Source organism: Geobacillus sp. C56-T2 (assembly GCF_007829715.1).
GTDB classification, from domain to species: Bacteria; Bacillota; Bacilli; order Bacillales; family Anoxybacillaceae; genus Geobacillus; species Geobacillus icigianus.
In genome coordinates this window covers 819783-875319 of sequence record NZ_VJWB01000001.1, presented here as the reverse complement: position 1 = coordinate 875319, position 55537 = coordinate 819783, and the positions used below count along the sequence as shown (strand labels likewise).

Sequence of the window (55537 nt, the reverse complement as noted above, 5' to 3'; positions counted from 1 at the left end):
CACCATCTTCTGGCGCCGTTTTAACACGACTGGGGCGATTACCGGGATGCTTGTCGGGCTCATCAGCGCCTTGGTGCTCGTCTTCTTCGGCCCGAACGTCTGGTCGCCGCAGCCAGGAGCCGCCATTTTCGTCGGCGAACCGCTCTTTAAGCTCGCCAACCCGGGCATCATCTCAATCCCGCTTGGCTTTATCGGCGCCGTCATCGGCACGCTCGTTTCGTCGAAAAAAGCGGACGAAAAGAAATACACCGAAATTGTCGTCAAAGCGAATACCGGAATCGGACGGGTGTAACGCCACGAACAAAGAGCTGGCCCAAAGCGCCAACGCGTTTTGGGCCAGCTGAAAATGAGTGCTACAGCAGTTTGTACATATAATATTCGTTGACAAATTCCCCGTTGCCGCATCGCTCACCTCAATCGGTCTTATGATCATTTTTCGTTTCCCCTTTTAAATGGAAGGCTTATTGAATGCCATCCGCTTTATGTCGTCGCCCGATGAAACACCTTGGCAAACTGTGTATACCGCTCGACTTGGCGGCGGTCAATGCCGTAGCCGATGCCGGGGGCGTCCGGCACGCGAATCAAGCCGTCATCCACTTCAACTTCTGGAATGATCAAATCCCGCTCCCAATAGTGGGACGACGCAGCGGTGTCGCCAGGAAGGGTGAAGTTTTCCAACGTCGTGATCGCAATATTGTGGGCGCGCCCGACGCCCGCTTCGAGCATTCCCCCGCACCACACCGGCACGCCGCGCTCAGCGCAAAGATCGTGGATGCGCTTCGCCTCCCCAAGCCCGCCGACACGCCCAATTTTGATATTGATGATGCGGCAGCTGCCAAGATCCAGCGCCTTGCGCGCATCGTCATAGGAACGAACGCTTTCATCGAGGCAAATCGGTGTCTCAAGAAGCGGCTGCAAGCGCGCATGATCGATGAGATCATCGGCGGCAAGCGGCTGTTCGATCATCATCAATCCGAATTCATCAAGCGCTTTCAGCCGATCCATATCGGCAAGCGTGTACGCCGAATTGGCATCGGCCATGAGCGGCACGTTCGGAAACGCGCGCCGCACCTCGCGAATGACATCAACATCCCATCCGGGCTTTATTTTCACCTTGATTCGCCGATATCCTTGCGCCACATACCGTTCAATGACCCGCAGCAAGTCGCCCACCGTCGGCTGAATGCCGATGCTGACGCCGACTTCAATCTCCTTTTTCGTCCCCCCGAGAGCTTGATAAAGCGGGACGCCGAGCCGCTTGGCATATACATCCCACACCGCTCCTTCAAGCGCCGCTTTCGCCATATGATTTTGGCGGATGGCGTTAAAGCGCTTTGACAGTTCCTCTGGATGATCGATCGGCTCCGCCAGCGCAAGCGGGACAAGGAAGTCCTCGAGCATATGCCAGTTCGTTTTCACCGTTTCCTCGCTGTACCACGGGGCGGCAAAGGCGACCGATTCGCCCCAGCCGGAAACGCCGTCGCGATCGACCGCTTCCACTAAAAGAAACTCTTTCGCTTGAAACGTGCCGAAGCTCGTTGTAAACGGCGACTTCAACTCCATGTGCAAATGGCGCAATATGACGTACTCGATGCTGATCGTCATTCCTCTTCCCCTTTCTGCGGCAGCCATTCGTTTCTCCGCACCCATATGTAATACATCTCCGGCTCCCCAGAACGGCGCCAAGCGCTGGCGGCAATCCAGCCTTCCGTGAGCAGCCGCTGAAACAAAGCGCGCGTCGTCAGCCGCCACTCAAGCGCCAACGCCAGATCCCGCTCTTTCAACTGAGGAAAGTCAAGCGGAACCGCAGCCAACAACAACGGCGCCGCTTTTTCATCGACGTCCTTCAGCAACGGCCGCAACAGGCCGTCAGCCCTTTGGTCTGCATCGAGCACCGCCAGACTTCTTGCCTTGAGAACATCGGCTGTAGCCAAGCTCCGCTCCCCGGTCGGACGCTCATCAAGCCGCCATTCGACAATGAAGCGATCGGACGGCAGTTGACCGTTCAGCGCATCATTCATTTCGCCGTAGCAATTTTCCACATAGCCGACGGCTGCCGCCCCCAACTTCGCTACGTTCAAGTAGCCGTTGCGGCTTTGCAGCGGATCGTACGTCCAGCGGATGACCCGATAACCACGCCGTCGCGCTTCTTCCGCCTGTTTCATTTTCAAGCGATAGCCGATCCCTTGATCGCGAAACGATTCGGCAATCCCCATCATATGGGAGCAAAGATACACTTCCCCGTTCCGAAATCCAGGAAAGCTGTAGACAAAGCCGACGAGCTTCCCGTCCGCATACGCCCCGATGATCAAGCCGCCGTTTTTCGCCACCGTCAGCGTTTGATGAAGCGGAATTGGCGCTGTTCCCCAAATCTCCTCCTCAAGCCTAGCCATCTCATTCAACTGCTCGATCGTCTCAATGATTTGCAGCGACAGAGGCACGCTCGCTCTCCCCCCGCGGCGCAAACGTCGCAAACGTATTCATCACAACCCGCGCCAAAATTTCCACGCCGGAAAGCAAATCCTCGCGCCGGAATGTCATCTTCGGATGATGGAGTCCAGGATGCAAGTCGCAGCCTAATCCGAGCATCGTTGTTTTCAGTTCCGGTTTCTTAAAGGAATAAAAATGGAAATCCTCCCCTCCCGACGTCACGACTGGCGGAACGCACTTTTCCGTCCCCAAAGTCGTGATAATCGCCTCCTCCATCAGCCGCACGGCATCTGGATCGGGATGAGCGGCGACGATGCGCGTCCGCTCCATAAGCTCAATATCAGCTCCGTAAATCGCAGCGACCCCGTTGATCACATGGCGCAGCCCTTCGATGAGCCGCTCCATCGCTTCGTTCGTTTGCGCCCGCAAATCAAGGGCAAATTCCGCGTAGTCCGGGATCGTGTTCGCATCTTTTTCACCGGCGTGAAACTTCGTCATCTTGATCGATGCCGGCACTTGGGGGTCGATATGAATTTTCCCCAGCTCCTGCACGATAGCGCTGCCGACCTCAATGACGTTGACGCCTAAGTGCGGCCGCGCGGCATGGGCCGCTACACCGCGAATTCGTCCTTCGATGCATTGCGCTGCTCCGTGAAGGATCGCCGGCGCCGCGTACCCGCTTTTGACTTCCTGAACCGGCCGTAAGTGAATCCCATACAAAAACGCCAAGCCATCGGCCGCTCCCTTTTCTATCATCTTCAACGCCCCTGTGCCTTTTTCTTCGGCCGGCTGGAACAAAAACCGGAGCGTCCCGGGCGGCTCATAGCCGATGCGGCGAAGCAATTTCGCCACCCCAAGCACGACCGTCATGTGAGCGTCGTGCCCGCACGCATGGTTCGGCTGCCAAACGCCGTCGACTTCTTGCCAAAGAGCGTCCATGTCGCTGCGCACCCCGACCGTAAACGGGCCGGCGCCGATTTCCGCCACCACGCCCGGACAATCGGCAAACGTTCGCACCCGATACCCTTCGCGCTCCAGCTCCTGACGAACAAATTCCGTCGTCTGCCACTCCTCCCAACTGATTTCTGGATGACGATGAAGATGGTCAAAAATCTCCCATAGCTCTGTTTTCAGCTGTCTGATGATGTCCTTCATTGCTCTCCCCCGGCTGTTTAAAAGATGAAATGATGATTATATTTATTATAATATTCAAATAAACAAATGCAACGACAAATAGGCAGAAAGGAAAAAACAACCTATCGCGATGAATGACGGCGGCGTCTCGCCAGTTGGTTGACGACCTCCGAAAAAATCAAGCCCATGGCAATGGCGCCGGAAATCATCAATGCCTTTGCTGCCAGAGCCATCGCCGTATTGTAATCGTTCATAACGACATGGCGCATCGCTTCAAACGCCGTCCCGCCCGGCACGAGCGGAAGAACGCCGGGAACAATAAAAATGGTCGCCGGCGCCCGATAACGGCGGGCGAACGCATTGCTCAAAAAGGCGACAAAAAACGAAGCCATAAACGTCGCAATCACCCCATCCGCTCCGGATCGGAAAGCGAACATATAAGCCGCCCACCCGCTCATCCCGACAAACCCGCTATGCGGCAACAAGCGCGGAGGGATGTTAAAAATGATGCCAAACAGCGCCGATGCCATAAAACTAAGCAACAACTGCATCATGATCATCGTTCCCTGCTCCCCTGTCATCGAATAGACAAAACAAAAGCAATGCCCGTGCCGATCGCAAACGCAGTCAAAAACGCTTCCGCTCCGCGGGACAGCCCGGCGATCAGATGACCGGCCATTAAATCACGCACCGCATTCGTGATCGCCAATCCTGGCACAAGCGGCATCACCGATCCGATCATCATATTTGCGACATCCCGACCGAATCCAGCCTTTGCCAACCATAAGACAAGCCAACCGGCGACAAAGGCGGCGAAAAATTCGGCAAAAAACCGTATTTTCACCAATCGGTGCACCATTTCAAAGCACCAAAAGGCAGCTCCTCCGGAAACGAGCGACGGGAGAAAATGAGCGATGCCCCCGATCAGCGAAGCAAAACAAGCGCTGGCCAACGCAGCCGCGGCGGTTTGCTGCCAAAGAGGGTAGCTTGGTTGCGCATACGCGACGCGCGCTAACTCCTCGCGCGCCTCCGAAAGCGTCAGTTCACCGCGGCTGATGCGCCGGGAAATATCGTTCACAACCGCGACTTTCGCCAAATCGGTCGAGCGCTCAGAAATGCGGATCAACCGCGTCGAGTTCGTTCCCTCAATCGAAAAAATGATGGCTGTCGGCGTGACATAGCTATGGGAGCGCGCCATGCCAAACGAAGCCGCAATCCGCATCATCGTATCTTCCACCCGATACGTCTCCCCGCCGCTTTCAAGCATCAACTTTCCCGCCAGCAAACAAACATCGACAACGTCCTCAATTCGCTCGCCCATCATCCATCCGTCTCCTTTCCTTTGCACATCCGCCGGCAAAAACAAACTCCCGCCAATCGATGGCAGGAGTTTTGCTCACACACGGTTCTCACCCAACTTTCCTCCATTATACCAAACCCGCTAGCCATTGCCAAACAGCGAACGAGGTCGCACCGTTTTCCTTTCTTTGCTAGTTTTTTGTCCCTTTTGGACCTTTTTCCTTATTAGCAGGCAAAAACAACGGGCAAGCCGCGAACAGATTATAGCGAACCCCCCCAATCGAACAACGCAAAGGAGGAATATCACTATGACAGCGAAACGCTTTTCCCTCCCCCGCGCGCTGTCTACAAGCGCGCTGGCAACAACGGTCATGCTCGCTTCCTATAGCCCGGCATTCGCCAGCACCGATTCTGCCGCATCGCCAAAAGGAAGCGTGGCCACTGAAACAGCGGCTAGCGGTACGCTTGACACGCCACTGTTGCTGCCGGGTGACTTTTTCTACTTTGTAAAAACGATCATGGAACACATTGAGCTTGCCCTCACCTTTGATGATACCGAAAAAGCGAACCGAATCGCTGAGTTCGCCGAGGAGCGGCTTGCCGAAGTAAAAGCGCTGCTCGAACAAGGAGAAATCGAGCAAGCAAAAGAAGCGCTTGCGAATGCTCTCAAACAACAAGAGGCAGCTTGGGGCATCTATGAAGAGGCAAAACAGGCGGACGAACAAAACGGTGAAAGAACGGAAACCGATGTCGAGGCATTGCGCCAGCAGCTTGAAAAAAAGTTTTCTCACAACATTGAAGCCTTGCAAGCGGCGCTGGAACGGGTGAAAAACCCGCGCGCCAAAGAGGTGCTCGCCCGCAACATTGAAAAAGCGAAACAAAAACTGGAAACCAAAATAGAAAAACGGCTGGCGAAACAAGCACAACGGAGCGGCGAGGTAGAGGAAACGAACAACAAAACGACAACGGATGCGGAAGAACCGAAACACGAAAACGCATCACCCGCTCCTGAATCAACCGAGACAGAAAAACTAGCTCCTGTATCCGCACCGGTGGGAGATGAAACAGTAATTCTGGAAAACGAACAAACGGACACCGACATAAAAGCAGAAACGACATCGTCTCTCACGCAAACGCCCAAAACGAAAACAAATGGAAACGTCCACCAAGAGGCGACCGCCAGCGTCAAAGCAAACGGCCAAAAACATCAAGCGACGGCCGTGGTGAACAAACAAGCAGAGGCCCATGTCTCGAAACAAGCAGAAGCCCGTATCTCGGTTTCTCATTCACATCAACTGAAGCAGGCGGCCACACCGCAAGCGAAAGCCGACCATCGGGCCGTTCACAAACCGAACAAGCAAGAAAAGAAATAAGCCTGATCCCCGCCACTTGCGTACACGCGAAAAATGGAGATTCTCCCCGTTTTCAGAGAAAAACGGCTGTTTTCAACGCTCGTTGGAAACAGCCGTTCTTCGCCATGCGTAGTCCCCTTTTTCGTCAGACTTCTCCTTCACACTCACGCCAGGTGATGACGGTTCTCCCGCTCCGAGATGATTTTCGAGATACGGGGAACGATCGGAAACACAACATAGAAGACAACATCGAGCATGACTACCCGTTTCCCCATCGTCCCCCTCCCCTCGCCACTGTTCTCTATTCATATACGCCTCAACCTTTCATTGCGTTTCCGCTCCGATCACTCTCAGTCCTCTAGCCTCTACCCAAACTGACACTTCCCCTTCTCCCGCCTCCTCCCCATCCGCGTGAACGGGAACAGGGGTTGCCGGACGAATGCACACATTTCGTCCAGCGAACACGGACACTTCTTTCATTCGCACATGCCCGCCCCAAAATACGGGCAAAAACAGGGCAAGAATTTTCCAGCGGGAAATCGCGCCGACAACTGTCACATGAAGCAGGCCATCGTCCGCCCGCGCCGACGGAGCGATGCGCATTCCGCCGCCGTAGTACGAATGGTTCGACACCGTCGCCATCCAGGCTTTAGGAAACGAATAAGCCCGTCCGTCAATGAAAAGTTCGAGGTTCGTTGGTTGATAGCAAAACAGCTCTTTCACTAAATAAACGGCATAAGTAAGCGCGCCAAGCCCGACGCGATTCAGCCTTCCTTTCCATTTCGAGCGGTTGACCGCGCGGGCGATATGGGCGTCAAATCCGCAGCCGATGCTGCTGGCAAACACGCCGTCCGGCACGGTGCGGCTGGCAAAACGGCCGAGATCGAAAGTCCAAGCCTTGCCGGATCGAGCGTCATTGATCAGCCGTTGGAGCGCCTGTTTCGGTTTTCGGGCCAGACGGAAACCGCGGACAAAGTCATTTCCCGTTCCGGCGGGAATGCAGCTTATTGCCACGTGCGGAAACATACCCGCGCCGTTCACCACTTCATGCACCGTCCCATCGCCCCCGACAGCCGTGATCACCGTCGGCTCAACACGTTCCTCACCGATGCGGCGGGCGATGTCCTTTCCCTCTCCCTTTCGGCTCGTCCAATACGCCTGATAGGCGATTCCTTCCCGATCTAGCTGCGGTTGCAGCTGCTTCCAAACGGACACGGACCGGCCGTTTTGGGCGGCTGGGTTGATAATAAAACAAAGCTTCATCCTCTTCCCCCATTCATAACCCCTTTTCTTACCTATTGGCGGTCGGTTTCATTTTTCCTCTCGTCAAAATGAAAAAATCCGAACCCGCAAACCGGATTCGGATCTTCCTTCATTCCTCGCCAATAATTTTGACTTCCAATTCCAGATCGACCCCGAACTTTTCTTTCACTGTTTTGCGCACCATTTCGATCGTTGCAATGTAATCGGCAGCGGTCGCATTGTTTTTGTTAATAATGAATCCCGCATGCTTCGTCGACACTTCGGCGCCGCCGAATCCTTTTCCCTGAAGGCCGCTGTCTTGGATGAGCTTGCCGGCAAAATAGCCCGGCGGACGCTTAAACACGCTTCCGACCGACGGATACTCCAGCGGCTGTTTCGATTCGCGCTGAAAGGTTAAATCATCCATTTTCGCCTTGATTTGCTTATAGTCACCTGGCTGGAGCGCAAAGACCACTTCGAGCACAATATCATGCGTCCGGCTGATCAAGCTTGTTCGATAGCCAAGCTCCAGCTCTTCCTTTTTCAACGTTTTCAACTCACCGGCGAGCGTCGCCACTTTGACATGGTCAAGCACATCTTTCACTTCACCGCCGTACGCTCCGGCGTTCATCATAATCGCCCCGCCGACCGACCCCGGAATGCCGCAGGCAAACTCCAACCCGGTGAGGTGTTGTTCAAGCGCGAACCGCGACACCGCTTTAATATCCGCCCCGCTTTGGGCGATCACGTTGTTTCCTTCACGCCAAATGCGATTGAGATGCTTCAACTGCATAACAATACCGCGCAGCCCGCCGTCGCGGATAATGACGTTCGAACCGTTGCCAAGAAGCGTAAACGGCAGCCCGTACTCCTCTTTCAGCCGCAGCACCTCAATGACTTGCTCGTACGTCTCCGGCCAGACGAGAAAATCGGCCTTGCCGCCGATCCGCACCAATGTATGGTTTTTCATCGGCTCATCGCGAAGGACATTTCGTTCACCACAAATCTCTACGAGTCTTTGATAAATATGTTCGGCATGTTCCATCGTTCTGTCACCGTTACAGAAAACTTATAAGGCTTTATAAGATAGTTAAACATCTTATAAAGACCTATGTTTCTTTCCTTGTTCATCGCACCCGATTTCGCCAAAGCTACTCTCGTTGGATGTGGCGCTCCGAAGGCTTCAATTCCCCACTAACGAATGGGTACATGTCAATAGCCGCTTTACGTGCTAGGCTATTGACTCACCATATTTTTTTAAGTTTCTACTTGCGTTTACATCCCTGTCTATGTGATTTCCGCATTCATCACATACAAACGTTCTTTCTGACAAAGAAAGTTTCTCTTTTACAGCCCCACAATGGCTGCACGTTTTAGACGAAGGGAAGAATCGATCGGCAAGTATAAACTTAATTCCATTCCAGGCACACTTATATTCCATTTGCCTTTTCAACTCGTGGAATGTTTGTTCTTGGATGGCTTTCGATAGCTTTCTGTTCTTTAACATTCCATGAGTGTTTAAACTTTCCATGACTACATACTCTGGCTTGGTTTTCACCAAAGATGTAGTGATTTGATGAATAGAATTGTGCCTAATGTGTTTCAGCCTTCGGTACGTCTTTCGAACAAGGAATTCCAACTTCTTTATATTGTTTGTTTTTCTGTAACGGAATTCACCTCCTTCTGTTTTTATTTTGTTTTTCTCATATTTCCTTGATAACTCACGTTGTAACCGTTTCAGCCTTTTCTCCAACTTCTTCACTTTGTTTGATTTGTTTATATTGGGAAACCTCTGCCCGTTGCTAACGACAGCTAAATCTTTCACCCCTAAATCGATGCCTATGCCATCAGTATAATTTTGGTTTTTGTTTTCAACTTCTTCAACTCCAATACTAAGCCACCAATTTATTCCGTCAAACGTGATTCTTGGGTTGAGATAGTTTATATTACTCCCTGTTGGGATTCTGTCTTTTTCAGCCAACTTAACATAGTTAAGTTTCTGCCTATTCTTTTTCTTCGAAGTGGTCAGCTTTTCCAATTTTACATGCGTTTTTGTGATTTTGATTTTTGCTGTATCTTGATAAAAACTTGGTTTGCTTCTCTTTTTTGACTTAAATTTTGGAAACTTCGTCCTGCCTTCAAAGAAGTTTTTGTACGCTTGACAGGCATCTTTAATCGCTTGTTTTGTTATATTATTGGAATAATGGTTAAGCCAAGCATATTCTTTTTGCTTTTTTAATTGCGTCAAGATTTTTCTCAATTCACGATCGTTTAAAAACGTTCCACCATTTTTGTCGTTTTCTTGTTGTGTAGCCAATGCCCAATTGTATGCCCATCGGGATACGCCTGCACACTCAAATAACTTTGTTCTTTGCTTATTGTTTGGTAAAAGCATGACTTTATAAGTCTTGATCATCTTTTACTAACTCCTGAATCATTTTCTTGGTTTTCCCTATGTCAGTTATCATTTCAAACCGATTTATCACCTATATACATAGTTTTTATAAATTGTATATAGAGTTTTACGAAATTTTATAAATTTATTTCAACTGTGTGTCACCTTCTTCGTTCATTCCATGCTGACAAGCGCATCCATCACGCACTGTTTCCATTATCGCCGGAATCGCGTCCCATATCAAGTGGGCAATGTTCCTGATTCTGTTTTATTCCGGACGGGGCCAAAAGGTGACGTGGGATGGGCCACGCTATCGTCTCTTTTCTTGCTCTTTCATTGCCTGATTCTTCTCCTCTGAACGGAAACAGCTCACCCTTGAATCAGGTGAGCTGCTTTGCGCACCAACAGTACAGCCCCCATCGAACGCCCGCTTCTATCCTTATCGTCCCCTCACGCTTGCAAACTGCTTGGCCATCTGTTGTTCAACCGCAACGACAGCTTCACGTAGTTTCTCGCTCATGTTTGCAGACTGCTTGGCCATCTGTCCTGCCCAAACGTCCGCTCCTATTCGTTCAAAAAACGGCAAATCAAGCCAAAGGCGCCTTGCCTGACAAAAAAGCCACGCTGACCGCTGTCAAACGTGGCTTCTCCTTCATTACAACTCATCAAATCCGTTGTCCACTTGCACTTTCGTATATTGGCGTGGTTTTTGTTCGAAAAAGTCGGATTTGCCAAGGTCGACTTCTTCATACGCTTTAATCCAGCGAAGCGGGTTCGTCCGATAGCCGTCGAACGGGCGGTCAAACCCAAGCTGGTGGGCACGGACGTTGGCGTAAAACTTAATGTACGCCTCCAAATCAGCCAAGTCGATGCCATCGATCTCATGGCCGATGATTTCCCGCGCCCATTCGATCTCCAGCTCAGCCGCTTTCGTAAACGTTTCCCGGACAAAATCCGCCAACTCCGGCGTCCGATATTCCGGATATTCGTTCAACACTTCTTTGAAAATTTTCGCAAACAAATCGACATGAATGTGCTCGTCACGGTTGATGTAATTGATCATCGTGCTCGTCGCCACCATTTTTTGCTGGCGCGCGAGGTTGTAGAAGAACGCAAACCCTGAGTAGAAAAACAGTCCTTCTAAAATGACGTCAAAAACGATCGAGCGCAACAAGTTTTCCACATTCGGCTCTTCCGCAAACGCCTTGTAGCCGTTCGTCACAAAATCGTTCCGCTTGCGCAGCGTCGGTTCGTTCCGCCAAAAGTCGAATACTTCATCTTGCTTCGCTTTCGGCACAAGGCTCGAAAGCACGTACGAATAGGAATGGTTGTGAATGACTTCCTGCTGGGCGAGCATAATCATGAGCGCGTTGATGCTCGGGTCCGTAATGTAATCAGCGACACGTCCGGCGTAATCGGTTTGGATGCTGTCAAGCAGCGCCAGAAGACCGATGATTTTCAAAAATGCCTCCTGCTCGCGGGCCGTTAATTGCGGAAACTGCTTCACATCTTGCGCCATATTGATTTCAAACGGCGTCCAAAAATTGGCGAGCATTCGCTTATATTTGCCATACGCCCACGGATAGGCGAGATCATCCCAATTCAACACATTCGAGCAGCGGCCGTTGATGATGCCCGTCGAACGGTTCGGCGCCTCCGGATCCATAATGGGCCGTTTGACTACACTGATCGTCATCGTCCATTCCTTCCTTTCGTTTTCTAAAGAATTTCTGATCCCCATGTCCCGTCTTGATCACCTGACAAGCTGGCACGGTGACAAGAAGAGCGAACAATGCCATGGAAAACAAAATTGCAGCTTATATAGTATCGTGTGAGCGGCCAACCGCTTACGCCTCTCCGGCACAAGGAAGTGCGCCTCTTTTGGCCCCGGTCAGCTCGCGCACGAATCGCACTCTTCGATCGTCCCCGATGTCGAACGCACGTAATACGTCGTTTTCAACCCCGACTTCCACGCTGTCAAATGCAAATCGAGCAGCTCCTTTGCCTTGATCGTATTCATGACGTAGAAGTTAAACGAGATGGCTTGGTCGACATGGCGCTGGCGCGCGGCGTTTTGCTTGATGCTCCAACGTTGGTCGATATGGTACGCCGATTTGTAATACCATGTCGTCTGTTCGTTTAGATCCGGCACGGTCACAGGAATTTTATAATCTTTCTTTTCCTCGGCATACACTTTTAAGAAAATCGGATCGATGCTCGCCGTGCTGCCGGCGATGATCGACGTCGAGGCGTTTGGCGCAATGGCCATGATATAGCCGTTGCGCACCCCGTAGCGGGCTACATTGCTCTTGAGTCGGTCCCAATCGAGCTCGCCGTGGCTTTGGTAGCCGCGCCGTTCGAAATAAGCACCCGTCTGCCAATCCGATCCGGCAAACGCCGGGTAGCTCCCTTTTTCTTTGGCGAGCTCCATACTCGCTTGAATCGCCAAATACGCGATCGTTTCATACAGTTCATCGGCGTAGCGAACCGCTTCCTCCGACTCCCAGCGAATGCCTTTTAACGCCAGCAAATGATGCCAGCCAAAAGTGCCAAGCCCGACAGCGCGGTATTTTTCGTTCGTCAAACCGGCCTGCAGCACCGGAATGTTATTTAAATCAATGACATTATCAAGCATCCGCATTTGAATCGGGATGAGCCGCTCCAACACCCCATCGGTCACCGCACGCGCCAAGTTGATCGACGATAAATTGCAGACGACAAAATCGCCCGGGATTTTTTCGATCACAATCATCCCGTCTTTCACATATTGCCGCTTCATCACCGTCGGGCTTTGGTTTTGCGCGATTTCCGTGCAAAGGTTGCTGCAGTAAATCATCCCGAGATGGCGATTCGGATTTTGCCGGTTCACTTCATCGCGGTAAAACATAAACGGCGTCCCGGACTCGAGCTGGCTGCGCATAATGCCTTTCATCACTTCGATCGCCGGCACTTTTTCTTTCGACAGCCTCGGCTCGTTGACGCATTGCCAATATTTCTCCCGAAAGCTGCCCTTCCCTTTTTCCTCATCATAAAAGTCTTCCAAGCTAAATCCCATCACCGTCCGCACTTCATGCGGATCAAACAAATACCAGTCGCCGCGCTGTTCGACCTGTTCCATGAACAAATCAGGGATGCAAACGCCGGTGAACAAGTCATGCGTCCGCAGCCGTTCGTCGCCGTTGTTGAGCCGCGCATCGAGAAACGCAAAAATATCTTTATGCCACACATCCAAATAGACGGAAATGGCTCCCTTTCGCTGTCCCAGCTGATCGACGCTCACCGCTGTGTTGTTCAGCTGCTTCATCCACGGGATGACACCGGAAGAGACCCCTTTGAATCCTTTAATGTCGCTGCCGCGCGACCGAATTTTCCCTAAATAAACCCCAATGCCGCCGCCTGATTTCGATAAATTGGCGATATCGGTGTTGCTGTCGTAAATCCCTTGCAAACTGTCATCGACCGTGTCGACAAAGCAGCTCGACAGCTGGCCGTATGACTTCCCGGCGTTGGCAAGCGTCGGCGTCGCCACGGTCATGTATAGGTTGCTTAACGCCCAATACGCTTCCTTCACCAGCTCAAGCCGCCGCTGCTGTGGTTCGTTCGCCATGAGCGTCATGGCGATGACCAAAAATCGCTCCTGCGGCAATTCATACAGCCGCCGCTCATAATCGCGGGCCAAATACCGATCCGCAAGCGTGCGCAACCCTATGTACGTAAACAACTTGTCCTTCTCCGGATCAAGAAACGCACCGATGGACTCAATTTCTTCTTTCGTATAACGTTCAAGCAGCAGCGGATGATATACTCCTTGTTCCGTCAGCACAACAAGGAGCGAGTAGAAATCGCCATACCGCTTGCGCTCATCGTACCCGCGATGCCGTGCTGCCTCGCGGTACAGTTGCTGCAAATACAGGCGGGCGCACACAAACGTCCATTCCGGCTCCTGCTCACTAATATACGACAGCCCTTCCAAAATGGCGGTTTGATACAGCTGCCGGAAGGTGACCATCTCTTTTCGGCTGAGAAGCTGCCATACACGTTCTTCATATTCCTCGAGCGACAGACGGACAAAGTCGGCCGCCGCCTGCTCCACCAACCTAGCAAACTCCTCGCGCGAAAATGCTTTCTCTTTTCCTTGATCATCGACAACAATTGATTTCGTCGACACTGTCATTCGTTTCCCCTCTCCTCCATAAAAAAATCCGCTCGGGCAGGCGAGCGGATGAAACGACAGACGGAAAAAGGCAGACGAACTCCCTTTTTCTTTTCCCCTATCGTTTCATCTTCTCACACCCCGAAGAACATGAAACGTTCCAAGCAAGGCAGGTCTCCTGACTCGTGCATCGTCCTACTTTGGGGCCTTCCCAGCGGCGCTAAATGGCTCTTACCGCCAGTGGCCATCCCATTTCGTCCGCACATACAGTTGCGGGGGCAGTTCCGGATTCGCACCGGATTCCCTATTAAGTCCTGATGGACACCATTGCTTGGCGAAACGATATATAGTTGTTTAAAAAAGAGAACAAAACAATATATAGTGGATGATCATCCTGATGGAACAAGCATATACTAAAACAACAAGAATTGCAAGGGACAAGCGAGATTTTCTCGATCAATCCTTAGAAACACTGTCCTAGAAAGGGGGTGATTTAAGGGCGTAGGCCGCTTCCCAGCCGCGTTTCTCAAAATCTACAAACTTGTTTTTATCTGCCTCCCTTTCCGCGCCCTTTTTCCCATAATCTTTCAATATGGCGCCGCACTTGTTCAGCGTATTGCCGGCTCAAGCGGGACATCCCTTCATTAAGAATAATAGCGGCATACGATGCGCTCGGCGCAATTTCCTCTGCCTGTTTGTCAACGACAACATACGTAAGTGCGGGGACAAACTGCCCGTGAAACTGCACATCGACGTATTCTCGGCGGTACACACCGGCTGGAACTCCTTCGCGCCGATCAAGATTCGCCACATAGTGCTCCGGAATTTTATACAGCACCCCCTCGACCCGATCGCCGGGGGAAGGCACAATATCGGCCACTCCGCCCTCCCTCCTGCACGAATATCGGGTAAACGCCAGCCGATAGTCATCAAGCACGGCCCGGCCCATCACTTCAAAATGGGGAACAGTGGGCCGAAAATCGCGTTCACTCATGCACGAGCCATACGCAAAATACAACACTTCCTTTGGAGAATGGAGAAACGTCATCCAATCACCCCCGAAAACGAGTTGAGCGTGTTGTGTGAGCCATTCTTCCTGCTCCTGCGGATAAACATAAGCGTAACAAGTATACGTATTGCCATCAGCATCCGTTGCGACAACAGTGATTCGCTCATAATGATTCAACTCCCCCGGGCCGTGATACCCTTCAAGTTGATCGAGCAAAGCAAGCACCGCTTCCGGATCGCTTAGTTCGAACATTTCGCCGTGAACGGTCCCGTTTCCGTCCACCATCGCCGGATAGCCAGCTGGCAAATGGAACAGCCTCCCTTTCACCGTCACTTTGCGAACGGACTGCACATAATTGGCAATCAGCCGATGATTGCGTCCTCCTATCCGCAGTGTCCCATACACAAATACATTAATCGTTTCCATTTTGATTCCCCTTCCGTCTTTGTGATTTATCGTTCCATTCCCTTTGAATCCTCACAGCTCACCAAGCGTTGAAACATCCCCCAGGCGTGGCGGGCGGCCATTCCGCCCGGGGAAACAGCACTGTCAGCGAATCGGCCAGCTTCCTCTTTCCACCGTCCGCCGGTTCCACACATCCTTATAACGGTGATAGCATGAAAGGCAAATTTCCACATCCATCTTGTATTGCTTCAATACATCCAAATGACCGTTTAATGTGGAATCATCAAAAATAGTGAACGCAATTTTATAGTCGGTGTCGATTTGCCGGCAGAGCGAATGCAGCTCGCGAAGATGGCTCATATCAATATCATCGTACAATTGAACACGTCCGCCCTTTTTCCCTTCAATGAACGGTTTCGCCTTTTCTTGGATCACAGGGTCATGAAGGACGTAATACGCCACCATGAGCAGCCCGTCCTCAAGCATATGTTCAAGCGTCGGAATCCATACTTTTTTCATGAACGGTTTCTCCTGCTTAGACGAGAGCAAATTTTCCCGGACTAAAATCCACGCCGGTACGCTATTCTCGGACAAGAACAAATAATGTGTCGGGCTGATGCCGCCATGGTACGGATGCCCCTTTCCAATCAACAACTGTGCCGTTAATGTCCCCATTACAAATCCCTCCTTGATTTTTTTGCTTTTGACAATGGCATTATAAAAAAAAATGGTCACCGGCTAGGTGACCATTTCCCGCTTTTCATAATTTTCATATGACATATTCATAATCATCTTGCGACACAATGATGCGATAAGGAATTTCGCATTCCCAGCGATACCCTCTTCCCCGTACATTGACGATAATCTGATCAATCGGTTCAGAAAAACAAGATGCTAGCCGTTTCCGCAATTTTTCGATCATTTTTTTCACAACGTCGTCCCTCACATCCTCCCCTTCTCCCCATACTTCTGCTCGGATGTCACTGTACTCTCTGACGTTCGGCGCCGCCTTCAGCAAACATTGAAGCAATTTAACCAGGCGATCCGGCAATGGAACCGAATCGCAAGGACCGTGGAACACCGCGTTTCTCCGCATATCCAAAATCACGTACTGATCGTCTTCCTCAGCCAGCTCGCAAGCTTCCCCATAGGTAATGGGCAAGCGCCGATTTTCTTCGATGAGGAGAAATAAACACTCGTCTTTCTCTGCCTCCGCTTTTTCACGCACATTCACTTGCAAGCGGACGTTGTCAATCTCGGTTTGGTACAAATGGCTGTCGGTCTTTTTCTCCGCTTGGTCAAGCAATTCGAGCGCTTTTTTCGGATCCCCAAGCTGATTATAAGCAATCGCACTGGAACAGAGCGCGCGAATATAATGATACGGTTTGAGGGCTTGATGGGTTGACTTCCAAACGAATTCGAGCTGCTGAATCGCCTTTCTCCATTTCCTGTCATACAGCTCGAGATGGCCCAAATGATAACGGCAAACCGGGTCCTCCGGATCAAAACGCAACGCTTCTTCAAACAATGTCCGCGCTTTTTGAAAGTTCCGCTTCTTCAGCTTTATATCGCGCCCGTAACGGCATAAAACTTGGGCAAACCATGTTCTAAGATTCTTATTTTCCGGCTCTAGCTGAGACAACCGTTCAACGATCTCCTCGCCCCGTCTGATCCATTCCCAATCATTATCGCTTTCCTCTTCGGCAAGCCACTGGTTCAATTGTTCACGCAGCCGCTCCAGCTCCCGTCTTTTCTCCATTTTTTCTTCCCTTCCATCTTCGCAACAAGTTGTTTCATTTTTCTTAAATTATATCATGCCAACCGAACAAAGAGATAGAAAAGAACAGACCGCCAAGCCGATCATTCGGTAAACAGCGGCCACATCCCGTTTTTCCTCCTCCTGCTATTCACCCCAACACCATATCCCCATCATGGCCCCCTGCCCGACCAAACGAAACTAGCGCAGCGCTTTCGCCTTGCTCACACCGTCCCTTTTTGGTAAAAAACCGCTGCTTGCCTTGATCGATGATGGAACGCGTGAACGCAGAGGCTGATGCAGCAAGTCTTTTCTACTGGCGAAACGATTCCGAGAAGCGGTTGCGCGAGTCAATCACCGCCCCTTATGGTTTCCGGACCAAAACAGGCAGGCGCCCCGGCCGAATTCCGGGACGCCTCGTCCTGTTCCCCCTTACGCCTCAAAAGCAGGCGCCAGCGGCTTTTCCTTTTGTCCAGATGAAACAAAATCGTAGGCTCGCTCTACATACACTTGATGCCAAATCATAAACGCCAACACCGTCCACAGCTTGCGGCTATGGTCTGCTTTCTGCTGCGCATGCTCATCGAGCAAGCGATACAGCACGTCTTTATGGAACAAGTGGTCCGTTTCGCTGTCGTGAATAAGCTGTTTCGCCCAATCATACATTTCGTTTCTCAACCAGTGACGAATCGGCACAGGAAATCCTAATTTTTTCCGGTTTAATACATGATCCGGCACGATGCCTTCGGCCGCTTTGCGCAAAATATATTTCGTCGTGCCGTTGGCGGTTTTCATTTCCGGAGCGATCGTAGCAGCTGCTGCAAACACCGCTTTGTCCAAAAACGGCACCCGCAACTCAAGCGAATGCGCCATCGTCATTTTATCGGCCTTAACTAAAATATCGCCTCTCAGCCATGTATGGAGATCAATGTACTGCATCCGGTTGACCGGCGGATAATGAACGGTTTCTTGATAGAGCGGCGCGGTCACCGTTGTATACTCACGGCCTTTTTCATACGTTTTGAGCAAGGCCGCCTTTTCCGCTTCACTGTATATTTTGGCGTTCCCGATATACCGTTTCTCAAGCGGGGTCGTGCCGCGCTCTAAAAAGCTCTTCCCTTTCACCCCGTCAGGAAGCCACTTGGCGATGAAGCGCAGCACGCTCTTCACCGCTCCCGGCATCCGCTCCAACCACCGCAACGATTGTGGTTCACGATAAATGTTATAGCCGCCAAACAGCTCGTCCGCCCCCTCGCCGGAAAGCACCACGGTAACATGCTTTCTCGCTTCACGGGCGACAAAATACAGCGGCACCGCGGCCGGATCCGCCAACGGATCATCCATATGCCACATAATTTTCGGCAGCTCGTCCATATACTCCTGCGGCGAAATGACATAGCTGATATTGTCTACACCCAGCTTCTCAGCCGTCTCCTTGGCCACATCGATTTCGCTGAACCCTTGCCGCTCAAACCCGACGGAAAATGTCTTCAGGTGCGGATGGAATTGTTTGGCGATGGCGACGATGAACGATGAATCAATGCCGCCCGACAAAAACGCCCCGACCGGCACATCGCTGCGCATATGGACACGGACCGAATCAACCAACGCCGTGCGGATGTTCTCAACCAATTCCTCCTCCGACTGGCGAACAGGGCGGAAAAACGGCTTCCAATAGCGATGAATCGTGAGCGGTTCACCGACTCGTTTCTTGATATAATGCCCCGGCTCCAACTTCGAAATACCGGCCGACATCGTCGATGGCTCGGGGACGTATTGGAAGGTTAAATAATGCTGGAGCGATTCATGATCTACCGTTTCCTCACCAAACGCAAGCAAAAGGCTTTTCTTCTCCGAAGCGAAAAACGTGCGGCCGCCTTGTTTCGCATAGAAAAACGGTTTAATGCCGAACGGATCGCGGGCTGCAAACACCGTTTTTTCCTGCTTGTCCCAAATGACAAACGCAAACATCCCGCGCAGCTTTTCGACCGCTTTTTCTTGTTCCATGCTATAAAGCGCAACGATGACCTCCGTATCAGAGTTCGTCGCAAACGACAATCCTTTCGCCGTCAGCTCTTCCCGCAATTCGACGTAATTGTAAATCTCCCCGTTAAAAATGATCCAGTACCGATCGTTTTCATACGAGAGCGGCTGGTGCCCCGCTTCCAAATCGATGATGCTGAGCCGCCGAAATCCAAACCCGACGTGCTCATCCATATAATACCCCTCATCATCCGGCCCGCGATGGGTAATCAGGCGGTTCATCCGCCTTAATTCCTCGCTCCATCCCGGATCTTGACATTCCGGACGATCGACAATCCATCCAATAAATCCACACATAACGATGACTGTCCCTCCAATGAATTGACATCAAGGCAACCCGTTTTTATTCTTTACCTTACGCCTTCGGTTGCAATAAAATAATAGGCAAAGAAGAAAACAAAACCAGTTCCATTCTATCTTACAAAAAGCAAAGTTTCAAAACCAATCTTTCGCCATTTTTGACAAAACCCAACGTTCCATCACAACCATCGGAGGCACAATGGGCAGCTGACTATACATTTAACGCCCTCTTGTTCCAATACCCTTCTTTGGAAACGGGAAAACAATCAAAACAGCCCAGAAGCCGCCATTGAAACGCCACTGACCGATGAAGGGGGAGAATGGCTTTGCTCACCATGATCTCGCTGTTGACCGCTCTCATCGTGCTCCTCTGCCTCGCTCTTTTGCGAAGCCCTCTCAGCCGCAAAAGGGACCAGCTGTTGCTGGCTGTATACGCGGGCTGTCTCGCCTTGCTTCTAGCCGTTTTGTCCAATCATAAAAGCTGGGCGCAAACAAGGGATCGATTTCAACATTTTGTACAGGAAACCATCGTCCCGCTTGTCAATCATGACCAAGCGGCGAACGCCGACAAATCGACGTTGAAATCAACGGTGTTGATTGACGCACCGTTAATCTCGCAACTCCCCGAGCTGCCAAGGGGATGTGAAGTCACCAGCTTAGCCATGCTGCTGAACCATGCAGGAGTTCGTGTTGACAAAATGACATTAGCGAGACAAGTGCGGAAAAATCCGACGCCATATCAAGTAAAAAACGGCCGCGTCTTTTACGGCCATCCGAATGAAGGATTTGTCGGCGACATGTATACATTGTCGAAGCCTGGATACGGCGTATATCACAAACCCATTAAGGAGCTGGCCGAACGATACTTGCCAACGCAAATCGTCGACTTGACCGGACAATCCTTTGAACACATTTATGACTACGTAGCGAAAGGCTCCCCGGTGTGGGTCATTACAAACACCACCTTCCGTCCGCTTCCCCCCTCCGCCTTTCGCGAATGGCAAACACCGCAAGGACCGATCAAAATCACGTATCGGGAACACGCGGTGCTCATTACGGGATACGATGAGCAGTACATTTATTTCAACGACCCATTGACCGCCATCAAAAATCAAAAAGCACCAAAGCAAGAGTTTATCGCGGCTTGGGTTCAAATGGGACGGCAAGCGATTACGTATCGCCGCTAAGCTCGGCGGATCCGAATCGCTTGCTTTTTTTCATTTTCGTTGAACGATTTTCTCCATACATTTTGCACATCTATTTTTTATCCTATTGAGAAGCATTGTGAAATCAGCTTTCTTTTCCTGTGAAATACCGCTGATTGGCGCGCGGAAACCTTTTTTCACTGGTCTTCTAGGCCAACCCCTTTTTTGAATAATGAGCTATCCCCAAACGGCGCATACGGTTTGAATGGAAGTCTAACTTTCATTTAGCAATCGTTCAACGTGCTGTTTTAATACAGGAATCTTATTTCGAACGACATCCCACACAATTCGATAATTAATGGAGAAATAACTGTGGATCAGCATATCCCTCATGCCAGCCATCTTTCTCCATTCGATATATGGGGATGCTTGCCTAATTTCGTCTGGAATGTTTTTCGCTGCTTCTCCAATCACTAATATGTTTTTAATGACTGCATCTGATACTAAATCATTATCTAAAAAGTCATCATAAGAAAGCCCTTGGGTGTACTTCTCAATTTTCTCTGCAGCAACCAAAATATCTTGCAAAAAGACGCTAGGATCCCTCTGCATACTTCACACTCCTTAAAATAGTTTGCTTTAATCCTGGTTTGATGTCATCTACAATCACTAAATCCACTGGTTTTTGAAAAAGATCTTCCAAACTCAGTTTCAACTCCATATAATGATCAAACGTCACCGCATGATCCACAAATTCTACCAACACATCAATGTCACTCGACTCCCTTTGTTCCCCCCGACTGTACGAGCCAAATAACCCGATTCGCTTCACACCATACTTTTTCTTCCATAAATCTAAACATTTCGCCATTTCATTAAGGATGTCTTGTTGCGATCGCAAATCAATCCCCCCTTTTTCCGCGCCTGTTATTTTCATTATAACATCCCGCTTTCTCGATATTCTCCAGGAAGAGAAAAACGTTCCCTAGCCGAGAGCTCGTCATGTCCCGTTACGCTCTCGATCAAAAAGGCCCCGTCCTCCCTCGGGGCCCTTTCCCGTTATTTCACATCATATCCTTGCTCTTCAATCGCTTCTTTCAGTTTTTCTACGCTGATCTTTGTTTCATCATACTCCACATCGACCGTACCTTCTTGCAAATGCACTTCGACGCGGCTGACGCCATCCAATGCTTGAAGGGCGTTCGTCACCGCCGCTTGGCAATGTCCGCATGTCATTCCTTGGACTTGCAATGTAATCGTCATCATCGATTCCTCCTTAAATGTTTATAGTTTCACACGCTTCAACCGAAGCGCGTTGGTCACAACCGACACAGAGCTGAACGCCATCGCCGCTCCCGCGATCCACGGCTCCAACAATCCGAAAGCGGCGACCGGAATGCCGATCGTATTATAAAACAACGCCCAGAACAGATTTTGCCGAATGTTTTTCATCGTTTGCCGGCTCAACTCAATGGCTTTCGGGATATGGCGCAAATCGCCGCCGACCAAGGTCACATCGGCCGTTTCGATCGCCACATCCGCTCCTGTGCCAATCGCCATCCCAATATCCGCTTTGGCCAAAGCCGGCGCATCGTTAATCCCATCGCCGACCATCGCCACACGTTTTCCTTGTTTTTGCAATTCCTCGACGATGTTCGCTTTTTCTTCCGGGAGCACCTCGGCATACACATGCTCAATGCCGACTTCATGGGCGATCGCTTCCGCTGTCCGCTGATTGTCCCCTGTTGCCATATAGACATCGATGCCCATTTGTTTTAACGTTTGAATCGCTTCTTTCGCGCTTTCTTTCACCGTATCCGCGACCGCCATGATGCCGGCCAGCTCTCCATCGATGGCCACAAGCATCGCGGTTTTTCCTTGTTTTTCAAGCTCTATCAAGCGATTTTCGCACTGAGAAATCTCAACAGCGCGGTCCTTCATCCATTTCCGCGTCCCGATCAAAACGGTTTTGCCGTCAATGACCGCCTCAATGCCATGGCCGGCAATAGCGGAGAAGTGCTCCAATGGCTTCATCGAAATCGCTTGTTTCTTCCCGTATTCGACAATCGCCTGAGCGAGCGGATGCTCGGAAGCGCTCTCGGCGGAAACCGCATAATCAACCATGTCCTTGCGGAAGGCTAGCACATCGGTGACTTCCGGTTTTCCTTTTGTCACTGTTCCTGTTTTATCGAGCAATACGGCATTGATTTTATGCGTTCCCTCTAGGTACTCACCTCCTTTAAAGAGAATGCCTTGTTCCGCCCCTTTGCCGGTGCCGACCATAATCGATGTCGGTGTCGCCAAACCGAGCGCACAAGGGCACGCGATGACAAGAACAGCGATGGCCACCTCAAGCGCTTTGGCCAAATCACCCGGCACAACGAAGAAGTACCAGATGAGAAAGGAAACAACCGCAATTCCGACAACAATCGGTACGAAAATGCCGGAAATGACATCGGCCAGCCGCTGAATCGGCGCTTTCGACCCTTGCGCCTCCTCGACAATTTTAATGATATTGGCCAGCGCGGTATCTTTTCCGACTTTTTCGGCGCGAATAGTCAGCACCCCATTTGTATTAATGGTTGCCCCGATCACATAGTCGCCTTCCTTCTTATCAACCGGAATCGATTCACCGGTAATCATCGATTCGTCTACGGAAGATGCTCCGGCGATGACCGTACCGTCTACCGGAATTTTTTCTCCCGGCTTGACAACGATCGTATCGCCGATCACCACTTCCTCGAGCGGAACTTTCATTTCTTTTCCATTTCGAATGACGGTCGCTTCCTTCGCCTGCAGGCTGACCAACTTCGAAATGGCTTCGGTTGTCCGCCCTTTCGCAAGCGATTCAAAGTATTTGCCGACAAGCACAAGCGTAATCAAAACGGCGCTCGTTTCAAAATACAGCCTCGGCATATAGTCAGGATTCCCGAGCGTCCGAAAAGCTTCAGACAAGCTGTACACGTACGCGGCGGATGTTCCGAGCGCCACAAGGACGTCCATGTTCGCGCTTTTGTTTCGCAACGCCCGGTACGCCCCGACGTAGAAGGGACCGCCGATGTAAAACTGAACGGGTGTAGCGAAAAGAAGCTGGAACCACGGATTCATCAGCCAATGCGGCATCGGCAAGCCGACAGCAAACGGCATATGCGCCAGCATCGTATAGAGCAGCGGCAACGATAAGAGGATGGAAATGGCGAGTCGCCGCTGCTTCTGTTTCAACTGCTCTTCTTTCCGGCCAGCGCCGTCTTGTTCTTCGTTTCGAATTTGCCCCCTGTACCCAAGCGTTTTGATTTTCTCTAAAATGTCTTCGACAGATGCAACTCCCTCTTTGTATTCAACGACCGCGCTGTTGGTCGCCAAGTTGACCGCAGCGCTTGTCACCCCTTCCATCCGATTCAACCCTTTTTCAATCCGTGTCGCACAGGCCGCACATGTCATGCCTTCAATATCGAGCGTTACTTTTTCCGTCGCCACGCCATACCCTAAATGCTCAATTTTCGTTTCGAGATCGGCGATCGTTTGCTTCGCTGGATCGTAGTGAATCGTTGCGTTTTCCATGGCCAAATTGACATGGGCGTTGACGCCGTCCATCTTATTTAATGCTTTCTCAATCCGATTGGCGCACGCGGCGCATGTCATGCCCGTCACCTTCAGCGTCACGGTTTTCAGCTCCCCCATTTCCCTTTCCCTCCCTTACTTTGAAAATTGTTTCATCACATCCATCAATTCGCGAATCGATTCGTCTCCGCTCCCTTCACGGATCGCTTTGGCCACACAATGGCTCACATGGCGTTCAAGCAACTGTAGCCCGACTTGGTTCAACGCTGCTCTAATCGCGGAAATTTGCACTAAAATATCGATGCAATACCGATTGTCCTCCACCATTTTTTGCACCCCGCGCACTTGCCCTTCGATGCGCTTCAAACGCTTGATGATGCGTTCGATTTCCTGTTCCGTCCGTGGAACCATTTTGTGATCGATACGGTGATCTTCATAATGGTTCATCCAACATCACCTCTTTCAATTACATTATACCGGTAATGGGTATAAAACACAACAGAAGTTGAAAAGCGACCCCTTCATTCCTGCCACTCGCGGCTATGGCTATTGGCCCGAATGTTCTCTTCCCTCTAACCCTGCGGCTCAAGGGATCCGAACAAAGAAAAAGCTGTTCAAAACGCTATGTTCTTTCCCAGCTGCACATTGTATAATCAAACTAGAGGGAGGTGAACAAGCGTGGAACGCGATACCATCGTGAAAGAAGTAGTCGAGGCGCTGAAAATGTTTTCCCGCGACATCCGCACCCAAATTGACGAAATGGGAAGCCAATTGCGAGCCGAAATCCAAGACACCGCTAACCAACTGAGAGCGGAAATGCAAGACACCGCTAATCAGCTGCGGAAAGAAATGCAAGATATGGCAAACCAACTGAGAGCAGAAATGCAAGATACAGCCAATCAATTGAGAGCGGAAATGCAACAATTTCGCGCCGAGGTGAACGAGCGGTTTGATCGACTCGAACAAAAATTCGCCGGCTTGCGCGTGGAGTTGACAGAAACGCAAGAAACCGTCCATTTCCTCGCGTCGAAAACCATCCAGCACGAGAAAAAGCTCCACCATCTGGCCAAGCAACTCGAATCCGTTCGTTAACTTCCCTTCACTCCAAGAGCCGCGTTTGATTTATCGTCAGACGCGGCGTCTCTGTTTCTCCGCTCGCGCGTCCAAGCGGGCCCAAAAGCTGAAGACAAACGAACAACGATACAGAAAACAAACGTCCCCATCCTCCCAAGCAACGAAATCGGCAACAAACGATGCATGTCAAACCGTTTCACGTATACGTGCATGTCGTTTAACGTAAACTATCATCCAAGAACCGTTTTCACCAAACGGCAAGGAGGAACCATCTATGTCATTTCTATGGAGTTTGATCGTTGGCGGTATCATCGGTTGGCTAGGCGGGCTTTTGACAGGTCGCGATATTCCCGGAGGAATCATCGGCAATATCATCGCCGGGTTTATCGGTGCATGGCTTGGAGCAAAGTTATTCGGCAATTGGGGGCCGACCATCGGCGGATTTGATATTATTCCGGCTCTGATCGGTTCGGTCATTTTCATTTTGCTGGCTAGTTTTATCATCCGCAAGCTGCATCAAGCTAGGTAATGATGATCGGTCACCAGAATTCAAGATGGAAAAAACCGGGCCGTGTTCCGCCCGGTTTTTTTCGTGAACATCTCCACCACTTGGTGAATGCGGTCAAGTGCGGTATACGCAGTTTATGGAAGAATCGATCGATCCACCGGCTCGACGGCATTCGCCTTTTTTCTGTTTTTCAGGGAACTTGTCTATACCATTTCTTTTCCACACGAATATGGTGAATCGACAAGATGAATTTCTGCTCAATAAAGGAGGCGTACTTGATGGATCAGTCGAACATGTTGCGCAAACGTCTCAAGGCGTTAGCCGCCCTTCGTGCCATTCAACAAATTTCGGTTCCCGGTGCCAATCCGAATCAAGAGCAGGCTTTGACTTCATGGGCTTCGCAAATCGAACGCTCATTAACCAAGCTGCGCCGTTCGTTCCCCTCCGCGTCGCCGACCGCGAATGAAGTAGCGGCGCAGCAGCTTGATGGGATCGTCGACGCGATTGTCAACGTCCTGCAGCAAGTATTGACGCTGATCGAAAACGCAGCTTCGACAACGATTGATGATGTGCAACAACTGCTGACCGACTTGCTGAATCTCTTGTCAACCAGCCTTCCATCCATCTTAGACAGCCTAGCCGCACTGCTGGAAACGATTTTGGACACGGTGACAAACGGCTCTGACGACGAGATTGGCTCGCTGTTACAGCAGCTCATTCAAGCGATCAACGCCTTGCCGCAACAAATCGTTCCGTTGCTGCAGCAAATTTTGCAGGCGATCACCAACCTGCCGGGACAACTGCAACCATTGATTGATTCTTTATTGGATGCCATTGCGAATTTGCCGGAAGCCCTCGAACCGCTCGTCGCTGACATTGTCGACGCGCTCAACAACGCGGTAGCGACCTTGCAGCCCATTTTGCAGAGCATCGCCGATGCCATCACGAACTTGCCGGGACAATTGCAACCGATCTTGCAAAACATTCTCGATGTGTTGACCAATTTGCCCGAACAGCTGCAGCCATTGGTCACCGCCATCACCGATGCCATCAGCGGGTTATTGTCCGATCTAGAACCGATTTTGCAAGATTTGCTCGATGCCGTAACAGGTTTGCCCGCTGCGTTGCAGCCGATTTTGCAAAACATTCTGGACGCTCTGACCAATTTGCCAGAGCAGCTCCAGCCGCTCGTACAAACGATCGTTGACGCCCTCAACGACGTGCTGGCTAGCTTGCAGCCGATTTTACAAGATGTGCTCAATGCCATTACCAATGCCGTTGCCAACTTGCAGCCGATTTTGCAATCGATTCTCGATGCGGTCGTCAATCTGCCGACAGCGTTGCAACCGCTCGTGCAAACGATTGTCGATGCGTTGAACAATCTGCTGACCAACTTGCAAACGACCGTGCAAGCCATTCTCGATTTCTTATCCAACACGCTGGCGCCGGTTTTAGCTCAAGCCGGCCAATTGTTGACCGTCTTAACCGCTGAACTCCCGAACATCCAAACGATACTGCAACAATTGCCTAGCGCGATCAATACGATCAACACGACGCTGCCAACGATTTCCTCCACCTTGCAACAAGTCCTCTCCGTCTTGCAGCAACTGCTCAACGTGCTCGGCGGCTTGCCGCTTACTTCCCAAAACAATCAACAATAATTCACCTTTCTCAGCCAATGGAGTGTCTCAGTGCAGCGGGACGCTCTATTGGCCCATACATAAGCACAGCCGGTCTTTCTCGCTCACCCGCCACCTTTTGGCGGCCATCGGCAAGCTCGCCCGTCCCCTTCCGCCGACAAACGAGTGGACGACCAGTCGATCGATGTCATTTCAAAAAATCGCTTACACACATTGTCACCATGCCAAAGAACTAGTATAGTAGACTTAGAAGCCTAGTGAAAAACCGCTAATTCCCTTCATCGATGGGGGAACGCGTGAAAAGCAGGACCGATGCAACAAGGTTTTTCTCGTTGAGAAATGAGATGGCAAAGCCGTATCCACGAATCAATCACCGGACGCTTAGGACTACCATTGGCTTTTCCGTTTTTCATCCCTCCGGTGCCTCGTTGTCACCGGCCTTTAGCAACATGCAAAACGAAAGACATGGTGCGCCGAATGCAAGTTTCCACCCTCGCTCGCCTTAGCGGACGGGGCTTCTACAGCATCCAGACATCATCACTTGCCGAATTAGACAAAGAAAGGTAGGAAACCAATGTATCGTTCCTTTTTGCGGCAATTATGGCGCTACTACGTCATGGGATCCGCAATGGCCGTCGGAGGAGTAGGCACAACGTTCATGTTGACAACGTTGCGTGTATCAGCGCAGGAAGGAAAATGGCTGATCGCCATTTTATTCACATCGGCAATGGTGATGGCGACCGCGGAAGCGATCGTCTTCGCCCGGGATGTAGCCCCTATTCGCCGCTTTTTTGCATCCCAATCTCCAGACCCGTCACTGGCGCTCGCAGCCTTCAAACAAGTGCAGCGCTTTCCGCTGTTGGCCGTTCGGCGGATTTTAGGGCCGCACTTATTCGGATTGTCGATCCCGGGCGCCGGGCTGACCGCCTTGTGCATTCACTACCATATTTTGTCCCTTCCATATCGGTATATTCTGTACGCGTTGGCCGGGGCTGTGCTGATCGCCTCGCTCCATGCGCTCATTGAGTTTTTTTTGACAACGAAAGCATGCCGACCCTTGTTGGCATCTTTATCGGCGCAAATCGGTCCAAGGACGGAACAAGTGCCGCTTTCCATTTCCTTAAAAACGAAACTGCAGCTCACGGTGTTATTCAGCAGTGCGTTTCCTGTTCTGCTGTTTAGCCTTGCTACTGAAATCAAATGGTCGATGACCGATCCAAATGGGGCCCATTGGTCCTACTGGCCTTGGGCTGCGACGATTTTGCTCTTTTGCATCGGCTTTTCTATATTTTTGACGCGCTTATTGGTCGAAGAAATCCATGAACCGGTCAACGTTTTGCTCACTCACATGAAACGGGCGGAAACGGAAGCGTATGAACCGATCGCCCACAACGTTTATACCGATGAGTTCGCCGAATTGCTTCGCGGATTCAACCATATGATCGGCGCTGTACACAGTCGTGATCAGCTGAATAAACAGCTGCTGGACAGTTTCATCACGGTTTTGACCGCGGCGTTGGACGCCCGCGACCCTTACACCGCGGGACATTCGTTGCGCGTGGCGCATTATGCCCGCGCCATCGGGGAAAAGCTCGCTTTGCCGCCGGAACAGCTTGAGGTGCTATACCGCTCAGCCCTTCTCCATGATATTGGCAAAATCGGCATCCCCGACGCTGTTTTGCTGAAAGAAGGGAAACTGAGCGAGGAAGAGTTTGCTTGGATTAAAAAACATCCTGTCATTGGCGAATCGATTTTGCGCGAGATCCAACCGCTAGAACCGGTTGAGCCGCTGTTGCCGGGGATCCGTTCCCATCATGAGCGGATCGATGGAAAAGGATACCCAGATGGACTGCGCGGCGAGGACATCCCTCTGTTCGGACGCATCATCGCCGTCGCTGACGCATTTGATGCCATGACATCGGATCGCCCGTATCGCAAAGGCATGGAAATTCACCAAGCAGCCGCTATTTTGCGTCAAGGAAAAGGAACACAGTGGGATGAAGAAATGGTGGAAGCCTTTTTGCAGTGGATGGAAGAAACGATGCCATCGACCGCCACAGCAGTATCTTAACGGGCGGGAAGCCCATCCCCGTCACGCTTCGTGCTCATAAACGCATTGACCAAAGATGTTGATCACTCGCAGCGGACATTAAAACTCAACTACAGCTTCTTAATCAAGTGGCACAAGACAAGTGGAAAAAACAGCATGGATATGACGATTCATGCGACAATGGACACAAAATCCTCCCGATTTTCATCGAAAGAATGAGAAATGTGAGTTCAAAACTGTCGAACTCGGATTCTCAGCACTTCACTCTTTCAAAAAACGAATCAATTTTTCAAAAAACGTCCTGTGCAAACGCAGGACGTTTTCATTCAAGTTGCTGTAGACTCAAATCTCTCTTTTATTATCTGTAACTTTTTTGGCGGTAAATTTAATTTCTCAGGTATCTTCTCAACTGTCTTTCCTTCAAAGTAATAACTTCACAACAGCTAATGCGTCTGTATTTTTTATAACTTTGCTCTAGCCCTGAAATCATGAAGGACAGCTTCTCTTTTGCGGAGGCATTAAAAAAGCTCATCCAAAAGAATGTAATACCGAATCTTGTCCCAATTGGGTTCTAATCCTAACTTTTCAAACAGCATATCTGCATAAAATCCCTGATGTTGCTTTCCAGTATACTTCCCATTAAGATTATGGAGCAAGCTGCGATAACACAAAGCGATATCCTGCCATTTATCTGCGATCCCTGCCCTTCCTAAATCAATATATCCTGAAACTTTTCCATTTGCTAAAAATATATTTGGAAGACAAAAGTCTCCATGGGATAGAACAAGCTCTTCCTCTGGCTTATTCTTATTAAGCCATTCAAGAAGATGATGTGGATTTTGGAATCCATTTTCACCAAATGTACCTGGCTCTGCATCATCTATATCCACAAGGTTATTTTCCACTCTATATTTCGCCATCTGCAATTTTTTCTCTAGATTCCAACTGTATGGACAGTTACGGATATCAACATTCCATAGCATTTGCACCCCTTCTGCTAGCATCGTCGTTAATTGCTCCGGATCTTTCAGATATTTATCTGCGCACGCCATTTCTCCAGGTACTTTACTCATTAAGAGATAGGTCTTCTTTTCATCTCTTTCATATCCCAAAACCTTAGGGACTGGTAGTTTGCCCTGCAACCATTCCATCACATGATATTCATTTTCTGCTTCTTCACTTATGGTTTGGATTTTAAGCACTTTATCCTTAAACAGAACGACTGTAGAATCTGACATTCCTACATCGTCAATAGAATACTCCTCTTCATGAATTAGGCTCTTGATTTTATCAGGTAAATCAATCATTTGTAACCATCCCCTTCAACATCACTATTTACAATCTGGTTGAATGGTAAACTCACTTTCCGCATCCGAACAGGGATGAAAGAAAGAATTGATTTCGTTTTTTAGAATCACTTCCGACCAACACAACCAGCGATAGTAATACGTTTTTACCATCGCCGGTCGCTCCGAATCACATTGCACGTAGATGCTCCCATCCAGCACTAATGTGCCTATAACTCCCTGCAAGGAGGTTCATGTCTCATGAATCGATGAGCACATCATCAAGGAATCCACAAGTTTTTCATGAGGTTGAGGTTGGCCTTGCATCTCTCCAAACCGTATGATGAATATTTTACCACTCAATAGCGCCCTATACATAGTTAATGTTTTGGAATATTTAATATTTAATTTGTGTAAATTTTTAAACGAATAACAACAGAAAAATAAAAAATCCCTTGAAGCCTTGTGGCTCAAGGGATTTCACTTGATGATTCCGACTGGGCTCGAACCAGCGACCTCCACCCTGTCAAGGTGGCGCTCTCCCAGCTGAGCTACGGAATCATATATTGTTGTCCGCTATCGAACACATTTTTAATTATATAGACGAGCATATACGTTGTCAACAACTTTTTTAAAAAAAATCGCTGTTCATCATGAAAAAGGGAAGACGCCTTTCCCTCAAAGAAACAGCCTGTGTTGAAACGGTTCGAGCAAGAGCGGGGGCAACGGCGACAGGTGGTTTCGTATTGCATAGTGGCGCGGCGGCGCTATTCTTCGGCGAAGGCTGCCGTTTTGCCGGGAGGCGCAGGGATGGGGTGATGTTTACGGCCGAGCGAAGGCGCTCCATGGCGGTTTCGTGCTGAGGGGGAATGGGCGTCAACCGCTGGCTGTACGCAGTGGTTTCCCCTCCGTTTTGCGATGACCACGTTGAACGATTGGAGCGCCCTCGGCATCGGTCGGCGGAAAAACGGCGGCACGGCGACGGGCGGGGCTTTGGTTCACCTTCTTTTCGCGCTTTGTGTGATGACCATGTTCACCACTTCCGGGCGCGGCCGGCGTTGGCACTGGCGCAGGGATAGATTTGCGTGATGACCATGTTCATCACTTCCCCCACGACAACGAAGCTTTCGTTCGCCGCCTTTTAGCGCGCCGAAATCGACGGCCGTTCTTTCACAAACGACAGCGCCTGCTCAACATCGGCGATCAGATCGTTGACATCCTCAAGCCCGACGCTCAGCCGCAGCAAGCCGTCGGTAATGCCGCGCCGCAGCCGCTCTTCCTTCGGCATGGCAGCGTGCGACATTTTCGCCGGGTGCGACAAAATCGATTCGACCGCCCCAAGGCTGACGGCGAACACCGGCAGGCGGACGTGGCGGACGAACGTCCGGGCCGCTTCCTCATCGGCCAAGCGGAACGACAGCACGGCGCCAAACCCCGCCGCTTGGCTGCGTTGAATATCATGGCCTGGATGGTTCGCCAATCCCGGATAATACACCTCTTCCACTTTCGGATGGCGGAGCAAATACTCGGCGATGGCCATGGCCGATTCGGACGACTGTTTCAGGCGAACGTGAAGCGTTTTTAGCCCCCGAAGCACAAGCCACGCGTCTTGGACGCCGAGAACGGCGCCAAAGGCGTTTTGCCATTTGTACAGCTGTTTGCCGAGCTCCTCGTCTTTTACGATCGCCAGTCCGGCGACGACGTCGCTATGGCCGGCTAAAAACTTTGTTGCGCTGTGGAGGACAACGTCGACGCCGAGATCCAACGGCCGCTGCAGCGCCGGGGTCATGAACGTATTATCCAAAAACGTCAAACAGCCGTGCGCTTTCGCCAGCTCGACGACAGCGCGAATGTCGGTCACTTTTAACAGCGGGTTGGACGGGGTTTCCATATAAATGACTTTCGTGTTCGGCCGGATGTTTTCCGCCACCGCCTTGAGATCGGTCATATCGACGAACGTATAGTCAATGCCGAATCGGCTCAGCACTTCGGTGACGATCCGGTACGTGCCGCCGTAGACGTCTTCGGTTACGAGCACATGGTCGCCTTTGGACAGGAGCAACAACGCCGTGGAGATGGCGGCCATGCCCGAGGCGAACGCGAACCCGCGCACACCGCCTTCTAAGGCGGCGATCGTCTCCTCAAGCGCCTCGCGCGTCGGATTGCCAGAGCGGCTGTAGTCGTATTTTCCGAATGAGTCGAAATCAAACTGATGGAACGTGGAGGCGTGCTGGATCGGCACGCTCACCGCCCCGGTTGCGCGGTCGACTTTCCATTCGTTATGGAGCAGTTTTGTCGAAAACGACCATTCCCGTTCCATCGCTCACACCTCTTTCATGTTTTTGAACGCTTGCGCCAAGTCGGCGATCAAATCATCGGCGTGTTCAATGCCGACCGAGAAGCGGAGCAGCCGGTTGCAGACGCCGTTTCGGATGCGGATGTCTTCCGGAATGTCCGCGTGCGTCTGTGTCGCCGGATACGTAATAAAGCTTTCAACCCCGCCTAAGCTTTCCGCGAACGTAATAAGGCGCAAGCTTTTTAAAAATCCGTTCACCCACTTTTCATCGGCAATCCGGAACGACAGCATCCCACCTCTTCCTGGATATAAGACGTCGGTCACATCTTCATGTTGGCGCAAAAAGGCGCTGATGCGCTTGGCGTTTTCTTCATGCTGGCGCATCCTTAGCGCCAACGTTTTCATCCCGCGGATCAATAGCCAAGAGTCAAACGGGGACAAGACGGCGCCGATGGCGTTATGGTACTCGGCCAAGCGTTGACAAAGCGCTTCTCCCTTGGCAACGACCAAGCCGGCCAACACATCGTTATGGCCGCCTAAATATTTCGTGGCGCTGTGGATGACGATATCGGCTCCTTGTTCGATCGGGCGCTGGAGCACCGGGGTGTAAAACGTGTTATCCACGATCAACAATAGCCCGTGCCGTTGGGCAAGCTGGGCGACCGCGGAAATATCGGTCTCGTGCATCAGTGGGTTTGTCGGCGTTTCCAAGAAAATCGCCTTCGTTTTTTCGCTGATACACGCTTCCACCGCATCGAGATCGGAAAAATCGACATAATGGAACCGAAGACCGTACTTGCGCCAGCCGCGCTCAAACAGCCGGTACGTGCCGCCGTAAAGGTCGGCCGATACGAGAAACTCATCTCCGCTCTCAAACAAGGCGAGCACCGTCTGAATGGCGGCCATGCCGGAGCTGAACGCATAGCCTTGATCGCCGCCTTCCAGCTTTGCGATCGCCTCCTCAACAATTTTGCGCGTTGGATTACCGGTGCGGATGTAGTCAAACCCGGTCGATTCCCCGATGCCGGCATGGCGGTAGGCGGTCGAAAAATAGACGGGCGGGTTGACCGTTCCTGTCACGGTTTCGCTCCGGTTTCCGATTTGCGCTAACAACGTCTCCAGTTTCTCCATCTCATCTCTCTCCTTCTGCAAAAAAATTCCTCTTGCCCAACGACCGGCGGCCGCAGCGCCCAAACGCTTCGCTGCTTGTCTCGAAGGCCGGTGAAAAACCGCTGTCACACACCAATTGGAGGCATTTTCATTCAGAAAAGAAAGCTGATTCTTTGAAGTTTCTCTAATTGAGAAATAGGTGGAACTCAGCAGCATTTTGCACTAAATCACTGGCCTTCTCGACAGCCGAGCGCTTCGCTGCCGCCCTGCCTCACAGGTCGGCAAAACGGCCGCCGAAACAAAGGAAAATAAAAAAAGTCTTCCAAGAAGAAGACTTTTCCATACACAATGGTCATGCTTCTTCTTATCTGCCGAATTGAATGCTCAATTCGCTGGATTTAGCACCTGGCCGCCGGGCGGCTGGTTGCTGAAGCTTCATTGGGCCAGTTCCCTCCGCTTCTCTCGATAAGAACAGGATGGGTATTCAATTTTGTTGCAATTTTATTTATTAAGAAATGTAACGCATTCCAGCGATTTTTGCAAGTCTTTTTTTCGCTGCGCATCACTCGGCAAATTCACAAAAAATTCGAGCCCTTGATTAACATTTTTTGTACAAATATGTTACAATAACAGATGAACTTGCGCTTTCACTGGAGGATGGTCATGACAGCAGGAACGATGCGCGATTACGCGCTATATAGCGGGGAGCTTCAGGAGAAAATCGAACTGCTCGTCTATTTGCCAAGCAATTTTTCTCCGCTTTACAAATATTCTTTACTAATCGCTCAAGACGGCAAAGATTACTTTATGTACGGAAAAATGAAAACGGCTGTCGAAACGTTAATGGCCAACGGCACGATTGACCGCACGATCGTCGTCGGTATTCCGTATCGGAATGTAAACGACCGCTATGAAAAGTATCATCCATCGGGAACGAAGCACGGAGCGTATCTCCGCTTTCTAGCCCATGAACTCGTTCCGTTTTTGGACCGCGAACTGCCAACGTATCAAATGGGCAAAGGCCGGGCGCTCATCGGTGATTCGCTCGGCGGGACCGTATCGTTGACCGCCGGACTGTTGTATCCGCATACATTCGGAAAAATCGCCATGCAGTCTCCCTACATCGATGATTCGCTCTTGGCGCTCATTCGCTCATTCCGCGATCCGTCGCTGCTCGCCATTTACCATTCCGTCGGCTCGGAAGAAACGGCTGTAAAAACGACAGACGGACAAGTGCGCGACTTTGTGACCCCGAATCGAAAGGCGCGGGATTTGTTGGTCGAAAAAGGGTTTGCCTATACGTACCATGAGTTTGCCGGCGGCCATGCGTGGACGCATTGGCAGCCCGATGTGCCTCGGGCGCTATCGACGATTTTGACGCTGTAGCCGTCCAACGATAACCATCTCAAGGAGGGGAATTGAAATGAAATACGGCATTGTCATCTTTCCGTCCAAACGAATCCAAGATTTCGCCAACTCCTACCGGAAACGGTATGACAGCCATTACGCCCTCATCCCGCCGCACATTACATTGAAATATCCGTTTGAGGCGGACGAGGAACAGTTGAAAGCGATGACAAAGGAACTGCGTCGCATCGCAGCGAAAACGCCTCCGATTCCGATCGAAGTGACGAAATTCAGCTCGTTTTACCCGACCAGCAACGTCATTTATTTGAAAGTGGAGCCAAACGACGTGCTTGAACGCCTTCATGAGCAGCTGCACAGCGGCTTGTTTTCCGGGCAGCCGGAGTTTGTGTTCGTGCCGCACATTACGATCGGCCGGGACTTGCCGAGTGGCGAATACGCCGATGTATACAGCCAGCTGAAACTGCAAGACGTCCATTTTGAGGAAACGGTCGATCGCTTCCATCTCCTTTATCAGCTGGACAACGGGTCGTGGACCGTCTACGAGACGTTTATCGTCGGAGGAAAGGAAACGGTGTAGCCGATGAACATCGCCATTGGAACGAGCAAAGACCGTCCCCTTTATGAAGACGCGTTGCGCGTCCGCCGCCTTGTCTTCATCGAGGAACAGCACGTGCCGGAGGAAGAAGAAATCGATCAGTTTGAGGATGACGCCTTTCATCTCGTTTTATATGATGGTGATATCCCGGTCGGCGCCGGACGTCTTCGTTTCATCGACGAAGGGGTCGGCAAAATCGAACGGATTTGCGTCTTGCCTTCCTACCGGGGGCGAGGAGCCGGCCGCATGGTCATGGAAGCCATCGAGCAGCTGGCGAAATCAAAAGGGGCGAAAAAAGTGAAGCTGAACGCCCAAACGCACGCGGAACCGTTTTACCAAAAGCTCGGCTATACAACCGTGTCCGATGTATTTCTAGATGCCGGCATTCCGCACGTCGCCATGGTCAAGCCGCTCGAATAGCGAACGAAAGGGAGCTTGCACGCGCAGAGCTCCCTTTCGCTTATTTTTTGTTATTCAACATATTGGCAATCGTATTCAAATCGATTTGCTTGCCGTTATGGACGATCGTTTTCACAATTTGATCTTCAAGTTCCTTTGGCACTTTCCGATTGGCGATTTGCGCCACCCGTTTCACGACTTGACGAACCGTTTTTTCATCGCTGAAGTTGGCGTTTTGCAGCGAGTTGGCGAGCTCAAAAATCTCTTTCATGTTGACGCCCGTTTTCTTTTCGATGTTTTTGAAAAACTGCTGATCCATAGTTCCTCCCCCTTCTTCCTGCTATATCGTATGACAACGCTCCTTCGGCGTGCACGTGACCGAAAGAAAATACGAGCCGCTCCGTGGCGCCGAAACGGCCCGTATCGACTGCGCGCGTCTGTTAAGCGACAAATGCAGCGCCGACAATGATCAGCAAGATGAACAACACAACAATCAACACAAAGCCACCGCCATAGCCAAAACCGCCATAGCCGTAGCCGTAATACGGAAAGCCGTAACCGCAGAAGCCCATTCGGATGCACCTCCTTCTCCGTTTACTGTATCGTATTCATGAACGCGCGCCAGCGTATGGGCGCAACCGCCATTTTGTCAGCCAAATCGGCGGAATAGCTCGGCAAATTCCCGCTCCTTCTTAGTAAACCATCGCTCAATGTAGTCCAAGTTGCCTTGCACCTTTTGGAGAAATCCGTTGTTCAGCTTTTCGATTTCTTGCAGCTGTTTGGTAAAATCACTCCCCCATTGTTCAAACAGGCGGATGAACGTTTCATGTCCTTCTTTGCGCGAGGCGACCCAGCCTTCCAATGCTTTTTCCAGTTCTTTGCTCACGATGTTTCCCCCCTTTTCTTTCTGTTGTATGCCAAATAGGGGGGAAGTGGTGAAGGCGTTGCGGTTCTTTTTTGGCCGTTTTTGATCGTTTCCGACAGCAGACTCCTACTTCAATTCTGTGCAGGGCAGAAGGGAGTCTGGATTTTGTAACACCTATCATGTGTTTCTCCTACTTCATTTTTGTGCAGAGCGTAGCCCAAAATAAGTGGGAAATGAATGTCGGTTGACGATGGCCAAAACGCCTGTTTGTATGGTATCCTATTCCTGTCGATGTTCTTTGAAAACTGGATATATAGGGCTGTGACAGGAAAGGCTCTGTCATGGAAAATATCCAAGCATCCATTCGTCTACCACGCACACCGAAGCTGCGAAAACTAAGCGAAAGTAGAGGGCGTGGCAAGTCCGATGTACAAGTTTTCCACACTTAAAAAAGACTTACATTATTGGTGCTGCCAGCCATCCGGGCGACGGGGATCGCCTGCTCAATAATTGAGGGATGCCTTGAAGGGCGGTGATTGAAGGAAACAAGCCGCTTACCAGCCTCGTTTCTCAAATCGAAAAGCCCTGTCGCATCCAAGATCGGCTTGCAAACGCTCCCCTATTGTTCAAGAGAAACAACCGTTTTTCACCCGCCTTCTTGGCGTTCGCAGGAATCTCCTCAAATTTTGTCAAGTAAGGTGGAGTAGTTCAAAACAGTGGCAGAAAGAGGAGGAAAAACGATGAAACGCATTGAAACGCTGGAACAATTCGAGGCAGCCATTTCCGGCAGCCAACCAACGGTGATCAAATTTTATACGACATGGTGTCCGGACTGTGTGCGCTTGAACATGTTCATCGATGAGATCATTCGCGAGTACGGGCAATACGATTGGCTGGAGATCGACCGCGATCAATTCCCCGAGCTTGGCGAAAAATACCAAGTGCTCGGCATTCCAAGCCTGCTCGTCTTCCGAAACGGGGAAAAAATCGCCCATTTGCACAGCGCGAATGCCAAAACACCGGAAGACGTGCGCGCCTTTTTGCAGTCGTTGCCGGCGTAAAACGGCGCTTGCGTTTAGCCAAAAACGAGGGTGTCCCGCTCCGTTTGGGACACCCTCGTTAACCGTCGCCACCCCTAACAATGTCACTTATTAGCCGTTAGTATTCGATTTCATCATAGTCTTTTGGCTGCCGTGTTAGCTGCGGATTGTCAAACATAAACGAAATCGAAATCTCTTCATCGGTCGTCCGCGTCCGTTCAGAGCGGCCGTCCGTTTTCAGCTGAATCCGGATTTCCTCGTCCGTAGTTTTTGTCCGCTTCTTTTCCATGCTCGGATCCTCCTCGACATTAGTTTCGCAATAGCGGTTCGACTTTTTCGATGAGCTCGGTCATTTTCGCCGCATGGGCTTCATACAGCGCCTTTGCTTCTTCCGAATTCGTCTGCAGCGCGTATAGCTCGAAGTCGGCTTGCACTTTTTTCATTGCGGCGAGAAGCAGCTTTTTCTCCTGCGGCTCGGCCACTTGAATTTTGTCATCGTACAAATCAATCGTCAGCTGTCCATATGAATCGACTTGGGCGAGAAAGACGTTTTCGACCGCTACTCCTTGCTTATCAAGTTGCTCCTTCAGCCAGCCGCGGCCAAGCCCCATCGTCGCAAGCGGCTCGTCCAAAATCATGCCATCCATAATGACGGTTTGCGGCTCTTTTTCCCGCGGCGGGTTCGGAAACACATCGCCAACCGTAAGCGGCTGCTTTTCCCGCTTCAACAAGACGTTCAGATCGCCATTCGGCTCAAGCAAGGCAAACTCGACATCCGCGACACGAAACACATCTTTTTTGCGCAACTGCTCAAGCAGCTCGTCAACTGTGTATTTCTCTCGCTTTAAGTTCTCCTCCAAAATTTTGCCGTTTTTGATCAAGACGGTCGAATTGCCCTCGACGAAATCGCGGAACTTTTTGTTGCGCAGCGAAATGCGGGCGGCCAGCACCGGGATGAGCGACCAAATTAAAATGCTTGTGATCCCTTCCTCGAGGGAAATCCCTAAATCGACAGACATTGTTCCGGCAATGTCACCGACCGTAATGCCAACAATATATTCGAAAAATGACAGCTTCGCCAATGGCTTCTTGCCGAGAATGCGAGTAATGATAAACAGTCCGATCAAAATACAAACGGAACGAATGGCGGCTTCTAACCATACAGGCATGGATCATGCTCCTTACTTTCCATGATATTGCGGCTCCTCGAATTCGAGTCGGCCGACCCGGTCTTTCAGTTCGGCGATGATCTCCTCGGTGGCGAGCATCGCCTCATGAAACGTCCGCTGCGCTGTTTCGTCTTGCGATGTGAGCGCCAACTGTTGCAGCCCAGCGTGAATGCCTTTTAGGCTCGCTAACGTTTGTTTCACTTGCGAAGCAACGGTCATGAACGTCCCTCCTATCCTTTCGGGCGGAACAAGAGCGCTCCGATGAATCCAAAGACGATCGCAGCGGAAATGCCGGCGCTCGTCACTTCAAACATGCCGGTCAACACGCCGACGATGCCGTGTTTTTCCGCTTCCTGCATCGCCCCGTGGACGAGCGAGTTTCCAAAACTTGTAATCGGAATCGTTGCCCCGGCGCCGGCGAAGTCGATGAGCGGTTCGTACAAACCAAATCCATCCAAAATCGCTCCAGTGACAACGAGAATCGTCAGCGTATGGGCGGGGGTTAGCTTAAAAACATCCAGCAAAATCTGGCCAATGACGCAAATCAACCCGCCGACGACAAACGCCCAAAAAAACATGGCTAGCACGCTACGCCTCACCTCCATACTCGATCGCCACCGCATGGGCGATGCACGGAATCGTTTCATTTTGCTGGAACGACAATGGCGATAATAACGCACCGGTCGCTACAGCTAAAATGCGCTTCAGCTCGCCGCGCCGCATCCGTTTGAGCAAATGGCCGTAAATGACCACAGCGGAACAAGCCGCCCCGCTCGCTCCGGACAGCACGGGCTGCCCATCGCGGTAAATAAGGAGCCCGCAATCTTGGTAACGCTCCTCATCAATCTCGATGCCGTGCTGGCGCAACAAATCTAAGGAAACTTGACGCCCGATTCTCCCTAAGTCGCCGGTGACAATCAAGTCATAGTGCGATGCATCGATTTGCATATCGCGCAAATGCGCTTCAATCGTATCAACCGCCGCCGGCGCCATCGCACCGCCCATATTAAACGGATCGGCCATTCCCATATCGACGACCCGTCCGATCGTCGCTGCTGTCACGCGCGGCCCGTCCCCTTTTGGGCTGACGATGGCGACCCCGGCGCCAGTGACGGTCCACTGCGCCGTCGGCGGCTTTTGTCCGCCGTACTCTGTCGGATAGCGGAACTGTTTTTCGACGGCGGTGTTATGGCTCGATGCCCCGGTCACTATATAGTCTGCCCCGCCGTAGTTGGTAATAAAAGCACTGAGCGCCAGCCCTTCCATTGACGTAGAGCAGGCGCCAAAAACGCCGAGATACGGGGCGCCGAGCGTCCGGGCGGCGAAGCTAGTCGGCGTCATTTGATTGATTAAGTCGCCGGCGATGAAAAACTGCACCTGTTCCTTCTGCAAACCGGCCTTTTCCATCGCTTGAAACGCCGCTTCCTCAAGCAAAACGCGGTGCGCTTTCTCATACGACACCTCGCCAAGCCATAAATCTTCGTGAAGAAGATCGAAATCGTCGGCGAGTCGGCCATTGGCCTCAAACGGCCCGCCGACGACTGCCGTAGCAATGATGGCCGGTTTGTTGGCAAACACCCACGTGCGATGCCCTTTCAGCATTACAATCCCCCCCACTGTATGGCAATCGTTTTGATGAGGGCGATGACAAATGCGGCAAACGTGCCGAACAAAATGACCGAGCCGGCGAGCTTGAACATGTTGGAGCCCACGCCGAGCACGAATCCTTCCGTCCGGTGTTCAATCGCCGCAGAAATGACAGCGTTGCCAAACCCCGTCACCGGCACCGCGCTCCCCGCCCCGGCAAACTGGGCGATGCGGTCATAAACGCCAAGCCCGGTTAAAATCATGGACAAAAAAACCATGGTCGCCACCGTCGGGTTCCCTGCCGTCTGCTCGGTGAAGTCAAAGAAATACATATAAAAATAAGAGATCGCCTGTCCGATCGCACAAATGGTCCCGCCGACGAGAAAGGCGCAGGCGCAGTTGCGAACGATCGGGCGCTTCGTTTCCCGTTCTTTTTCGAATAAGTGGTACTCTTGTTGAGCCGGAGTTAATTTTTTCCGCTTTTCATTCGCCATACCGACACCTCTTCTCTTACGTCTGCTCTTTGCTTAGCTTTTCGATGCGCCCGATTTCGCGCTGGAGATCGCGTTCATCCCAACGCTTTTTCTCCATCTTCGTTTTGAGGTCTTTCGTTTTCCAAAAAATTTTCAAATCACTCGAAGAGACGACATCATACCCGGGAAACATGGCGCGCAATCGTTCGGCAATCTCTTTTTCAATTTCCTTCCGTTTCCATCGTTTCAGATGGGGGATTTGATAAGCGACGAGCAGCCGCTCTCCGCTGTTGACCGCCACCACCTCGCGGACGTCATCGCGCCGGCGCAACGAAGCGACCGCCCGCTCCGCCGGCCCTTGATCCAACACAGCCCCTTTTGCCGTCCCGGACGTTTGGGCGCGCATCCAATCCGTCCCTTGCAGCGACTGTTTTTGCTCTGTCTCCTCTTTTGCGCAACCGCTAGCGGCGAGCCAAACAGCCACCGCTGCCAACCACCATCGTTTCATCGCTACTCACCCATTCGTTTTATGTACGTTCCTAGGAGGCTGGTGATTTAATCGTGGATACCGCTTTACAATGTTATTTCTCAATTAGAAAAACCTTGTTACATCGGTCCTGCTTTTCGCTCATTCTCCCATTGATGAAAGGAATCAGCGTTTTGTCACCGGCCTTCTAGAGGGGCGGAACGGTTGCCGTAGGTTCAACCGTTCCACCGAAAAACAGCTCCTTTAGCGAAAGTTATTGCTGTTTATATTGTGGCTCTTCGTTTTGAATTTCTTGCACGCGCGAGTTCACTAAATCAATGACCGCTTGCGTTTGTTGAGCGGCTTGTTGATAAAGCTGTTTCGCGGTTTGGTTTTCCGTTTGCAGGGCAAACGTTTCAAAGCTCGCTTGAGCCGCTTTTAATCCAGCCAATGTTTGTTTCACTTGTGTCGCAACTGTCATGATGAATGTCCTCCTTTAGCAGTGAAAATTGACGCTGACAGTGATTAGAATGAGTTTTCTCCGCCAAATTATAATTGTAAGTTGTTGTAAAACCATTGGCCTCTTCACATAACAACCGGAAAAAGATAAAAGCAAGTGAAGAGAAACGAAAGGTTTTTCTCCACTTGCTTCCTTGTTAGGGACTGATCGGACAGCCCCTCTTGCTGTTTATGACTTGGGATCGACTTTGTCGGAATAGCCGCGGCCAAGCGATGGATTGTTTAAAATGCCGGCCATCACGAAAATGCTCAACAAGGCGTGGTACAGCTGCTCATATTTGCCGAGATCGATATCCACACCGAACGTTTCAAGCGCCAAGACGACAAACGACCCGATTCCTAGCCAGAGTCCGTAATTTTTAAAACGTTCCACCGCTTCTGTCCTCCATTTTCCTTATCGCTTAAATCCACGAGAACGGTCTCCGTTCCCCTTCGTCCCGGCCGTGTTCGCCTTCATCGTGCCCTTCCTCTTCCCGCACGTCCTCCATGGCTTCAACCGCGTCTGCCCGATGCGGGAACAACCATGGGTCACGGATGCGCCCACGCGGCACAATGATGACGTCATCGGCGTGAATGATCAGCTTATCCACATGAATGACCTTCCCTTTTTTCCGATCCGACATCCCCATCCCCCCTTCCTTTCGCCTAGTGGCATTGTTAGACTATGCACGGAAAGGCTCTGGAGTATGGGCATCTCTCACGGATCGGCCTCATTTCTTTACCATCGGCGGCCGGCCGCAGCCGCAGCCCCGCGGGCGCCGTACCGGCTGAGTGGTCGAGGAAAGCGCCCATGTCGTCGGTTTGGGCGAAACGGGGTTCGTTCGAACAGGCTTCATCATGGCTTTCATCCCCCCATCTGGCAAAAATGTAAGGCTATTTTTAGTGTATGGCCGTATAGGCCAAGGGTGCCGTTTATTTTTCTTTGTCTTGCCCACGGCGGGATGAGATCGCTTTTTCTTGCCTTAACGTGCGGAAAAACCAGCTGTCCGGCCGCTCCTCTTCGGGGCTGCCGTCCTTTTCCGGCTCGAGCAGCTGCTCCAACCGGCGGCGCAGCTCTTCATTTTCCTTTGTCAATTGTTTCACTTGTTCATAACGTTGTTCGCTTTGATGGGCCAACTCGCGCAAAACGATATTTTCCGCTTCCACTTCTTTCAACCGGCGCCACAACTCCATCCATTTTTTCTCACCTTTCTCCATGCTCGGTTTTCCTCCCTTTCCCTTCTTTTTCCTTGTTTGACATGGATGTGGCTCATTACCACAACGTGTACTTGACAGACGGTGCACTTCTCTGAACAGGTATAAGCAAAACATGATTGGTTTCCTGTTCTTTCATGGATGCATAAGTAAGATGTGTGATGGAAAAATCAAGTACAACTTTTGGTGAAGAGCCATGGATGTTGGCAAAATCCGCTTTTGTCCCAACACACTTACCTAGAGGGTTCATAGTATACAGTAGCCCCACCCAATCAAAGGAACGGGGAAAAATGATCGAAGGATAGGAGGATGCCAAATGGGTCATTACCATCATCGTCACGACAAAGAACGGCTGTGCATTCGAACTCGCAAAGTCTATGACTGGGTCACTCGACAAATTGACGTTCCGTTGCGGAGCTTCAACGGGCCGGAACTGGAAGACATCTTTCCAACGAGCAAATGCCCGCGTCAAGGGCTGCTATGCGACTGCATCGCCGAGCGGGGGCTTGATCCGTCCGAATTAACGATTCGTTGCTTCCTTTCTGACGCTCAAGGAAATCGGATTGACCCGGTCGTTGACCAAGATGCGCTCATTTTCCAAGAAATTGTTCAGCCCCAAGGGCGCCAGCCGGTCAACATCACACTGCCATCCGGCGACACCGTCACATTGCAAAAGGTCAAAGCTCTCATCAAAGGCCATGTCGTCGTCCAAATTGTGAGCGGAAACGGCGTTGTCGTTTGCGAGTCGAAACCGATCCCGTTTGCGACAGCTCAAACGTTCATCCTTTGCGCTCCTGAAGGCACAGAGCTGGTCGGACACATTTCCTTCTTCGAATGCGACTCCAGCCTCGTCTGCACCGACAACTTCTCGCAGCTCGACGTCTCCATCACGCTTTGCTTAGAAGTGCAAATGGAAGCAGACGTCAAAATCGAAGTCGAAGCCCGGCTGTGCCAACCGCGCGAAGAGCTGGCAGAAGCGACCCTTTGCCCGACAGCCAAGTTCCCGCCGCAATGCCCGGAAGTCTTCCCCGCTCGTTAATGAACGGCTTTTCTGCCCCAGCGAGCCTTTCTCGCTTGGCTGGCAGAAAAGCTTTTTTTCTGCCTCATGGATTCGGAAGCTTGAACGGATCGCTTTCGATAAACTCCCCGGCAAAAAAGCTTTTTCTGCCTCATGGATTCGAAAGCTTGAACGGATCGCTTTTGATAAACTCTCCGGCAAAAAAGCTTTTTTCTGCCTCACGGATGCCATACATGTTTCGCTGCCTTTTTACATATGCATGGTAACAACCTGCGTCTCTAGAAGGCCGGTGAATTAATGGGGCATAGACTTCCCTCATGTCGAATTTTGGAGACCATTCTCCCCGCCATTTGGCGCCAAAGGACGGGAGGACGAGCAGGACTTCCTGCTCCAACTTCCATTTTTGCGCACGCCAAAGAGCCGGTCTCCCCTCGTTTTTTTCGAAACCGGCACAATCGCTTCAGATTTTGCACGACGGCGGTCAACAGCGCCTGTTCTTCCATGGCGTAAAGGCCTCGGCTTCGGGCCCGGTCCAGCCCATGACATTCCTTCCCTTCGGCAAACACATGCTCACAACGCGTGCGAAGGGCTTGAATGGATCGATAACCGCCCTGTTGCTGAATGAGCCTCGCTTGGTTGCGAATCTGAACTTCCCGGACTTTCGCCTGGCGTTGTGCTTCCTGAGCGGGATCCTTCGCCCGGCGCTTCCAGGTTGGAATTTCTTCCATCTCCTTGCGGCGCAGCGACACGAGCGGCGTGATGCCTTGGACGAAGAGCTCTTTCAAATACTCCGTGGTGCCATACGCTTTGTCTGCGGACAAGGTTCGAATCGTGATCGACGGGTGGCGAAACCGAATGGAAGCCAGCTGCTCCAAACTCGTCTCCCGCTCCGCCGTTCCGGTGGCGAGGCTGGCTCGTCTGGACAAAATCACGCGCGACTGGACGTCGATGACGTCGTGCACCAGATACCGAGGATACGCTTCCTGTCCTTTGCCTTTCTTGTACAACCGGGCATCCGGATCCGTCACGCTTCGATGGGTTTGGTTGGAAAACGTAGTTCCACGGAAGTTTCCTCGTTCTCCGGCATGGACGCGTTCCCCTGATGGGGGAGACGGAGAAGGCGGGTCGTCATCGGGATCCCGGTCCGCCTCCGGGGACTCGGCCTGTTCATCTTCCCGGGCGGTGCGGGCGAGGTAGTCCTCCAACGGTTCCACCGGAGCGAGCTTGACTTCCCGCAAGCTGTGGATCGAAGCATTCGCCCGCACTTGAGTGCCATCGGCCGCCGCATGCACATCCGGCGAGACCAGCCCTGCCGCGATGCACTGATCCACCACGTAGGTCATCAGCCGATCAAAGATTCCGTGTTGGCGCCAGCGCTTCCGTGTTTTGACGAGCGTCGTTCGATCCGGCAGTGTGGGGTGATGAGGATCCGGATGGAGCACGGATTCAAAGTCGAGACCGCAAAACCACAAGTATCCGGCATGCATGGGGAGGATCTCATACAACTCCCGCTCGGAGTGGTCGAACAAATACGATAGCAGCATCAGGCGAAGCAGCCGTTCCGGATCCGCCGCCGGACGACCCGTTTTTTCCGTGTACAGGGGAGCCACCCAATCGTGAATGACGGAAAAGTCAACTGCTTCGTTGATTTGGCGCAGGATATGATGTGGGGGAACCAGTTCCTCCATGTCGATGACTTGAAACAGACGAGGCTGAGTCGAAGGATGTTTGGGGGCTTTCATGATCTGCTCACGCTCCATTCAAAGATTCTTCTTCCTTTTTCGACATAAGCCCCCTACATCCCTGCCTTGGCGTGTACTTTTTCACCGGCCTTCTAGGAGTCCGGTGATTTCGTGTAAACTGCTGCTGATCGCTCCCATTTCTCAATTAGAGAAACTTTGCAGAATCAGCTTTCTTTTTGGAATAAAAATGCCTCCAATTGGTGTGGGCAGCGATTTTTCACCGGCCTTCTAGCAAAGCGAACGATAAGGAGGGCAAACAAATGGCTCATCACCGTTCGGATCGAGAACTCCAGCTGCAGCAAAAACTCATTCATTATCGTTCCGAATTGATTCAGTGGGAACAGCGCTGGACCGAACTGCAACAACAGCTAGAAAAAGAACGGCTTCGCACCGAGTATTGGCGACAAAAAGCAAAAGAATGGAAAACTTCCGTTTTGAATGAGTACGAACAAACTATCGCTGTTCTCCAACAAGAACTGTTGCGTTGTCAAGTCGCACTCGAGGAACAAGCGCATCAGCCCGCTCCTTTCACGACCGATGAACTGCGTCTCCATGCCTTTTTTCGCTTTTCCGTTATGCTCCCTTCGCATCCGGAAGAGCCGATTTGGATCATCGGCGATCTCATCATGGACAACATCGGGACGGCAGCTGCAGATATCGCCTCGATTTGCCTAACCGTCACTCCTAAGCAAGCTGGCTCCTTAAGCGGAAAAATCGCTTCTTCTTCGCTGAGTGATCCAGACCAGCAGCCGGGATGGGTTTTCGTTCATTCCGATTGGCAACGTCTCGTTCGTGAAAAGGGAGAATATTGGATTCGCCCTGCCGTCCATCGTTCCCTCGCGCCAAGGGAATCGCTTATATTTCCTTCGTTTCAAATTCGCGTGAACCATCCGCTGTCTGCACCGCTCCGTGTAGCGGCCACCGTGTATTGCGCGCAATCGGAACAAGGGATCGAAGCCGTCAATCCGCTGATCATTCAGCCGCTCCCCTAAAGGGACGGTGATTGAAGGAAACAGGCTGGTTACCAGCCTCGTTTCTCAAATCGAAAAGCCCTGTGGCATGAGGATCGCCTTTCGCACGCTCCCCCATTGCTCAAAAGAAATAACCGTGTTTGGTCAGCCTTCTAGGCGGACAAGCTCTGGCCAAGAGGCAAAACTCCATATTTGTCCCTTTCCTTTTCGCCTCGCTGTTCATACAGTAGTAATGCCAAGATCTCTAAAAGGCTGGTGATTGAAGGGAACAGGCCGCTTCCTCGCCTCGTTTCGCAAATAGAAAAAACCTGTAGCGCCGGTACACACGTTCCCTAGTAGTCAAGGGAAACAGCCGTGTTTCACCAGCCTTCTCAGCTCCGGTGAAGGAACATCTCCGGCCAAAGCTGCTTCTCTGTTCAATCCCCTGTGCGGCGGATTCGGCAGTGCGATCATCGCGAGAACGCGGCTGATTTTCACCGGTGGCCAAGAAAGCATCTTCGCCAAGAAAGGAGGGATCTGGAAATGACGGAACCGTCCTTCTCGCCCGATCTTCCCCAACGGCAGCTGCTGCAACTGTTGGTCGAAAAGACATTGAAAAAACATGGCGTCACAGCGAAACAAGTGCAGCTGACAGCAGAAGAAAAAGAACAAATTCGGCAAATGGTCCAGCAATTGCAAGCCCAAGTGCAACAGTACTTGGAAAGCTTAGAACAGCGTGTCACAGAACATGATGTCGATCCGAACACCCATACCCCAACAAAGAAGCAAGGGAAAAAAACGAAAAAGTAACGACGGCATCCATGGAATCAAAAACGGGCCATTCCCCTTGTCCATTGGCCTACACACCGAATGCCACAAACCGTATGATATACTACAACGACTAAAGGAGGGACTGGACATGAGCCAAGTGATGTATAACCGCGCCTATCCATTGATGGAGACAGCTGCTCAAGAACCGCGGCGCTGGTGCGCCACCGATCCCACGATGACCCACCCGGTTTTCAATTGTGAGGACGCGACGACTGGAGCAGACGCCGAACAAAAGGCAGCGGAATACCAATTGTCAGAAGAATGGATTTACATTAAAGATTCTTGCGAAGTGAAAGTATCCACTACCGATACGAAAGCCGCTGTCAACTTGCAAGTAGCGCTGCAGCTGGCCATCATCGTGTTGCTGCAAATCTCGATTGCTGACAGCGAAGTAGCGGAAGAAGTCGCCGCCGAACTGCTGCAAGCCGTGAAAGTCAAACAAGTGTCGCGCCAAAAAACGGTCATTGAAAATTCTCGCAATGTCACCGTTGAAACGACAGACACCCAGGCCGCGATCAATATCCAAATTATGCTGCAGCTGCTGTTGGCGTTGCTTGTCTTCGTCGACATTTTATAAAAGAAAACGGGCGTCCCGGCAACGCAATGGGACGCCTGTTTGACACCTTCCGTAACTTTTTTAGCTTTGCCTCCTTTGTTCCCACTGATCCATTCCCCATTGCACCAGTCCCGCCAATGCCGCAACGGCCAAGATGGAACATACGGGCTGAAACAACGCTGGCCACCATACGTACCCTAGCCATAAAAAGCCAGCGCTCCAAATGCCTGTGCACCAATAGCAGGACAACAGCTCCCCGACAAATCGCCGGACCGGCTCCTTTCTCACATACCAGACGATTTCTTTCGCCCCATCGGGCCCCACTTCCTCTGCCGCTTCGTAAAAAGGGCGCCGCAACGGAGCGGTGATCTGATCATAAACGAGAAGGCGGGTGAGACGGAAAGCGGCGAAAACGAGGAGAAACATATCCATCAAAGGCACTCGTTACGGCTCCCCTTTCCGTGTCCACCCAATCAAAATGACTTGCCGCACGTCATCGGCGTTCAGTTGACGCTCCCCTTCATTCGTGGCGATTTTTACCCGTCCTTCCTCGCATTCGGTGACAATTCCTTCGAGCGGTTGGGTCGATTTCGTTTCCAAAAGACATTTCACCGGCGGCAAGTGGCTAGGCAAGGAAGCCAAAAACGCCAATTGCTCCGGAACGGTCATTTGCGAAAACGATGGTTTCCATTCCGGTTCGAATGGCTGTTGTTCCTCTTCTTTCTCCACAAGAACGGACTCCCTTCCACGTCGAACAAAGGATTGCTGCATCGAAGCGGTTGGAGGACGAAGTTTCGGCTGCACGATGTAAAGCAAAGGCTCGGTCTCCATCAGTTTTTTCTTTCGGCTCAATGGCTCTCCCCCTTTCTCTCTGCTTGCCTTATATATGTATGCACACGCTGGGCAAAATTGCTTAATCCCAACAGAAAAGCCGCCCCTCGCTTCGGGACGGCTGCCGTATTGTTAATATCCTAAAATGTGATACCCTGAATCAACGTGGATAATTTCCCCGGTGATGCCGCGCGACAAGTCGCTGAACAAAAACAGCGCCGCATCGCCGACTTCCTCTTGAGTTGTCGTCCGGCGGAGCGGGGCGCGCTCCTCGATCTGTTTTAAAATCGAGTTGAAATCGCTCACCCCTTTGGCCGACAGCGTGCGAATCGGACCGGCAGAGATGGCGTTGACGCGGATGCCGTATTTGCCTAAATCGTTCGCCAAATATTTGACGCTCGCATCGAGCGCCGCTTTCGCCACGCCCATGATGTTATAATTTTGCACGACGCGTTCGCCGCCTAAATACGTGAGAGTGACGATGCTGCCTCCTTCCGTCATCAGCTCTTTCGCCTCGCGCGCCACTGCGGTGAGCGAATAGGCGCTGATGTTATGGGCAAGCAAAAAGCCGTCGCGGCTGACTTTCATATATTCGCCGTTCAAATCGTCTTTATTGGCATAGGCGATGCAATGAGCGAGACCATGGATGACGCCGACTTGCTCTTTGATTTGCGCAAAGCAGCGGACAATGTCGTCATCGCTTGTCACGTCGCAAGGCAATAAAAGCGAGCGTTCATCTTCCAATGTGTCCACGAGCGCCCGCACTTCTTTTTCAAACCGTTCCCCGGCGTAGGTGAACACAAGCCGAGCTCCGGCCGCATGAAGGGAACGGGCGATTCCCCAAGCAATGCTCCGCTTGTTCGCCACCCCCATGACGACGTACGTGCGCCCTTCCAATGATAAAACCATTCGTCCATCCTCCCAATTATCATTTATTCTTAGCACCAGGTGTTAATTCTATTATAGGGGATGCCGGCGGTAATGTAAATGAGTGTTGCGTGTTGCGTTTTCCGTTCTTTCTGAATGACGGCGGTTTTTCCCACTTTGCAAAACCGAGCGGATTCGCTAATATGGTATATGGTACCTGCCTTCCTACGCCCCTGCTTCCCGTTGAGGCGGAGCGCGGGAGGCTCGTGAAAAAACACTGATTCCCTTCATCCAAGCGGACCCGACATGTGGGGAGCAGATCGGGCGACAGGTGACAACACCTGATTCCCTTCATCAATGGGAGAACGCATGAAAAGCAAGACCGATGCAACAAGGTTTTTCCCGTTGAGAAATGACATGGCAAAGCCGTCTCTAGGATGAAATCACCGGCCTCGCAGATCGGCAACGGGAAGCGGGCATCTTCAAACCCTTGACGCTTCCCTCTTCCGTCTCTCGCTAGACGATCACTATGCCGGTTTTTTGAGAGAGGAGAGTTTTTTGGCAAATTTCGCTCATATGGAGAGGATCGTTCCATGGATCATGACCGTTTATCCCGTTCGAAACTTGATTACCATTTGTTATTTCTTTTGTTCTTACTGGCCATTGTTAGCGCCATCGCCATTCATAGCGCCGAACCGATGCTTCCCGAAAAGCTGCAAAACGTCAATTTCGCTTCGAAACAGCTGCAGTGGTACGCCATTGGCGCCGTGGTGATCGCGTTGACGATGATTATCGATTACGACCGATTGTTTCAAATCGCCTGGTATTTATATGGCTTCGGGATGTTGCTGCTGCTTGGCTTGGAGTTGAACGTTCCCGGATCCGTGACCATCAAGGGAGCAACAAGTTGGTACAGCTTACCAGGGGGGAACTTTCAGCCATCCGAGCTGATGAAAATTTTTATGATCATCGTCCTTGGCCGCATCATTGTCAATCATCGGGAAAAATATCCCGAACCGACGATCAAGGATGACTTCAAGTTGCTTGGCAAAATCGCCGCCACGGTTTTGCCGCCGCTCTTTTTGCTTGCCAAACAGCCGGACATGGGGATGTCGATGGTGTTTATCGCCATTACTAGCACGTTGGTGCTCGTCTCCGGTATCCGCTGGCGCATCATTTTCGGCATCGTCTTCTCCGGTGTGGCGGTGGTAGCGTCTGTCGTATTCATTTACTTCTATTTCCCTGATTTTTTCCATCGCTATATTATTGAGGAAGACTATCAGCTCAACCGCTTTTACGGTTGGCTTGCGCCTTATGAGTACTCGACAGATCAAGGATTTCAGCTCATTCGCTCGCTGATGGCAATCGGATCAGGAGAACTGTATGGAAAAGGGTTTGGCAACTTGCAAGTGTATTTGCCGGAAGCGCATACCGACTTTATTTTCGGCGTCATCGCCGAACAATTTGGGTTTGTCGGCTCGAGCATTGTCATCTCGCTCTTTTTCCTGCTTGTTTATCGCCTTGTTCATATCGCCCTAGAGAGCAACGACTTGTACGGCAGCTATTTATGCGCCGGCGTAGCGGGCATGATTACGTTTCAAGTATTTCAAAACATCGGAATGACGATCGGGCTTTTGCCGATCACCGGGCTGCCGCTCCCGTTTATCAGCTATGGGGGAAGCTCGCTGGCGACTTATATGCTGGCGATCGGCCTCGTCTTAAACGTCCATTCGCGAACCAAAAAATTTATGTTTGCGAGCGAGGAATAACCGCTTGCCGCCGCTCGGCAGGCGGTTTTGTTTTATCCAAAGTCCGTCTGAATCCGCTGCGGTTTCGGCCAATCCAGCTCCTAGGAGAACGGTGATGATGCGACAGGGCTTTTCTATTTGAAAAACGAGCTTGATAAGCGGCTTGCACCCTTCAATCCCCCGTCCGAGGATTTCCGGCGGCAACGGATATACTAGTTTTATCTCGATCATCCATCGAAAGGAGGGCCTTCCCATATGATGCTGGACATCATCGGCGACATTCATGGCTGTTTTCGTGAATTCGCCGCGCTCATCGAACGACTCGGCTACCGATGGGAGGAGGGAGTGCCGGTTCATACTGGCGGACGAAAACTAGGGTTTGTCGGCGATATAACCGACCGCGGGCCGGAGTCGCTGAAAATGATCGAGGTCGTTTCGGCGCTTGTGGAACGAAACCTTGCGTATTATGTGCCGGGCAACCATTGCAACAAGCTGTACCGCTTTTTTCTGGGCCGGAACGTGCAAATCACCCACGGTTTAGAAACAACGGTCGCCGAATACCGCGCCTTGCCGCCAAGCGAACAAGAGAGAATTCGCCGCACGTTCATCCGCTTATATGAAGGGGCGCCGCTTTATGCCGTGCTTGACGAAGGGCGGCTTGTCATCGCCCATGCTGGCATTCGTCATGATCATATCGGCCGGTTGGACAAAAAAGTGAAAACGTTTGTCCTTTACGGGGACATCACCGGCGAGACGAACGATGACGGAACACCGGTGCGCCGCGACTGGGCCAAGCGATACCGCGGCGATGCCTGGGTCGTTTATGGACACACGCCCGTTCCAGTCCCGCGCTTTGTCGGCCGAACGGTCAACATCGATACCGGCTGCGTATTCGGCGGCGCGTTGACCGCGCTTCGCTATCCGGAAATGAATACCGTCTCTGTGCCGTCATCCATGCCGTACGTGCCGGAGAAATTCCGGGCGTTCTCGTAACAGGCCCCGTTTGTTCATCCGCCCGCGCCTTTGATCAGACGAACGAGATCATCGGGAAGCGGAGCCGCGAACGTATACAGCTTTCCTTCCAGCGGATGAACAAACGACAACGCTCGGCTATGAAGCGCTTGGCGGCCGATCATTTCCCGACTTCCGCCGTACAGCTCATCACCGGCCAGCGGATGGCCAAGATAGGCCATATGAACCCGGATTTGGTGGGTACGTCCGGTCTCAAGCCGAAGGGCAACATGTGTATAGCCAAAGAGCCGCCGCAGCACGCGAAAGTGAGTAACGGCCCGTTTCCCGTCCTCCCGCACTTCGCGGGCGATGATGCTGTCGCTCCGCCGCCCAATCGGCGCGTCAATCGTCCCTTCTTCCTCGATAATGACGCCATGGCAGATGGCCTCATACGTGCGTGTCACTTGCCCTTTTTGCTGCAGCGCCGACAGCAAATGGTGCACATGGCGGTGTTTGGCCACCAGCACAAGCCCCGACGTGTCGCGATCAAGCCTCGTCACCACATGAACGGTCGACTCGAGCTGCTGCTGTCGATAGTGGTGAAGAATCCCGTTCGCCAGCGTTCCGCCTGGGTGATGGCGCGACGGAATCGTCGCCAATCCGGGCGGCTTGTTGACGACAAGGACGTAGTCATCTTCATACACGATGTCAAGCGGCATCGCCTCGGGCTCCATCCAATCGCTTGTCCGCTCCGGCGGAAAAACGACAGACAGCCTCTCGCCGGCGCGGAGCACATGGCGGACGGTCACCGGCTGTCCGTTCACAAGCAGCGCCCCGCCGTGAAATTTGATATCGGTAAGCGCGGTGCGCGAAATGTGGTTCTCTTGCAAAAACTGGCGCAGCAGCTTTCCGTCATGCTGTTCATCGATCAAAAACGTCATCGTCAACGGCGGCACAGTTTGTCACCTTTCTGCTTCCAAAATCAGAAGATGGTTCACTTTCGATTCCGTTATCAATGAGCCCCCCAACCAACGTTACGCTGAAGCTACAAATCGACTCCATCGGTTGGCCCCTTTCCCAAGCCAACCTTACGCTGAAGGCTTCGACGCCGTTGCGAAGGAGTCGCGCCCTCCGCCTAGAAGGCTGGTGAAAAACCGCTGTCACACACCAATGATCGCACTTTCATTCAGAAAAGAAGCCTGTTTCTATAAGATTTCTCTAATTGAGAAATGGGTGGAAGCGGTAGTATTTTGCACGAAATCACCGGCCTCCTAGGAACAGAAACGTTTCTACTCCGTGATAAATGAGTCGCGCACCCGGCGCCAAAACGGAAACGGGCGAAAGCGGGCGAAACGCACTTTTTCATCCGCCACCCGGCATTGAATCGATTTCACTTCTTTGTGCAACAGCGACAAATGGTCGATGGTAATTTGAAAATCGACATGATTGACCGGCTTGAGCAAGCACGTATGGTGCGCCGGCAGCACGAGCGGCGAGCCGATCGTGCGAAAGACGCGATTGTTGATCGACGCCATTTCCGTCACTTGAATCGCTTCAAGCGACGGATGCAAAATGGCACCGCCGAGCGCCTTGTTGTAAGCCGTGCTGCCGGTCGGCGTGGAGATGCATAGCCCGTCACCGCGAAACCGTTCGAACCAATCGCCGCGAATCTCAACGTCCATGACGAGCGTCCCGCTGACGCATTTCACCGTGCATTCATTGAGCGCAAGGTATTTTGCCTCTCCGCCGCCGTTAATATAACGGATCGTCACCTCAAGGAGCGGATACTCGACGACTTGATACGGCGTTTTGGCGATGGCGATGACCAGCTTTTCGAGCTCCTCGGGCACCCAATCGGCGTAAAAACCGAGATGGCCTGTATGAACGCCGACGAACGCCGTCTGATCCAACCGATGGCAGTAGCGGTGGAACGCATACAGCAGCGTTCCATCCCCGCCGACGGAAATGACCAAATCAGGCTCCGCTTCGTCGCAGCGCAGATCAAAATCGAGCAAATACGTTTTCATCTTTTGCGCCAAGGCGTTTGAGACGTCATCGCCTTTGGACGTAATGGCAAACGCGAGCGGTGCGTCCGTTCTTGTCATTGTCCTTCTCCTTTTGCCTCTTGTTTTCTGGAAAATGCCGCCTGCGCCTCTTGAATCTCAAAACGGATTTTGGAC

The 55537-nt window shown here is 51.4% G+C and carries 62 protein-coding genes, 1 tRNA gene and 2 riboswitches (2 of these 65 only partly in view); of the genes, 18 read left to right on the top strand and 45 right to left on the bottom strand.

Features of this window, described 5'->3' with window-relative positions:
- A protein-coding gene (locus tag GC56T2_RS04520; protein WP_144973368.1) for a solute symporter family protein crosses the window boundary here: on the top strand, positions 1-292 show its 3' end. It extends 1244 nt beyond the left edge of the window; the window shows 292 of its 1536 coding nt (coding positions 1245-1536); its start codon lies beyond the left edge, outside the window; the stop codon is at positions 290-292.
- Positions 293-480: 188 nt separating this feature from the next.
- Here the strand turns inward: GC56T2_RS04520 and menC are convergent, their stop codons facing one another.
- The 5 genes from menC to GC56T2_RS04495 all read right to left on the bottom strand — a co-directional run bounded on the left by menC (position 481) and on the right by GC56T2_RS04495 (position 4885).
- The gene (gene menC / locus GC56T2_RS04515; RefSeq protein ID WP_144973366.1) at positions 481-1605 is read right to left on the bottom strand and encodes an o-succinylbenzoate synthase; all 1125 of its coding nucleotides are present in this window, start codon (positions 1603-1605) and stop codon (positions 481-483) included.
- A complete protein-coding gene (locus tag GC56T2_RS04510) occupies positions 1602-2441 on the bottom strand; it encodes a GNAT family N-acetyltransferase (protein ID WP_144973364.1) in 840 nt (279 codons plus the stop codon). The genes menC and GC56T2_RS04510 overlap by 4 nt, the downstream gene beginning before the upstream one ends.
- Entirely contained in the window at positions 2416-3585 is a 1170-nt protein-coding gene (locus GC56T2_RS04505) for a M20 peptidase aminoacylase family protein (protein ID WP_144973362.1), read from the bottom strand. Before GC56T2_RS04505 ends, GC56T2_RS04510 begins: the two co-directional genes overlap by 26 nt.
- A 101-nt stretch (positions 3586-3686) precedes the next feature.
- Entirely contained in the window at positions 3687-4124 is a 438-nt protein-coding gene (locus GC56T2_RS04500; protein WP_033843369.1) for a threonine/serine exporter family protein, read from the bottom strand.
- Between the two features lie 17 nt (positions 4125-4141).
- A complete protein-coding gene (locus GC56T2_RS04495) occupies positions 4142-4885 on the bottom strand; it encodes a threonine/serine exporter family protein (RefSeq protein ID WP_033019861.1) in 744 nt (247 codons plus the stop codon).
- Between the two features lie 286 nt (positions 4886-5171).
- On the opposite strand from GC56T2_RS04495, the gene GC56T2_RS04490 reads away from it, so the two are divergent.
- Positions 5172-6236, top strand: a complete 1065-nt coding sequence (locus GC56T2_RS04490) for a DUF5667 domain-containing protein (protein ID WP_144973360.1) — start codon at positions 5172-5174, stop codon at positions 6234-6236.
- A 303-nt stretch (positions 6237-6539) separates the two neighbouring features.
- On the opposite strand, the gene GC56T2_RS04485 is transcribed toward GC56T2_RS04490, so the two are convergent.
- From GC56T2_RS04485 to asnB, 9 genes are all read right to left on the bottom strand, one after another.
- The gene (locus GC56T2_RS04485; RefSeq protein WP_144973358.1) at positions 6540-7478 is read right to left on the bottom strand and encodes a diacylglycerol/lipid kinase family protein; all 939 of its coding nucleotides are present in this window, start codon (positions 7476-7478) and stop codon (positions 6540-6542) included.
- A 109-nt stretch (positions 7479-7587) separates the two neighbouring features.
- On the bottom strand, positions 7588-8502 hold the full coding sequence (murB, locus tag GC56T2_RS04480; RefSeq protein WP_144973356.1) for a UDP-N-acetylmuramate dehydrogenase: 915 nt from the start codon (positions 8500-8502) through the stop codon (positions 7588-7590).
- Between the two features lie 186 nt (positions 8503-8688).
- Complete coding sequence (locus tag GC56T2_RS04475; RefSeq protein ID WP_144973355.1) at positions 8689-9873, bottom strand: RNA-guided endonuclease InsQ/TnpB family protein; 1185 nt, start codon at positions 9871-9873, stop codon at positions 8689-8691.
- 634 nt (positions 9874-10507) lie between these two features.
- Positions 10508-11548: a ribonucleotide-diphosphate reductase subunit beta gene (locus GC56T2_RS04470; protein WP_144973353.1), complete on the bottom strand. Its 1041-nt coding sequence runs from the start codon at positions 11546-11548 to the stop codon at positions 10508-10510.
- Positions 11549-11743: 195 nt separating this feature from the next.
- The gene (locus GC56T2_RS04465) at positions 11744-14026 is read right to left on the bottom strand and encodes a ribonucleoside-diphosphate reductase subunit alpha (RefSeq protein ID WP_144973351.1); all 2283 of its coding nucleotides are present in this window, start codon (positions 14024-14026) and stop codon (positions 11744-11746) included.
- Positions 14027-14156: 130 nt separating this feature from the next.
- Positions 14157-14350, bottom strand: a riboswitch (cobalamin riboswitch).
- A 202-nt stretch (positions 14351-14552) separates the two neighbouring features.
- Positions 14553-15440: a gamma-glutamylcyclotransferase family protein gene (locus GC56T2_RS04460; protein ID WP_144973349.1), complete on the bottom strand. Its 888-nt coding sequence runs from the start codon at positions 15438-15440 to the stop codon at positions 14553-14555.
- 123 nt (positions 15441-15563) lie between these two features.
- Positions 15564-16094, bottom strand: coding sequence for a hypothetical protein (locus GC56T2_RS18015; protein WP_255516017.1), 531 nt, complete (start codon positions 16092-16094; stop codon positions 15564-15566).
- A gap of 94 nt (positions 16095-16188) precedes the next feature.
- Positions 16189-17178: a winged helix-turn-helix domain-containing protein gene (locus tag GC56T2_RS04445; RefSeq protein WP_144973347.1), complete on the bottom strand. Its 990-nt coding sequence runs from the start codon at positions 17176-17178 to the stop codon at positions 16189-16191.
- Between the two features lie 429 nt (positions 17179-17607).
- Positions 17608-19515 carry an asparagine synthase (glutamine-hydrolyzing) gene (asnB, locus tag GC56T2_RS04440; protein WP_144973345.1) on the bottom strand — a complete coding sequence of 636 codons (1908 nt, stop codon included), beginning with the start codon at positions 19513-19515 and terminating at the stop codon, positions 17608-17610.
- Between the two features lie 329 nt (positions 19516-19844).
- On the opposite strand from asnB, the gene GC56T2_RS04435 reads away from it, so the two are divergent.
- Positions 19845-20705: a C39 family peptidase gene (locus tag GC56T2_RS04435; RefSeq protein WP_370454517.1), complete on the top strand. Its 861-nt coding sequence runs from the start codon at positions 19845-19847 to the stop codon at positions 20703-20705.
- Positions 20706-20936: 231 nt separating this feature from the next.
- Here GC56T2_RS04435 and GC56T2_RS04430 read toward each other — a convergent pair whose 3' ends face one another.
- The 5 genes from GC56T2_RS04430 to GC56T2_RS04410 all read right to left on the bottom strand — a co-directional run bounded on the left by GC56T2_RS04430 (position 20937) and on the right by GC56T2_RS04410 (position 24671).
- Complete coding sequence (locus tag GC56T2_RS04430) at positions 20937-21275, bottom strand: HepT-like ribonuclease domain-containing protein (RefSeq protein WP_033019839.1); 339 nt, start codon at positions 21273-21275, stop codon at positions 20937-20939.
- Positions 21259-21600, bottom strand: a complete 342-nt coding sequence (locus GC56T2_RS04425) for a nucleotidyltransferase family protein (protein ID WP_255516016.1) — start codon at positions 21598-21600, stop codon at positions 21259-21261. Before GC56T2_RS04425 ends, GC56T2_RS04430 begins: the two co-directional genes overlap by 17 nt.
- 122 nt (positions 21601-21722) lie before the next feature.
- A complete protein-coding gene (copZ, locus tag GC56T2_RS04420) occupies positions 21723-21926 on the bottom strand; it encodes a copper chaperone CopZ (RefSeq protein ID WP_033019837.1) in 204 nt (67 codons plus the stop codon).
- A 21-nt stretch (positions 21927-21947) separates the two neighbouring features.
- The gene (locus GC56T2_RS04415; RefSeq protein WP_144973343.1) at positions 21948-24344 is read right to left on the bottom strand and encodes a heavy metal translocating P-type ATPase; all 2397 of its coding nucleotides are present in this window, start codon (positions 24342-24344) and stop codon (positions 21948-21950) included.
- A 15-nt stretch (positions 24345-24359) separates the two neighbouring features.
- Complete coding sequence (locus GC56T2_RS04410; protein ID WP_144973341.1) at positions 24360-24671, bottom strand: metal-sensing transcriptional repressor; 312 nt, start codon at positions 24669-24671, stop codon at positions 24360-24362.
- 231 nt (positions 24672-24902) lie between these two features.
- Here GC56T2_RS04410 and GC56T2_RS04405 point away from each other — a divergent pair, with 231 nt between their 5' ends.
- The 4 genes from GC56T2_RS04405 to GC56T2_RS04390 all read left to right on the top strand — a co-directional run bounded on the left by GC56T2_RS04405 (position 24903) and on the right by GC56T2_RS04390 (position 29517).
- Positions 24903-25316, top strand: coding sequence for a hypothetical protein (locus GC56T2_RS04405; protein WP_144973339.1), 414 nt, complete (start codon positions 24903-24905; stop codon positions 25314-25316).
- Between the two features lie 256 nt (positions 25317-25572).
- On the top strand, positions 25573-25827 hold the full coding sequence (locus tag GC56T2_RS04400) for a GlsB/YeaQ/YmgE family stress response membrane protein (protein ID WP_144973337.1): 255 nt from the start codon (positions 25573-25575) through the stop codon (positions 25825-25827).
- 257 nt (positions 25828-26084) lie between these two features.
- A complete protein-coding gene (locus GC56T2_RS04395; protein ID WP_144973335.1) occupies positions 26085-27467 on the top strand; it encodes a phage tail protein in 1383 nt (460 codons plus the stop codon).
- Between the two features lie 553 nt (positions 27468-28020).
- A complete protein-coding gene (locus GC56T2_RS04390) occupies positions 28021-29517 on the top strand; it encodes an HD-GYP domain-containing protein (protein ID WP_144973333.1) in 1497 nt (498 codons plus the stop codon).
- 497 nt (positions 29518-30014) lie between these two features.
- On the opposite strand, the gene GC56T2_RS04385 is transcribed toward GC56T2_RS04390, so the two are convergent.
- A complete protein-coding gene (locus GC56T2_RS04385; protein ID WP_483299726.1) occupies positions 30015-30734 on the bottom strand; it encodes an APH(3') family aminoglycoside O-phosphotransferase in 720 nt (239 codons plus the stop codon).
- Between the two features lie 536 nt (positions 30735-31270).
- Positions 31271-31343: transfer RNA gene (locus GC56T2_RS04375), tRNA-Val, on the bottom strand.
- A gap of 308 nt (positions 31344-31651) precedes the next feature.
- Between GC56T2_RS04375 and GC56T2_RS04370 the strand changes: the two genes are divergently transcribed.
- Positions 31652-31861 (top strand): hypothetical protein, encoded by a 210-nt coding sequence (locus GC56T2_RS04370; protein ID WP_144973327.1) that lies wholly within the window; start codon positions 31652-31654, stop codon positions 31859-31861.
- Between the two features lie 62 nt (positions 31862-31923).
- Here GC56T2_RS04370 and metC read toward each other — a convergent pair whose 3' ends face one another.
- On the bottom strand, positions 31924-33102 hold the full coding sequence (gene metC, locus GC56T2_RS04365) for a cystathionine beta-lyase (protein ID WP_144973325.1): 1179 nt from the start codon (positions 33100-33102) through the stop codon (positions 31924-31926).
- A gap of 3 nt (positions 33103-33105) precedes the next feature.
- The gene (locus GC56T2_RS04360) at positions 33106-34209 is read right to left on the bottom strand and encodes a methionine biosynthesis PLP-dependent protein (protein WP_144973323.1); all 1104 of its coding nucleotides are present in this window, start codon (positions 34207-34209) and stop codon (positions 33106-33108) included.
- A 340-nt stretch (positions 34210-34549) separates the two neighbouring features.
- Positions 34550-34660: riboswitch (SAM riboswitch) on the bottom strand.
- Positions 34661-34845: 185 nt separating this feature from the next.
- Between GC56T2_RS04360 and GC56T2_RS04355 the strand changes: the two genes are divergently transcribed.
- Genes GC56T2_RS04355 through GC56T2_RS04345 form a run of 3 tightly spaced genes read left to right on the top strand, consistent with a single transcriptional unit; the run spans position 34846 to position 36571 of the window.
- Positions 34846-35574 (top strand): alpha/beta hydrolase, encoded by a 729-nt coding sequence (locus tag GC56T2_RS04355; protein WP_033018794.1) that lies wholly within the window; start codon positions 34846-34848, stop codon positions 35572-35574.
- Between the two features lie 37 nt (positions 35575-35611).
- Positions 35612-36133: a YjcG family protein gene (locus tag GC56T2_RS04350; protein ID WP_144973321.1), complete on the top strand. Its 522-nt coding sequence runs from the start codon at positions 35612-35614 to the stop codon at positions 36131-36133.
- 3 nt (positions 36134-36136) lie between these two features.
- Positions 36137-36571, top strand: a complete 435-nt coding sequence (locus GC56T2_RS04345; RefSeq protein WP_144973319.1) for a GNAT family N-acetyltransferase — start codon at positions 36137-36139, stop codon at positions 36569-36571.
- 40 nt (positions 36572-36611) lie between these two features.
- On the opposite strand, the gene spoVIF is transcribed toward GC56T2_RS04345, so the two are convergent.
- The 3 genes from spoVIF to GC56T2_RS04330 all read right to left on the bottom strand — a co-directional run bounded on the left by spoVIF (position 36612) and on the right by GC56T2_RS04330 (position 37436).
- Entirely contained in the window at positions 36612-36869 is a 258-nt protein-coding gene (gene spoVIF / locus GC56T2_RS04340; RefSeq protein ID WP_033018799.1) for a sporulation-specific transcription regulator SpoVIF, read from the bottom strand.
- 121 nt (positions 36870-36990) lie between these two features.
- The gene (locus GC56T2_RS04335; protein ID WP_081897181.1) at positions 36991-37122 is read right to left on the bottom strand and encodes a YjcZ family sporulation protein; all 132 of its coding nucleotides are present in this window, start codon (positions 37120-37122) and stop codon (positions 36991-36993) included.
- Positions 37123-37199: 77 nt separating this feature from the next.
- Positions 37200-37436 carry a hypothetical protein gene (locus GC56T2_RS04330; protein ID WP_033018801.1) on the bottom strand — a complete coding sequence of 79 codons (237 nt, stop codon included), beginning with the start codon at positions 37434-37436 and terminating at the stop codon, positions 37200-37202.
- A gap of 719 nt (positions 37437-38155) precedes the next feature.
- On the opposite strand from GC56T2_RS04330, the gene GC56T2_RS04325 reads away from it, so the two are divergent.
- Entirely contained in the window at positions 38156-38476 is a 321-nt protein-coding gene (locus GC56T2_RS04325) for a thioredoxin family protein (protein ID WP_033018803.1), read from the top strand.
- Between the two features lie 97 nt (positions 38477-38573).
- On the opposite strand, the gene GC56T2_RS17720 is transcribed toward GC56T2_RS04325, so the two are convergent.
- The 12 genes from GC56T2_RS17720 to GC56T2_RS04275 all read right to left on the bottom strand — a co-directional run bounded on the left by GC56T2_RS17720 (position 38574) and on the right by GC56T2_RS04275 (position 43866).
- The gene (locus GC56T2_RS17720; protein ID WP_165570915.1) at positions 38574-38744 is read right to left on the bottom strand and encodes a hypothetical protein; all 171 of its coding nucleotides are present in this window, start codon (positions 38742-38744) and stop codon (positions 38574-38576) included.
- A 19-nt stretch (positions 38745-38763) separates the two neighbouring features.
- Entirely contained in the window at positions 38764-39624 is an 861-nt protein-coding gene (locus GC56T2_RS04320) for a DUF421 domain-containing protein (protein ID WP_144973315.1), read from the bottom strand.
- Positions 39625-39636: 12 nt separating this feature from the next.
- The gene (locus GC56T2_RS04315; protein ID WP_063165611.1) at positions 39637-39843 is read right to left on the bottom strand and encodes a DUF1657 domain-containing protein; all 207 of its coding nucleotides are present in this window, start codon (positions 39841-39843) and stop codon (positions 39637-39639) included.
- 11 nt (positions 39844-39854) lie between these two features.
- On the bottom strand, positions 39855-40211 hold the full coding sequence (gene spoVAE, locus GC56T2_RS04310; protein ID WP_044744412.1) for a stage V sporulation protein AE: 357 nt from the start codon (positions 40209-40211) through the stop codon (positions 39855-39857).
- A 1-nt stretch (position 40212) separates the two neighbouring features.
- On the bottom strand, positions 40213-41226 hold the full coding sequence (spoVAD, locus tag GC56T2_RS04305; protein WP_144973313.1) for a stage V sporulation protein AD: 1014 nt from the start codon (positions 41224-41226) through the stop codon (positions 40213-40215).
- Positions 41226-41705 (bottom strand): stage V sporulation protein AC, encoded by a 480-nt coding sequence (gene spoVAC / locus GC56T2_RS04300; RefSeq protein WP_144973311.1) that lies wholly within the window; start codon positions 41703-41705, stop codon positions 41226-41228. Before spoVAC ends, spoVAD begins: the two co-directional genes overlap by 1 nt.
- Positions 41706-41721: 16 nt before the next feature.
- Entirely contained in the window at positions 41722-42192 is a 471-nt protein-coding gene (locus tag GC56T2_RS04295; RefSeq protein ID WP_144973309.1) for a YhcN/YlaJ family sporulation lipoprotein, read from the bottom strand.
- A gap of 232 nt (positions 42193-42424) precedes the next feature.
- Entirely contained in the window at positions 42425-42631 is a 207-nt protein-coding gene (locus GC56T2_RS04290; RefSeq protein WP_144973307.1) for a DUF1657 domain-containing protein, read from the bottom strand.
- Between the two features lie 207 nt (positions 42632-42838).
- Complete coding sequence (locus GC56T2_RS04285; RefSeq protein ID WP_033018815.1) at positions 42839-43042, bottom strand: hypothetical protein; 204 nt, start codon at positions 43040-43042, stop codon at positions 42839-42841.
- A 28-nt stretch (positions 43043-43070) separates the two neighbouring features.
- Positions 43071-43292 (bottom strand): hypothetical protein, encoded by a 222-nt coding sequence (locus GC56T2_RS04280; RefSeq protein ID WP_144973305.1) that lies wholly within the window; start codon positions 43290-43292, stop codon positions 43071-43073.
- Between the two features lie 87 nt (positions 43293-43379).
- The gene (locus GC56T2_RS18010) at positions 43380-43508 is read right to left on the bottom strand and encodes a hypothetical protein (RefSeq protein WP_255516015.1); all 129 of its coding nucleotides are present in this window, start codon (positions 43506-43508) and stop codon (positions 43380-43382) included.
- A 73-nt stretch (positions 43509-43581) separates the two neighbouring features.
- Entirely contained in the window at positions 43582-43866 is a 285-nt protein-coding gene (locus tag GC56T2_RS04275) for a spore coat protein regulator protein YlbO (RefSeq protein WP_255516014.1), read from the bottom strand.
- Between the two features lie 313 nt (positions 43867-44179).
- Between GC56T2_RS04275 and GC56T2_RS04270 the strand changes: the two genes are divergently transcribed.
- Positions 44180-44902 carry a BMQ_0737 family morphogenetic spore coat protein gene (locus GC56T2_RS04270; protein ID WP_144973303.1) on the top strand — a complete coding sequence of 241 codons (723 nt, stop codon included), beginning with the start codon at positions 44180-44182 and terminating at the stop codon, positions 44900-44902.
- A 257-nt stretch (positions 44903-45159) separates the two neighbouring features.
- On the opposite strand, the gene GC56T2_RS04265 is transcribed toward GC56T2_RS04270, so the two are convergent.
- Positions 45160-46641 (bottom strand): transposase, encoded by a 1482-nt coding sequence (locus tag GC56T2_RS04265; protein ID WP_144972437.1) that lies wholly within the window; start codon positions 46639-46641, stop codon positions 45160-45162.
- Between the two features lie 242 nt (positions 46642-46883).
- Here GC56T2_RS04265 and GC56T2_RS04260 point away from each other — a divergent pair, with 242 nt between their 5' ends.
- The 3 genes from GC56T2_RS04260 (at position 46884) to GC56T2_RS04250 (ending at position 48981) form a co-directional block, all read left to right on the top strand.
- On the top strand, positions 46884-47615 hold the full coding sequence (locus GC56T2_RS04260; RefSeq protein ID WP_144973301.1) for a hypothetical protein: 732 nt from the start codon (positions 46884-46886) through the stop codon (positions 47613-47615).
- Positions 47616-48116: 501 nt separating this feature from the next.
- Positions 48117-48383, top strand: coding sequence for a hypothetical protein (locus tag GC56T2_RS04255; RefSeq protein ID WP_144973299.1), 267 nt, complete (start codon positions 48117-48119; stop codon positions 48381-48383).
- A gap of 109 nt (positions 48384-48492) precedes the next feature.
- Entirely contained in the window at positions 48493-48981 is a 489-nt protein-coding gene (locus tag GC56T2_RS04250) for a spore coat protein (protein ID WP_370454514.1), read from the top strand.
- 60 nt (positions 48982-49041) lie between these two features.
- On the opposite strand, the gene GC56T2_RS04245 is transcribed toward GC56T2_RS04250, so the two are convergent.
- From GC56T2_RS04245 to fabI, 3 genes are all read right to left on the bottom strand, one after another.
- Positions 49042-49392 (bottom strand): DUF1360 domain-containing protein, encoded by a 351-nt coding sequence (locus GC56T2_RS04245; RefSeq protein ID WP_235207587.1) that lies wholly within the window; start codon positions 49390-49392, stop codon positions 49042-49044.
- 12 nt (positions 49393-49404) lie between these two features.
- Entirely contained in the window at positions 49405-49812 is a 408-nt protein-coding gene (locus GC56T2_RS04240) for a CotO family spore coat protein (protein WP_144973295.1), read from the bottom strand.
- Positions 49813-49923: 111 nt separating this feature from the next.
- Positions 49924-50700, bottom strand: coding sequence for an enoyl-ACP reductase FabI (gene fabI / locus GC56T2_RS04235; protein WP_144973293.1), 777 nt, complete (start codon positions 50698-50700; stop codon positions 49924-49926).
- Positions 50701-51251: 551 nt separating this feature from the next.
- Here fabI and GC56T2_RS04230 point away from each other — a divergent pair.
- Both GC56T2_RS04230 and prpE read left to right on the top strand, forming a co-directional pair.
- Positions 51252-52427, top strand: a complete 1176-nt coding sequence (locus GC56T2_RS04230) for an FtsW/RodA/SpoVE family cell cycle protein (RefSeq protein WP_144973291.1) — start codon at positions 51252-51254, stop codon at positions 52425-52427.
- A gap of 234 nt (positions 52428-52661) precedes the next feature.
- The gene (gene prpE / locus GC56T2_RS04225) at positions 52662-53399 is read left to right on the top strand and encodes a bis(5'-nucleosyl)-tetraphosphatase PrpE (protein WP_144973289.1); all 738 of its coding nucleotides are present in this window, start codon (positions 52662-52664) and stop codon (positions 53397-53399) included.
- 14 nt (positions 53400-53413) lie between these two features.
- Here the strand turns inward: prpE and GC56T2_RS04220 are convergent, their stop codons facing one another.
- From GC56T2_RS04220 to yjbM, 3 genes are all read right to left on the bottom strand, one after another.
- Positions 53414-54313, bottom strand: a complete 900-nt coding sequence (locus tag GC56T2_RS04220; RefSeq protein ID WP_144973287.1) for an RluA family pseudouridine synthase — start codon at positions 54311-54313, stop codon at positions 53414-53416.
- 333 nt (positions 54314-54646) lie between these two features.
- Positions 54647-55462: an NAD kinase gene (locus GC56T2_RS04215; protein WP_144973285.1), complete on the bottom strand. Its 816-nt coding sequence runs from the start codon at positions 55460-55462 to the stop codon at positions 54647-54649.
- Positions 55459-55537 carry the final stretch of a GTP diphosphokinase gene (gene yjbM / locus GC56T2_RS04210; RefSeq protein ID WP_144973283.1) on the bottom strand. It continues 560 nt past the right edge of the window, so 79 of the gene's 639 nt are visible here — the last part of the coding sequence; the start codon falls outside the window, past its right edge — the gene reads right to left on this strand; the stop codon is at positions 55459-55461. Before yjbM ends, GC56T2_RS04215 begins: the two co-directional genes overlap by 4 nt.

Excerpts from the sequence above, each read along its gene's own strand:
- GC56T2_RS04410 (WP_144973341.1), bottom strand. The coding sequence starts at position 24,671 with ATGAACCATTATGAAGATCACCGTATCGATCACAAAATGGTTCCACGG.
- fabI (WP_144973293.1), bottom strand. The coding sequence starts at position 50,700 with ATGGTTTTATCATTGGAAGGGCGCACGTACGTCGTCATGGGGGTGGCG.
- GC56T2_RS04215 (WP_144973285.1), bottom strand. The coding sequence starts at position 55,462 with ATGACAAGAACGGACGCACCGCTCGCGTTTGCCATTACGTCCAAAGGC.
- GC56T2_RS18015 (WP_255516017.1), bottom strand. The coding sequence starts at position 16,094 with ATGGGGACATTAACGGCACAGTTGTTGATTGGAAAGGGGCATCCGTAC.
- GC56T2_RS04270 (WP_144973303.1), top strand. The coding sequence starts at position 44,180 with ATGGGTCATTACCATCATCGTCACGACAAAGAACGGCTGTGCATTCGA.
- copZ (WP_033019837.1), bottom strand. The coding sequence starts at position 21,926 with ATGACGATTACATTGCAAGTCCAAGGAATGACATGCGGACATTGCCAA.
- GC56T2_RS04350 (WP_144973321.1), top strand. The coding sequence starts at position 35,612 with ATGAAATACGGCATTGTCATCTTTCCGTCCAAACGAATCCAAGATTTC.
- GC56T2_RS04265 (WP_144972437.1), bottom strand. The coding sequence starts at position 46,641 with ATGGAGCGTGAGCAGATCATGAAAGCCCCCAAACATCCTTCGACTCAG.
- GC56T2_RS04245 (WP_235207587.1), bottom strand. The coding sequence starts at position 49,392 with ATGGATATGTTTCTCCTCGTTTTCGCCGCTTTCCGTCTCACCCGCCTT.
- menC (WP_144973366.1), bottom strand. The coding sequence starts at position 1,605 with ATGACGATCAGCATCGAGTACGTCATATTGCGCCATTTGCACATGGAG.
- GC56T2_RS04475 (WP_144973355.1), bottom strand. The coding sequence starts at position 9,873 with ATGATCAAGACTTATAAAGTCATGCTTTTACCAAACAATAAGCAAAGA.
- GC56T2_RS04295 (WP_144973309.1), bottom strand. The coding sequence starts at position 42,192 with ATGAAACGATGGTGGTTGGCAGCGGTGGCTGTTTGGCTCGCCGCTAGC.
- GC56T2_RS04230 (WP_144973291.1), top strand. The coding sequence starts at position 51,252 with ATGGATCATGACCGTTTATCCCGTTCGAAACTTGATTACCATTTGTTA.
- GC56T2_RS04320 (WP_144973315.1), bottom strand. The coding sequence starts at position 39,624 with ATGCCTGTATGGTTAGAAGCCGCCATTCGTTCCGTTTGTATTTTGATC.
- spoVIF (WP_033018799.1), bottom strand. The coding sequence starts at position 36,869 with ATGGATCAGCAGTTTTTCAAAAACATCGAAAAGAAAACGGGCGTCAAC.
- GC56T2_RS04360 (WP_144973323.1), bottom strand. The coding sequence starts at position 34,209 with ATGGAGAAACTGGAGACGTTGTTAGCGCAAATCGGAAACCGGAGCGAA.
- GC56T2_RS04335 (WP_081897181.1), bottom strand. The coding sequence starts at position 37,122 with ATGGGCTTCTGCGGTTACGGCTTTCCGTATTACGGCTACGGCTATGGC.
- GC56T2_RS04495 (WP_033019861.1), bottom strand. The coding sequence starts at position 4,885 with ATGGGCGAGCGAATTGAGGACGTTGTCGATGTTTGTTTGCTGGCGGGA.
- murB (WP_144973356.1), bottom strand. The coding sequence starts at position 8,502 with ATGGAACATGCCGAACATATTTATCAAAGACTCGTAGAGATTTGTGGT.
- GC56T2_RS04275 (WP_255516014.1), bottom strand. The coding sequence starts at position 43,866 with ATGGAGAAAGGTGAGAAAAAATGGATGGAGTTGTGGCGCCGGTTGAAA.
- GC56T2_RS04400 (WP_144973337.1), top strand. The coding sequence starts at position 25,573 with ATGTCATTTCTATGGAGTTTGATCGTTGGCGGTATCATCGGTTGGCTA.
- spoVAC (WP_144973311.1), bottom strand. The coding sequence starts at position 41,705 with ATGGCGAATGAAAAGCGGAAAAAATTAACTCCGGCTCAACAAGAGTAC.
- GC56T2_RS04415 (WP_144973343.1), bottom strand. The coding sequence starts at position 24,344 with ATGGGGGAGCTGAAAACCGTGACGCTGAAGGTGACGGGCATGACATGC.
- GC56T2_RS04280 (WP_144973305.1), bottom strand. The coding sequence starts at position 43,292 with ATGTCGGATCGGAAAAAAGGGAAGGTCATTCATGTGGATAAGCTGATC.
- metC (WP_144973325.1), bottom strand. The coding sequence starts at position 33,102 with ATGGAACGGGAATGGTCGTTTTCGACAAAACTGCTCCATAACGAATGG.
- GC56T2_RS04505 (WP_144973362.1), bottom strand. The coding sequence starts at position 3,585 with ATGAAGGACATCATCAGACAGCTGAAAACAGAGCTATGGGAGATTTTT.
- GC56T2_RS04490 (WP_144973360.1), top strand. The coding sequence starts at position 5,172 with ATGACAGCGAAACGCTTTTCCCTCCCCCGCGCGCTGTCTACAAGCGCG.
- GC56T2_RS04500 (WP_033843369.1), bottom strand. The coding sequence starts at position 4,124 with ATGATCATGATGCAGTTGTTGCTTAGTTTTATGGCATCGGCGCTGTTT.
- GC56T2_RS04460 (WP_144973349.1), bottom strand. The coding sequence starts at position 15,440 with ATGGAAACGATTAATGTATTTGTGTATGGGACACTGCGGATAGGAGGA.
- GC56T2_RS04395 (WP_144973335.1), top strand. The coding sequence starts at position 26,085 with ATGGATCAGTCGAACATGTTGCGCAAACGTCTCAAGGCGTTAGCCGCC.
- spoVAD (WP_144973313.1), bottom strand. The coding sequence starts at position 41,226 with ATGCTGAAAGGGCATCGCACGTGGGTGTTTGCCAACAAACCGGCCATC.
- GC56T2_RS04430 (WP_033019839.1), bottom strand. The coding sequence starts at position 21,275 with ATGCAGAGGGATCCTAGCGTCTTTTTGCAAGATATTTTGGTTGCTGCA.
- GC56T2_RS04485 (WP_144973358.1), bottom strand. The coding sequence starts at position 7,478 with ATGAAGCTTTGTTTTATTATCAACCCAGCCGCCCAAAACGGCCGGTCC.
- GC56T2_RS04355 (WP_033018794.1), top strand. The coding sequence starts at position 34,846 with ATGGTCATGACAGCAGGAACGATGCGCGATTACGCGCTATATAGCGGG.
- GC56T2_RS04250 (WP_370454514.1), top strand. The coding sequence starts at position 48,493 with ATGAGCCAAGTGATGTATAACCGCGCCTATCCATTGATGGAGACAGCT.
- GC56T2_RS04385 (WP_483299726.1), bottom strand. The coding sequence starts at position 30,734 with ATGTCAGATTCTACAGTCGTTCTGTTTAAGGATAAAGTGCTTAAAATC.
- prpE (WP_144973289.1), top strand. The coding sequence starts at position 52,662 with ATGATGCTGGACATCATCGGCGACATTCATGGCTGTTTTCGTGAATTC.
- GC56T2_RS04345 (WP_144973319.1), top strand. The coding sequence starts at position 36,137 with ATGAACATCGCCATTGGAACGAGCAAAGACCGTCCCCTTTATGAAGAC.
- GC56T2_RS04255 (WP_144973299.1), top strand. The coding sequence starts at position 48,117 with ATGACGGAACCGTCCTTCTCGCCCGATCTTCCCCAACGGCAGCTGCTG.
- GC56T2_RS04260 (WP_144973301.1), top strand. The coding sequence starts at position 46,884 with ATGGCTCATCACCGTTCGGATCGAGAACTCCAGCTGCAGCAAAAACTC.
- GC56T2_RS04325 (WP_033018803.1), top strand. The coding sequence starts at position 38,156 with ATGAAACGCATTGAAACGCTGGAACAATTCGAGGCAGCCATTTCCGGC.
- GC56T2_RS04315 (WP_063165611.1), bottom strand. The coding sequence starts at position 39,843 with ATGACCGTTGCTTCGCAAGTGAAACAAACGTTAGCGAGCCTAAAAGGC.
- GC56T2_RS18010 (WP_255516015.1), bottom strand. The coding sequence starts at position 43,508 with ATGATGAAGCCTGTTCGAACGAACCCCGTTTCGCCCAAACCGACGACA.
- GC56T2_RS04465 (WP_144973351.1), bottom strand. The coding sequence starts at position 14,026 with ATGACAGTGTCGACGAAATCAATTGTTGTCGATGATCAAGGAAAAGAG.
- GC56T2_RS04370 (WP_144973327.1), top strand. The coding sequence starts at position 31,652 with ATGGGCGTCAACCGCTGGCTGTACGCAGTGGTTTCCCCTCCGTTTTGC.
- GC56T2_RS04445 (WP_144973347.1), bottom strand. The coding sequence starts at position 17,178 with ATGGAGAAAAGACGGGAGCTGGAGCGGCTGCGTGAACAATTGAACCAG.
- GC56T2_RS04470 (WP_144973353.1), bottom strand. The coding sequence starts at position 11,548 with ATGACGATCAGTGTAGTCAAACGGCCCATTATGGATCCGGAGGCGCCG.
- GC56T2_RS17720 (WP_165570915.1), bottom strand. The coding sequence starts at position 38,744 with ATGGAAAAGAAGCGGACAAAAACTACGGACGAGGAAATCCGGATTCAG.
- GC56T2_RS04290 (WP_144973307.1), bottom strand. The coding sequence starts at position 42,631 with ATGACAGTTGCGACACAAGTGAAACAAACATTGGCTGGATTAAAAGCG.
- GC56T2_RS04390 (WP_144973333.1), top strand. The coding sequence starts at position 28,021 with ATGTATCGTTCCTTTTTGCGGCAATTATGGCGCTACTACGTCATGGGA.
- GC56T2_RS04425 (WP_255516016.1), bottom strand. The coding sequence starts at position 21,600 with ATGAAAATAACAGGCGCGGAAAAAGGGGGGATTGATTTGCGATCGCAA.
- asnB (WP_144973345.1), bottom strand. The coding sequence starts at position 19,515 with ATGTGTGGATTTATTGGATGGATTGTCGATCGTCCGGAATGTCAAGAT.